The sequence below is a fragment of the Streptomyces sp. NPDC007863 genome (assembly GCF_040633895.1).
Lineage (GTDB): Bacteria > Actinomycetota > Actinomycetes > Streptomycetales > Streptomycetaceae > Streptomyces.
Genome location: NZ_JBEYEI010000012.1, coordinates 1 through 56418, shown reverse-complemented (window position 1 = coordinate 56418; position 56418 = coordinate 1). Strand labels below are relative to the sequence as shown.

Below are 56418 nucleotides of genomic sequence, written 5' to 3'. Positions count from 1 at the left end.
ACGCGGCCTCGGCGGCCGACACCACGGCCGCCGCCTCCAGCGACTGCGCCCCGCTCGCCACCGCCATCGCCACGGCGGTCCGCAGCGCGCTCAGCTTCAGCGACTCCAGCTCCACCGTGCCCGCCACGTACGTGCGGCCGGTCTCGTCCCGTACGGCCGCGCCCTCGGGCACACCGTTGCGGGCGCGGGCGCTGCGCGCCAGGGTGATGATCTTCTGGTCCTCGGGGCCGAGGTCGCCGTGCTCACTGCTGAGTGTCATGGACCGAGCATAGGTCGGGGCGCCGGCTCAGCCCGCCAGCGGGTACAGGGCCCCCCGCCGCCCCTCCGGCGACACCAGCCACTCCAGCTTCTCGGCGGTCCGCGCCTCCGGCAGCGGCGTGTGCAGCACGATCACCAGGTCAGGGCGGGCCGGCACCCGAAGCTGGGTGGCCTCCACCACGAGCAGCCCGGCCACCGGGTGGTCCATCTCCTTGCGGTTCTGGCCGCCGGGCAGGATGTCCCGCCGCTCCCACAGCTCCGCGAACTCGGGGCTCACCGCCTTCGCCTCGGCGACCACCGCCCGGAAGCCGTCGTCGTCCGGGCACTCCGAGCACGCCGACCGGAACTGCGCCACCACCTTCGGCGCCAGCTCCTCCCAGCCGCGCATCCGCGCCCGGTACATCTCGTCGGTGAAGAAGTCGATCAGGCAGTTGCGGTGCACGTCCGCCCGCAGCCCGAAGACGGCCGCCGCCGCCTCGTTGAACATCACCGTGTTCCAGTACGCGTCCATGATGTGCGCCGGGAACGGCATCCACGCCTCGATCAGCCGCCGCAGCCCGTCGCACATGTCCCGGTCCTCCGGGGCGGCTTCGAGGGCCGGCGGGTTCAGCGCCGCCAGGACGTACAGATGGCGGCGCTCGGCCGGGCTCAGCCGCAGCACCCGCGCCACCGCGTCGAGCACCTGGGGCGAGACGGTGATGTCGCGGCCCTGCTCCAGCCACTGGTACCAGCTGACGCCGACGCCCGCGAGGACGGCGACCTCCTCCCGGCGCAGCCCGGGCGTACGACGCCTGCCGCCGTCCGGAAGGCCCGCCTGGGCCGGGCTCACCCGGGCCCGACGGCTCATCAGGAACTCGCGCAGTTCGGCCAGTCGGTGCGCCTTGCCGTCGGTGCTCTCCACCGCTGTGACCACGTCTGCTTCCTCCCCCGGACGCCTGGTGGTGCGACCAACAGGATAAGTTCCCGCTACCCGGCGATGTTCCCCGGCCACGAGAGTCGTGGCCATGGCAACCGTGACCTCCGCCCCCGGAAAGACCCCCGTCCCCGCTCCGCCCGCGCCCCCGGCCCTCGCCGGCCGCTCCCGGCTCGTCCTCTTCGTGCTGTGCGCCGCCCAGTTCATCGTGGCGCTCGACTTCTCCGTCCTGAACGTCGCGCTGCCCGTCCTCGGCGCCGACCTCGGCCTCGACCGCTCCGCCCTCCAGTGGGCCGTCACCGCCTTCGCCCTCCCCTCCGGCGGCTTCCTGCTGCTCTTCGGGCGGATCGGCGACCTCTACGGCCGCAAGCGGCTCTTCCTCGGCGGCCTCGGCCTCTTCGCCGCCGCGTCCGTGCTCGCCACCGTCGCCTGGGACCCGGCGTCCTTCCTCGCCGGCCGCGCCCTCCAGGGCGTCGGCGCCGCCGCGATCGTGCCCACCGGCATGTCCCTGCTGACCACCTCCTTCCCGGAGGGTCCGCTGCGCGACCGGGCGCTCGGCATCTCCGGCACCCTGATGTCGCTGGGCTTCACCATCGGCATGGTCCTCGGCGGCGTCATGACCGACACCCTGGGCTGGCGCTCCACCATGGGCCTGCTCGCCGTCTTCGCCCTGATCGTGCTGCCGCTCGCCCCGGGCCTGCTCACCGAGTCCCGCACCCCGGACCGGCCCCGGCTCGACGTGCCCGGCGCGATCACCGTCACCGGCGGTCTGCTCGCCCTGATCTACGCCCTGACCACCGCCGCCGAGCGCGGCTTCGGCGGCACCGACGTGCTCGTCGCCCTGGTCGGCGGAGTGCTCCTGCTGACCGCCTTCGTGGTCGTCGAGTCCCGCCACCCGGCGCCGCTGGTCTCGCTGCCGATGCTCCGCCGGCGCACGGTCGCCTTCGGCAACCTCGGCGGGCTCGTCACCTTCTCGATGATGTCGACGATCGTCTTCGTCCTGACCCTCTACCTCCAGTCCACGCTCGGCCTCTCGGCCTTCGCCACCGGCGTCGTCTTCGGGATCCAGGGCATCTTCTCGGTCCTCGCGGGGACGCTCACGCCGAAGGTCATCGGGAAGCTCGGCGCCCGCCGCACCCTCGTCGTCTCGCTCGCCGGGCAGGCGGTCCTCACGGCGGCGCTGCTCGGGATCGGCGAGCGCTCCGGCGCGGTCGTGGCGACCGTCGCGGTCACCCTCGCCTCGATGTTCCACCTCGGCGCGATCATCTCGTACGGCCTGACGGTCACCTCGGGCGTCCGGGACGAGGAGCAGGGCCTGGCGACCGGCCTGGTCACCACGACCCAGCAGGTCGGCCTCACCGTCGGCATCCCGATGCTGGGGGTCCTCGCCACCACCGGCGGCGACCTGTACGAGGGGGTGCGCACCGTCGTCGCCGTGGACGCGGCGATCGTGCTCGGCGCGGCGGTGCTCGTCGCCCTGGGCCTGCGTCGCGCGCGGTGAGCTACGGCCGGTCGAGCCGGAGCCGTACCGCCTTGGGCAGGCCCGCGACGACCAGGTCGTACGAGTCCTCGATGAGCTCCCGGACCATCCGGTCCGGGAGCCCGGCCACCTCGACCGTGTTCCAGTGGCGCTTGTTCATGTGGTAGCCGGGAGTGATCGCCGGATACTCCTCGCGGAGCCGTACGGCGTCGTCCGGATCGCACTTCAGATTGACCCGCAGCGGCTCGCCGTCCAGCCAGGACAGCGCGAACAGCTTCCCGGCCACCTTGAACACCGAGGTGTCGGGGCCGAAGGGGAACTCCTCGCCGGCGTCGTTGAACTCCAGGCAGAAGGCGCGCAGCTGCTCGGGGGTCATGCCGGGTCCTCTCCCTCCGCGCCGGCCGGGGCGACCGGTTCGACGAGCACGGTGACGATCTTGTTCCGGCGGCCGGCCGGGGACTCGGCGGTGAGCCGCAGCTCCCGTCCGTCCGGCAGGGCGACGACGGCGGAGGCGCCGGCGATCGGGACGCGGCCGAGGGCCTTGGCGAGCAGGCCGCCCACCGTCTCCACGTCCTCGTCGTCGAACTCGTCCGGGCCGAAGCCGTACAGCTCGCCCAGGTCGCCGATGTCGAGGCGGGCGGTGACCCGGTGGCACTCGTCGCCGAGCTCCTGGACGGGCGGCAGCTCCCGGTCGTACTCGTCGGTGATCTCGCCGACGATCTCCTCCAGGATGTCCTCGATGGTGACGATGCCGGCGGTGCCGCCGTACTCGTCGATGACGACGGCGACGTGGTTGCGCTCCTGCTGCATCTCGCGCAGCAGGTCGCCGGCGTTCTTGGTGTCGGGGACGAAGGCCGCGGCGCGCATCGCGGTGGAGACCAGGTCGGCCTCGGCGTCGCGGTTGATGTGCGTCTTCCTGACCAGGTCCTTCAGGTACACGATGCCGACGATGTCGTCCTCGTTCTCCCCCGTCACCGGGATCCGGGAGAAGCCGGAGCGCAGCGCCAGGGTGAGGGCCTGCCGGACGGTCTTGTACCGCTCGATGCAGATGAGGTCGGTGCGGGGCACCATGACCTCCCGGACGAGGGTGTCGCCGAGCTCGAAGACCGAGTGCACCATCCGGCGCTCCTCGTCCTCGATCAGCGACTCCTGCTCGGCGAGGTCGACCATCGCCCGCAGCTCCGCCTCGGAGGCGAAGGGGCCCTTGCGGAAGCCCTTGCCCGGGGTGAGCGCGTTGCCGATGAGGATCAGCAGCTGCGGGATCGGGCCCATGATCCGGGCCAGCGGGACGAGGACGTACGCCGCGGCGGTCGCGGTGTTCAGCGGGTGCTGGCGGCCGATGGTGCGCGGCGAGACGCCGACCGCCACATAGCTGACCAGGACCATCACGGCGATGGCGACGAGGAGCGCCTCCCAGGTCTCCGGGAAGTACTCCAGGCAGGCGTAGGTGACGAGGACGCCGGCCGCCATCTCGCAGGCGACGCGGACGAGCAGCGCCACGTTGAGGTAGCGGGTGGGGTCGGAGGCGACCTGGGAGAGCTTCTCGGCGCCGCGCCGCCCGGAGCGGACGGCCTCGGCGGCACGGAAGCCGGAGACGCGGGCCAGCCCGGCCTCGGCGCAGGCGGCGAGCCAGGCGACGACGACCAGGGCGACCGCGCCGAGGATCAGCTGGATGCTCATCGGGCGCGCGGGGTCAGTTGACGGTGGGGGCCGGCGACGGGCCGGTGAGGCCCCGCTCGGCGCGCCAGCCGTCGACGATCGCCGCCTGGAGGCCGAACATCTCGGCCTTCTCCTCCGGCTCCTCGTGGTCGTAGCCGAGCAGGTGGAGGACGCCGTGGACGGTGAGGAGCTGGAGCTCCTCGTCCATGGAGTGGTTCGTCGGGGCGTCCTCGCCCTGCTTCTTGGCGACCTCGGGGCAGAGCACGATGTCGCCGAGGAGGCCCTGCGGGGGCTCCTCGTCGTCCTTGGCCGGCGGGCGCAGCTCGTCCATCGGGAAGGACATGACGTCCGTCGGTCCGGGGAGGTCCATCCACTGGATGTGGAGCTGCTCCATCGCCTCCGCGTCCACCACGATCACCGAGAGCTCGGAGAGCGGGTGGATGCGCATGCGCCCCAGGGCGTAGCGGGCGACGTCGAGGATCGCCTGCTCGTCGACCTCGGTGCCGGACTCGTTGTTGACGTCGATCGACATGTGCGGTGCTTCTACTTCCCGTTGCGGCCGGTGCGCTGCTCGTTGGCGCTGTCGTACTTCTCGTACGCGTCGACGATACGGCCGACGAGCTTGTGCCGGACGACATCGTGGGACGTGAGCCGCGAGAAGTGGACGTCGTCGACCCCGTCGAGGATGTCCTGGACCTGGCGCAGACCGCTCTTCGTGCCGTTCGGCAGGTCGATCTGGGTCACGTCACCGGTGATGACGATCTTCGAGTCGAAGCCGAGGCGGGTGAGGAACATCTTCATCTGCTCGGGGTTCGTGTTCTGCGCCTCGTCGAGGATGATGAACGCGTCGTTGAGCGTCCGTCCGCGCATGTACGCCAGCGGCGCGACCTCGATCGTCCCGCTCGCCATGAGCTTGGGGATGGAGTCGGGGTCGAGCATGTCGTGCAGGGCGTCGTAGAGCGGCCGCAGGTACGGGTCGATCTTCTCGTACAGGGTGCCGGGCAGGAAGCCGAGGCGCTCGCCGGCCTCGACCGCCGGGCGGGTCAGGATGATCCGGGTGACCTGCTTGGACTGGAGGGCCTGGACGGCCTTGGCCATGGCCAGGTAGGTCTTGCCGGTGCCCGCGGGGCCGATGCCGAAGACGATGGTGTGCTTGTCGATGGCGTCGACGTACCGCTTCTGGTTGAGCGTCTTGGGGCGGATCGTGCGGCCTCGGCTGGAGAGGATGTTCTGGGTGAGCACCTCGGCCGGGGTCTCGTCGGCGCCTTCGCCGTTCTCACTCGCCTTGAGCATGGCGATGGAGCGTTCCACTGCGTCCTCCGTCATCGGCTGTCCGGTGCGGAGCACCAGCATCATCTCGTCGAACAGGCGCTGGATCAGGGCGACTTCCACGGCGTCGCCGACCGCGCTGACCTGATTGCCCCGGACGTGGATGTCCGCCCGGGGGAACGCCTGCTCGATCACGCGGAGCAGGGAGTCTCCGGAGCCGAGGACGGTCACCATGGGGTGCTTGGCGGGCACCGCGAAGTGGGCCCGGGCCTCGCCCGGCGTTCCGTTGGGAGCTGTGGGTGTCTGCGTCATGGGCCGGCCCTCTGGCCTGCGCCTACCTCCTGCTGCGGGGTTCTCGCTGCTCGACAACCTCTCGCACCCCAGCCTACGACCTGGTACCGGTGTGCCCGAAGCGGTTTACGAGACAGGTGCCCGGAAGCCGATGGTGGGCACCGCGCGGCGGGTCGGCCAGGGGCGCGCGGGGACCGGCAGCAGGGCTTCGAGGAAGGCGTAGCGGGCCCGCAGGGCCTCCGGGTCCTGGCGGCCGTCGCGCTGGACGTGCTGCCACCAGGCGGCGATCTCGGGCCAGGTGGGGGCGGAGAGCGAGCCGCCGAACTCCTGGACGGAGAGGGCGGCGGTCAGGCCGGCGAAGGCGAGCCGGTCGGCGAGCGGCCAGTCGGCGAGGGTGCCGGTGACGAAGCCGGCGACGAAGACGTCGCCGGCGCCGGTGGGGTCGAGCGCCTCGACGCGGATGGCGGGGACCTCGGCGGTCTCCCCGGTGCCGCCGTCGACCGCGTAGGCGCCCTCGGCGCCGAGGGTGACCACGGCGTAGCGGACCTTGTCGGCGAGCGCGCGGGCGGCGGCCCGGGGGCAGTCGGTGCGGGTGTAGCGCATCGCCTCGGCCGCGTTGGGCAGGAAGGCCTCGCAGTGCTCCAGGTCGGTCAGGCCCGCCAGGTCCCAGCGGCCGGTCTCGTCCCAGCCGACGTCGGCGAAGACCCGGGCGCCGTCGCGGGCGGCGCGGGCCACCCACTCCTCGGCGCGGCCGGGCGCGAGGGAGGCTACGGCGGCGCGGGCGCGCGGCGGGCGGACCGGGGCGCCGTCGGGCCGGGGCGCCTCGTGGCCGTGCGAGACCATCGTCCGCTCGCCCTCGTAGGCCATGGAGACGGTGACCGGGGAGTGCCAGCCCTCGACGGTGCGGGAGAGGGTGAGGTCGATGCCCTCGCCCTGTTCGAGGGCGTCCCAGCAGTACTCGCCGTAGTGGTCGTCGCCGAAGGCGGCGGCGAGGGAGGTGCGCAGGCCGAGGCGGGCGAGGGCGGTGGCCATGTTGGCGACGCCGCCGGGGCTGGAGCCCATGCCGCGGGCCCAGGACTCGGTGCCGCGGACGGGGGCGCTGTCGAGGCCGGTGAAGATGATGTCGAGGAAGACGGTGCCGGTGAGGAAGACGTCGCAGGCCGGGTCGGCGGGCTCGCGGACCGTCTCCAGCGGGTCGACACCGGGGGCGCCGGGGACGCAGGGGACGTCGGCGGCCTGCTCGGGCCGGTCCTCGCGCTGGTCTCCGCCCGGTTCTCCGCTCTGTTCTCCGCTGGCTGTGCTCACGGACTACTCCCCGGTCGTGGTGCGGCGGGATCGGCACCGGGTGCCGATCCGGCCAGTGTGCCCGAAGGGGTGCGGGTCGAGGGGACCGACGCGAACAACGCGGACAACGCGACGGGCTGCGCCCTGATACCCGCTCGGACCGCCCCCCAAACTCATTGTGTTCCACATCACAGAACAAACCGGGGGAGAGCACCTTCTCCACGCATTCGGTTGCTTGATACACATGGTGCCGCGACCCCGTGGATCACCCGGGTGCCGTCTCACCCCCCTGTTCAGTTCCTGGAACGCCCATGCCGTCGCGCCCGCGCGCCCGTGGGGCGCTCGCCGCCCTCGTCGCCCTCTTCACGGCCGGATATCTCGCCCCGTACCTGCTCCCCACCGTCGTCGGCCGGCTCGCCGCGGGACTCGGCCTCGGCCCCTCCCAGGCCGGTCTGATCGGCTCGGTCCTGCTGCTCGCCTCCGCCTCCGCCGGCTTCACGCTGGCCACGCGCGTGCACCGGATCGGCCCGCGCCGGGCGGCCCGCCTCGGACTGCTCGCCATGACCCTCGGATACGGCTCCGCCGCCGCGACCGGCACCCTGCCGCCGGTGGTCGCCGGGGTCGTCCTCGGCGGCTTCGGCTCCGGTACGGCGACGGCGGTCGCGGCCTCCGGGATCGCCGGGCGGCCCGACCCGCAGCGGGCCTCCACGCTGGGCCTGCTGTCGGTCTCGGCGGTGGCCGGGGCGCTGTACCTGACGCTGCCGAGGCTCGGCGGCGGCCACGCCCCGCCGCTGGTCGCGCTCGCCTGCGCGGCGCTCCTGGTCTGGCCGGTCACGAGCCGGCTGCCCGGCGCCCCGCGCGCCCACCGGGACGTTCCGGCGGCGCGGGACGCCGGACCGCTGCCCCACCGCCGGGCGGGCGCGGTGCTCGCCGGCGGCCTCCTGTGCTGGTCCCTCGCCCAGAACGCCCTCTGGGGCGTCAGCGGCCGCATCGGCACGGTCCAGGCGGGCCTCTCGGAGGTCACGGTGGGCGCCGTCTTCGCCCTCGCGCTCGGCGCGGGCCTGGCGGGCGTCACCGCGGCGGGCGCGCTGGGCCCCCGGCTCGGCCGGGCGGTCCCGATCGGCGCGGGCACGGCCCTGATCGCGGCCTGCGTCCTGCTGAGCGCGACCGCCGAGGACCTCGCGTCGTTCGCGACCGGCGAGATCCTCTGGAACGTCCTCTACCCGGTCGTCCTCTCCTGCCTCCTGGGCCTCGCCGCCTCCCTGGACCCGCGGGGCCGCTGGGCCGTCCTGGTCGGCTCGGCCTCCTCCCTGGGCACCGCCTGCGGCCCGGTCACCGGCAGCGTCCTCTCGGAGACGGCGGGCTACCCGGGCATGGGCGCGACCCTGGCGGCCCTGCTCCTCCTGGTGGCGGCACCGCTGACGGCGGTCGCCCGCCGGCACTGTGGGCAGGCGTCCCGCAGGGCGGGACGGGTGGGCACAGGGACGGCGCCCTTTGCCGGGCCGAGGCTTTCCGGGCCTGAACCCTCACCCCGTGTGCGGCGCCGTACCAGTGCGGGTTCAGGCGCATGTGCGGAGGCACCCGCCCAAGGTGCCGTTCCGTTGTGCCCACCCGTTCCGCCCCTTGCGGAACGCCTGCCCCCAACGGAACGGCGGCCCCGTCAGAAGGTGTACGCCTCCACCTCGGCGAGGTAGCGCGCGCGACGCGGCTCGTCGTCGTCCAGGAAGGACGCTTCGAAGGAGTGCCGGGCCAGCACCCGCAACTGCTCCTGGCTCAGCGCCAGCGCCTCCCGCACCGCCGTGTAGTTGTCACCGACGTACCCCCCGAAGTACGCCGGATCGTCGGAGTTCACCGTCACGAGGAGCCCCGCGTCGAGCATCGCCCGCAGCGGATGCTCCCCCAGCTCGTCGATCACCCGCAGCCGCACGTTCGACAGCGGACAGAGCGTCAGCGGCACCCGCTCGCGGGCGAGCCGCTCGACCAGCTCGGGGTCCTCCATGCACCGCAGCCCGTGGTCGATCCGCTCGACGCCCAGGACGTCCAGCGCCTCGCGGACGTACGCCGCCGGCCCCTCCTCGCCCGCGTGGGCGACCCGCCGCAGCCCCAGCCGGGCGGCCTCCTCGTACACCTCGCGGAACTTCGCCGGCGGATGCCCGACCTCGGCCGAGTCGAGGCCGACGCCCGTGATCCGGTCGAGGTACGGCTTCGCGGCCTCCAGCGTCGCGAGCGCCGACTCGGCGGACTCGTCGCGCAGGAAGCACATGATGAGCCGGGTGGAGATCCCGTACCGCTCCCCGGCGCGGTCGAGCGCGGCGGACAGCCCCTCGACGACCGTGCCCATCGGCACGCCCCGCACCGCGTGCGCCTGCGGGTCGAAGAAGATCTCGGCGTGCCGGACCCCCTGCGCGGCGGCCCGCTCCAGATAGGCGTCGGCGAGCGCGGTGAAGTCCTCCGGGGTCTGCAGCACCGCCATCAGGGCGTAGTACAGGTCCAGGAAGGACTGGAGGTCGCTGAAGCGGTAGGCCTCGCGCAGTTCCTCGGTGGTCGCGTACGGCAGGGTGACGCCGTTCCGCTCGGCGAGGGCGAAGGCCAGTTCGGGTTCGAGGGTGCCCTCGATGTGGAGGTGCAGTTCGGCCTTGGGGAGGGGCATGGGTGGTGCTCTATCTCTTCGGTACGGGGACCCTCATGAGGTCCTGGGCAATGCTCAGCTCGCCCTCGAATCCGGCGGCCCTGGCCTGCCGTTCGAACTCCGACGGGTCGGAGTAGCGCTGCGAGAAGTGGGTGAGGACGAGGTGCCGGACGCCCGCGTCCCGTGCGACGGCGGCGGCCTGCCCGGCGGTGAGGTGGCCGTGGTCCCGGGCGAGCCGGACGTCCGCGTCGAGGAAGGTCGACTCGATGACGAGCATGTCGGCGCCCTCCGCGAGGGCGTGCACGCCGTCGCAGAGCCGGGTGTCCATGACGAAGGCGAAGCGCTGCCCGCGCCGGACCTCGCTCACCTCCTCCAGCGTGACGCCGTCGAGGACGCCCTCGCGCTGGATGCGCCCGACGTCCGGGCCCTTGATGCCGTGCGCGGCGAGCCGCTCCGGCAGCAGCCGGCGGCCGTCGGGCTCGACGAGCCGGTAGCCGAAGGACTCGACGGGATGCGAGAGCCGGCGGGCCTCCAGGGTGAAGGCCTCGGTGACGGCGACGCGGCCGTCCTCGGCGACCGGCGCCTCGGTCAGCTCGACGGACTCGCGGTAGGCGGTGGCGTACCGGAGCCGTTCGAAGAAGTGCTGCCCGCTCGCCGGGTAGTGGGCGGTGACCTGGTGCGGCACCTGGTCGAGGTTGATCCGCTGGATCACCCCGGCCAGGCCCAGCGAGTGGTCGCCGTGGAAGTGCGTGACGCAGATCCGGTTCAGGTCGTGCGCGGCGACCCCGGCCCGCAGCATCTGGCGCTGGGTGCCCTCGCCGGGGTCGAAGAGGAGGCCGTGGCCGTCCCAGCGCAGCAGGTAGCCGTTGTGGTTGCGGTGGCGGGTCGGGACCTGGCTGGCGGTGCCGAGGACGACGAGTTCGCGGACGGACACGGGCGCGGTCCTATCCGGGGGGCCAGTTGAGGCCGCGGCCGCCCAGCACGTGCGCGTGCGCGTGGAAGACGGTCTGGCCGGCGCCGGCACCGGTGTTGAGGACGATGCGGTAGCCGTGGCCGTCGACCTTCTCCTGCGCGGCGACCTCGCCCGCCTCGCGCAGCACGTCGGCGGCGACGCTCGGCGCGGCGGCGGCGAGCGAGGCGGCGTCCGGGTAGTGGAGGCGCGGGATGACGAGCACGTGGGTGGGCGCCTGCGGGTTGATGTCGCGGAAGGCCAGCGTGGTCTCGGTCTCGCGGACGAGCGTCGCCGGCACCTCCCCGGCCACGATCTTGCAGAACAGGCAGTCGCTCTGCGGCTCTCCGGCCATGCTCCGGGCCTCCTCGCCTTCGATGGTCACTGTCCTCGCATGCTATCCGGCGGCCGGGTCAGTCCTTGGGCATCCGCCGGTTGAGGGCCGAGCGGCTCACCCAGTACGTGATGATCACGGCCCAGAAGAGCGGGGTGCCGAGCCCCGCCACGACGCCGGAGTCGAAGCTCCACAGCGCCATCGTGACGACCGAGTACAGCCCGAGCAGCCCGACGGCGCCGGCCATCGCGAGGGCCGGCCGGCAGTTGCGGGCGACGAGCAGCATCGGGCGGCGCAGTCTCGGCGGCACCCGGCGGCCCATCCACACGGCCCAGCCGGCCCAGGCGCCGACGAGCACGGTCGCGCCGATGGCGAAGGGCACGACGGCGTCGGCGCCGGTCGCGCCGGTGCGGACCGGGGCGGAGCCGACGGCGGAGGCGATGAAGCCGAGCAGGGCGACCCAGCGGGCCCCGGCGGCCGTGCCCCAGGCCATCGCCTCCAGGTTGAAGCGGGCCTTGGTGTCGCCGAGGTCGAGGGCGGCGGAGGCGACGAAGCCCTCGGCGGCCTGGGTCCAGGCCCCGCGCCGCAGCCAGCGGCGGCGCAGCCGGAGGAGGGAGAGGTTGTTGTGGGCCTCGCTGCTCTGCGGGTTGAGCCGCAGGGTCGTCTCGTACGCCCGCCGGGCGGTGGCGTGGTCGCCGCGCCGCTGGGCGGTGAGGCCGACGAGGAAGTGGGCGGCGTCCTCCTCGGGGCCGAGGGCGACGGCGGTGCGCGCGGCCTCGTAGGCGGCGGCGGTCCTGGCCCGGTCGCGGACGCGGCCGGCCTCGGCGGTCTCGGCGAGCGCGGTGCCGAGCGCGTAGTGGCTGCCCCAGAACTGCGGGGCGAGCTCGACGGTGCGGTGGGCGGCGGCCTCGGCGTCCCCGTACCGCTTGAGGGCGAGGAGGATCTGGGTGCGCATCAGGTGGGCGCCGATCAGCTCGGGTTCGGCGCGCAGCGCCTGCTCGACGGCGGCGAGCGCGGCGGGGTGGTCCCCCGCCCGGTGCCGGCAGCGGGCGAGCAGGGTGAGCGCGTCGGCGTCCTCGGGGTCCTCGGCGAGGTGCCGGGCGGCGAACTCCCCGGCCTGCTGGTACCGGCCGGCCTCGTACAGCGCCTCGGCGCGGGCGAGCGCGGAGGGCGTGGCGGGGCCGGCGGGCGTGGCGGGGGTGGTCACAGCTTGCGCTTCCGCTTCAGGTAGGCGAGGAGGTCGTCGTAGAGACCGCCCTCGTTGGCGAACATGGCGACGTTCCGCGCGGCGGCGAACCAGGGCTCGGTGGAGGGCCGGATCTGCTTGGCGGCGCCGAGCAGGTCCTTGGTGGTGATGAGGCGGACGGAGCCGGTGCGGGCGGAGTCCAGGAGGGCGGTCTCGGCGGCCGTCTCGCACAGGTGGGCGAGGTCGGCGCCGGAGAAGTCCTCGGTGGCCTTGACGAGCTTGCCGAGGTCGACGGCCTCGATGGGCCGGTCGCGCAGGTGGTAGCGGAGGATCGCCTCGCGTGCGGGGGCGTCGGGCGGCAGCACGAGGAGGGTGCGGTCGAGGCGGCCGGGGCGGCGCAGGGCGATGTCGACGTCCCAGGGCACGTTGGTGGCGGCGAGGACGAAGACGCCCTCGTTGCCGGCGCCGGAGGCGATGCCGTCGAGCTCGGTGAGGAGCTGGTTGACGACGTTGCGCAGCCCGTTGTTGTGGGTGCGGGAGCGCTTGCCGCCGAGGGCGTCGAGCTCGTCGAGGAAGACGACGCAGGGGGCCTGGCGGCGGGCGGTCTCGAAGATGTCGTGGACGTTCTTCTCGGAGGCGCCGATCCACATGTCGAGGACGTCGGAGAGCGAGACCGTGAGGAAGTTGGCGCCGAGCTCTCCGGCGACGGCCCGGGCGATGAACGTCTTGCCGCAGCCGGGAGGGCCGTACAGGAGGAGTCCGCCGCGCAGCGACTTTCCGTAGAGGCGGCGGAGTTCGGGGTTGCGCATGGGTGCGAGGAAGGCGGCTTCGAGCCGCTCCTTGACGTCGGTCATGCCGCCGACGTCGGCGAGGCGTACGGCTCCGGGCGCGTCCACGTCCCAGGCGGCGGCGTCCCCGGCGAGCCCGTCCCCGCCCTCGGCCTGCGGCTCCTCCAGGAACCGCGGCCCGACGACGTCGGACACCTGCTCCTCGGCGGCGGCCCAGTCGAAGGAGGCCTTCGGCTCGGGCCGTACGGGAGCGGGCGGCACGGCGGGGGCCTGCGGCACGGCCGGGGTCTCCGCCACGGCGGGTGCCTCGGGCGCGGCCGGCGGCAGCCCCATCGCGCGGACCATCAGCGCGCGGGCGGCGGCGTCCCCCGGCGCGTGCTGGAGGGCGACGGCGGCCTCCGTGACGGCCTCGTCGCTCCGCCCCTCCGCGAGGAGGAGTTCGGCGAAGTGGAGGCGCAGGGGCACGTCGCCGGGCGCGGCGGCGACCGCGGCGCGCAGACTGCGGATCAGGGGGGACTCGTCGGCCATGCGGCTCAGCCTAGAAAAGACCCCGACCGCTTGGACAGCGGGTCCCCGATCTGTGGACAACCGCCCGCCGCCCGCGCCCCTGTGGACAACGCGGCCGCCAGGGCCCACCCGACCCTGATCCGCCGGACAGGCCCTAGCCCCAGCGGCCGGTGCGGCCGAGGACGAGGGCGGTGGCCGCCGTGCCCGCCGTGGAGGTCCGCAGGACGCTCCGGCCGAGCCGGTACGGCCGCGCTCCGGCCGCCTCGAAGGCGGCCAGCTCCTCCGGGGAGACCCCGCCCTCGGGGCCGACGACGAGCACGATCGAGCCCTTCGCGGGGAGCTCGGCGGTGGCGAGGGCGCCGCTGGGGTGGTCGCGGTCCTCGTGCAGCACGGCCGCGAAGTCGGCACCGGCGAGCAGCTGGGCGACCTGCTTGGTGGTCATGAGGTCGTCGACCTCGGGGAAGCGGGTGCGGCGGGACTGCTTGCCGGCCTCGCGGGCGGTGGCGCGCCACTTGCCGAGCGCCTTGAGGCCGCGGTCGCCGCGCCACTGGGTGATGCAGCGGGAGGCGGCCCACGGCACGATCGCGTCGACGCCGGTCTCGGTCATGGTCTCGACGGCGAGTTCGCCCCGGTCGCCCTTGGGGAGGGCCTGGACGACGGTGATCCGGGGCTCCTCGGCGGGCTCCTCGTGCGCGCCCGTCACCTCGACGGTCAGCCGGTCCTTGCCCTCGGTGTCCCGCACCACGCAGTCGGCCCAGCGGCCCCGGCCGTCGGTGAGGACGAGCGTCTCGCCGGCCTGGAGCCGCTTCACGGAGACGGCGTGCCGTCCCTCGGGGCCTTCCAGGACGAAGGTGCCGGCGCCGGGCACGGCGTCGACGACGAAGACGGGGGCGGTCATGAGGCACTCCTGAGGGCCGGGTCGGCGAGGTCGGTGAGGGCGGTGTCGAGTTCGGCGGCGAGCACCCGGACCAGTTCCGCGGCGGGCAGCTCGCGGGCGAGGCGGTGGCCCTGCCCGGCCCACAGGGCCATGCCCTGGGCGTCCCCGGCGGTGGCGGCGGCCTTCCGCAGCGGGGCGGTGAGGTGGTGGATCTCCGGGTAGGCGGCGGGCGCGTACGGCCCGTGCTCGCGCATGAAGCGGTTGACGAGCCCGCGGGCCGGCCGTCCGGAGAAGGCGCGGGTGAGGGCGGTGCGCTGGAAGAGCGGGTCGGTCAGGGCCCGCTTGTGCAGCGGGTGGGCGCCGGACTCGGGGCAGACGAGGAAGGCGGTGCCGAGCTGGGCGGCGCCCGCCCCGGCGGCGAGGACGGCGGCGATCTGCCCGCCGCGCATCAGCCCGCCGGCGGCGACGAGCGGCAGCTCGGTGGCCTCCCCGACCTGGGCGAGCAGGGCGAGGAGGCCGGTGCCGGGCTGTTCGTCGGCGGGGTCGTCGCGGTACGTGCCCTGGTGGCCGCCCGCCTCGACGCCCTGCACGCAGAGCGCGTCGGCCCCGGCCGCCTGGGCCGTCCGGGCCTCCTCCGCCGAGGTGACGGTGACGATCGTGTACGTGCCGGCGCGGGCGAAGGCCTCGAAGGTCTCGGGCTTCGGGCAGCCGAAGGTGAAGGAGACGACGGGGACCGGGTCCTCCAGGAGGATCGCCAGTTTGGACTCGTACCCGTCGTCGCGGCCGTCGTCGGTCTCGCCGAGCGCGGTGCGGTACCAGCCGGCCTCCCCGGCGAGCTGGTGGCGGTAGACCTCGATGGCCGCGGGATCGGCGCCGGGGTCGGTCTGGGGCATGAAGACGTTGACGCCGAAGGGCTGTCCGGTGAGCCCGCGGACCTGCTTGATCTCCTGGTAGAGGCTGCCGGCCGTCTTGTACCCGGCGGCGAGGAAGCCGAGAGCGCCGGCCTCGGCGACGGCGCCGACGAGCGCCGGACAGGAAGCGCCACCCGCCATGGGGGCCTGCACGATCGGGTACCGGAAGAGATCGTTCAGTGCGGTGGTGGACATATGGGCATCGTGTCATGCCCGTTCCGGCGCACGGGAAAGGGGCGGCACTCAGAGTGCCGCCCCTCTCACTCACCGATCATGCCGGCCGGGCCTCAGCGCCCGTTGAAGGCGTCCTTCAGCCGCGAGAACAGGCCCTGCTGACCGGGCTGGAACTGGCCCGTGGGCCGTTCCTCGCCGCGCAGCTTGGCGAGCTCGCGCAGGAGGCGCTCCTGCTCGGGGTCGAGCTTGGCCGGGGTCTGGACCTCGACGTGGACGATGAGGTCGCCGCGGCCGTTGCCCCGCAGGTGGGTGACGCCCCGGCCGTGCAGCGGGACCGACTGCCCGGACTGGGTGCCCGGGCGGATGTCGATCTCCTCCGGGCCGTCGAGCGTCTGCAGCTGCACCTTGGTGCCGAGCGCCGCCGCCGTCATCGGGAGGGTGACCGTGCAGTGCAGGTCGTCGCCGCGCCGCTGGAAGACCTCGTGCGGGGTCTCCTGGATCTCGACGTACAGGTCGCCGGCGGGGCCGCCGCCGGGGCCGACCTCGCCCTCGCCCGCGAGCTGGATCCGGGTGCCGTTGTCGACACCGGCCGGGATCTTCACGGTCAGGGTGCGGCGGGACCGCACCCGGCCGTCGCCCGCGCACTCGGGGCACGGGGTCGGGACGACGGTGCCGAAGCCCTGGCACTGGGGGCAGGGCCGGGAGGTCATGACCTGGCCGAGGAACGACCGGGTGACCTGGGAGACCTCGCCGCGGCCGTGACACATGTCGCAGGTCTGCGCGGCGGTGCCGGGGGCGGCGCCCTCACCCGAACAGGTGCCGCAGACGACGGCCGTGTCGACCTGGAGGTCCTTGGTCGTGCCGAAGGCCGCCTCGTTGAGGTCGATCTCCAGACGGATCATGGCGTCCTGGCCGCGACGGGTCCGCGAGCGCGGCCCGCGCTGCCCGGCCGTGCCGAAGAAGGCGTCCATGATGTCGGAGAAGTTGCCGAAGCCGCCCGCTCCGAAGCCGCCCCCGCCGCCCATGCCGCCGGAGGAGGAGAGCGGGTCGCCGCCGAGGTCGTAGACCTGCTTCTTCTGCGGGTCCGAGAGGACCTCGTAGGCGGCGTTGATCTCCTTGAACCGCTCCTGCGTCTTCGGGTCCGGGTTGACGTCCGGGTGAAGCTCGCGGGCGAGTCGGCGGAAGGCCTTCTTGATCTCGTCCTGGGAAGCGTCGCGGCGCACGCCGAGTGTGGCGTAGTAGTCCGTGGCCACTTACGACTCCGCCAGGATCTGTCCGACGTAACGTGCCACTGCGCGTACCGCTCCCATCGTTCCGGGGTAGTCCATGCGGGTCGGTCCGACCACGCCGAGTTTGGCGACTGCCTCGCCGCCCGAACCGTAGCCGACCGAGACGACCGACGTGGAGTTCAACCCCTCGTAGGCGTTCTCGTGCCCGATGCGTACGGTCATGCCCGATTCCTTGACCTCGCCGAGCAGCTTGAGGAGCACGACCTGCTCCTCAAGGGCCTCCAGGACGGGCCGGATCGTCAGCGGGAAGTCGTGTCCGAAGCGGGTGAGATTGGCGGTGCCGCCGATCATCAGCCGCTCCTCGTGCTCCTCCACGAGCGTCTCCAGGAGCGTCGCGAGCACGGTCGAGACCGTGGCGCGCTCCTCGGCCTCCTCGAAGGACTCGGGGAGGTCCTGCACCAGCTGCGGCACGTCGGCGAAGCGACGGCCGCCGACCCGGCTGTTGAGCCGGGCCCGCAGATCGGCGAGGGAGGTCTCGCCGAAGGGCGCGGGGCAGTCGATCACCCGCTGCTCGACCCGTCCGGTGTCCGTGATCAGGACGAGCATCAGCCGGGCCGGGGCCAGCGACAGCAGCTCGACGTGACGGATCGAGGAGCGGGTCAGCGACGGGTACTGCACGACGGCGACCTGCCGGGTCAGCTGCGCGAGCAGCCGCACCGTGCGGCCCACGACGTCGTCGAGGTCCACGGCGCCGTCGAGGAAGTTGTGGATGGCGCGCCGCTCGGGGGTCGACAGCGGCTTGACGCCCGCCAGCCGGTCCACGAAGAGGCGGTAGCCCCTGTCGGTGGGGATCCGTCCGGCGCTGGTGTGGGGCTGGGCGATGTACCCCTCCTCCTCCAGCACCGCCATGTCGTTGCGCACGGTGGCGGGCGACACGCCCAGCTTGTGACGCTCGGTGAGCGCCTTGGAGCCGACCGGCTCCTCCGTCCCGACGTAGTCCTGGACGATGGCGCGCAGTACCTCGAGTCTGCGTTCGCTGAGCACGCGCACACCTCCCGTTCGGCCGTTCCGGTTGCTCCGCTTTTGGCACTCGCCCTGCCCGAGTGCCAGGAATCCCCCGGCCAGTGTACGGCCGGGGCCGTCGCTCCTGGCAAGGAGGCGGACCCGCTAGCGTCGGAGCCATGGACATCGACGAAGCGGTCTGGGCGGCTCAGGGGTGGGAGAGGCTCGCGTCCGGAGTGGGCCGGCGGCGGCTCCCCGGCTGGGACGCGACCACCGGACTGGTGGTGGGGGACAAGGCCGTGCTGCTCTACGACACCGGCTCCACGCTCGCCGAGGGCGCCGCGATCCGGGCCCAGGCGGAGGCGATCACCGGCGGCCGGCGCGTGACGCACATCGCACTCGGCCACCCCCACTTCGACCACGTCCTCGGCACCGCCGCCTTCGCCGGCGCGGAGGTCTTCGGCGCGGTCGGCATGGACGAGCTCCTCGGCTCCGCGCGCACCCGCGAGGAGCTGTACGTGGACGCGGTGCGCCAGGGGGTCGACGAGCGGGCCGCGGCGGAGGCGGCGGAGGCCCTGGTGGCCCCGCGTCACACGGTCACCGGCGAGTGGACCCTCGACCTCGGCGGCCGCCAGGTCCTCCTGGCCAATCTGGGCCCGGCCCATTCCGGCCACGACCTCGCCGTCTTCGTCCCCGGCGAGCACGAGACCGTCTTCTGCGGCGACCTCGTCGAGGAGTCCGGCGAACCCCAGGCGGGCCCCGACGCCACCGGCGCCCGCTGGCCCGACGCCCTCGACCGTCTCCTCGCCCTCGGCGGCGAGGACGCCCGGTACGTCCCGGGCCACGGCGCCGTCGTGGACGCGGCCTTCGTCCGACGCCAGCGCGATGAACTGGCACGCCGCTTCGGGGTGTCGTAGCGTCACGGAGCGCGCGGCCACGGGCGGTACCCGACGCCTCCCCGGCCGCGCGGAGGACCCGTCCGCGCACCCGGAGGACCGAAACCCCTTGCGCAGCTACAACCCGGACCTGACGCCCCCGTGGAAGAAGCAGGCCCCCGCCCCCGAGGTCCCGGCCGACCCGGACCTGGTGGTCGAGGAGGTCTCCACGGGCTTCTGCGGGGCGGTGATCCGCTGCGAGGCGGGCACGGTGACGCTGGAGGACCGCTTCGGCAAGCACCGGGTCTTCCCGCTCGACCCGCGCGGCTTCCTCCTGGACGGCCGCGTGGTGACCCTGGTGCGCCCCGCCTCCCCCGGCCCGTCCCGCCCGGCCCGTACGGCCTCCGGCTCGATCGCCGTCCCCGGGGCACGCGCGCGCGTGGCGCGGGCGAGCCGCATCTACGTCGAGGGCCGCCACGACGCGGAGCTGGTGGAACGCGTCTGGGGCGACGACCTCCGCGTCGAGGGCGTGGTGGTGGAGTACCTGGAGGGCGTCGACCACCTCCCGGCCATCGTCGCCGACTTCGCCCCGGGCCCCGACGCCCGGCTCGGCGTCCTCGTCGACCACCTGGTCCCCGGCTCCAAGGAGTCCCGCATCGCCGCCGAGGTCGCCTCGGAGCACGTCCTGGTGGTCGGCCACCCCTACATCGACATCTGGCAGGCGGTGAAGCCCGCCACCCTGGGCATCCGGTCGTGGCCGGAAATCCCCCGTGGCCAGGACTGGAAGACGGGCACCTGCCAGGCCCTCGGCTGGCCGTCGGACAACACCGGCGCGGTCTGGCAGGCCATCCTGAAGCGCGTCACCTCCTACAAGGACCTGGAACCGGCCCTCCTGGGCAAGGTGGAGCACCTGATCGACTTCGTGACGGTGGGCTGAGCCCCCCGACCACGAGGACGGCGCCCTAGTCCACCAGGTCCCGCACGACCGCGTCCGCGAGCAGCCGGCCCCTCAGGGTCAGCACGGCCCGCCCGGCGGCGTACGGCTCCGGATCGAGCAACCCGTCCTCCAGCGCCCGCCCCGCGGCCGCAAGCCCCGCGGGCTTGAGCAACGACAGCTCGACCCCCTCCCGAAGCCGCAGCTCCAGCAGGATCCGCTCGACCCGTCGGTCCTCCTCCGCCAGCACCTCCCGCCCGGCACCGGGCGACTTCCCGGCGCCGAGCGCCGCCGCGTACGCGCCGGGATGCTTGACGTTCCACCACCGCACCCCGCCCACGTGCGAGTGGGCGCCGGGCCCGGCCCCCCACCAGTCCGCGCCGCGCCAGTACAGCTCGTTGTGCAGGCAGCGCCCGGCCTCGGAGGTCGCCCAGTTGGACACCTCGTACCAGGAGTACCCGGCCGCCTCGAAGGCCTCGTCGGCGATCAGGTAGCGGTCCGCGTGCACGTCGTCGTCGGTCATCGGCACCTCGCCGCGCCGGATCCGCCGCGCCAGCTGCGTACCCTCCTCGACGATCAGGGCGTACGCGCTGACGTGGTCGGGCCCCGCCCCGATGGCCGCGTCGAGCGAGGCCCGCCAGTCGTCGTCGGACTCGCCCGGCGTCCCGTAGATCAGGTCGAGGTTGACGTGCTCGAACCCGGCCGCCCGCGCCTCCGCGACGCACTCCTCGGGCCGCCCGGGCGTATGGGTCCGGTCGAGGATCCGCAGCACGTGCGGCCGCGCGCTCTGCATGCCGAAGGAGATCCGGTCGAACCCCCCGGCCCGCAGCTCGGCGAGGTACTCCGGGTTCACGGACTCCGGGTTCGCCTCGGTCGTCACCTCGGCGTCGTCCGCGAGCCCGAACTCGTCCCTGATCGCCCCCAGCATCCGTACGAGGTCCCCGGCGGCGAGCAGCGTGGGCGTACCGCCGCCGACGAAGACCGTCCGCACCGGCCGCGGGTCGTCCCCGAGCACCTTGCGCGCGAGCCGGATCTCCTCGACGACCTGACCCGCGTAGTTGTCCCGCGAGGCGAGCACCCCGCCGGCACCGCGCAGCTCGCTCGCGGTGTACGTGTTGAAGTCGCAGTAGCCGCACCGCGTGGCGCAGTACGGCACGTGCAGATAGAACCCGAGCGGCCGCTCCCCCGCCCTCTCCAGGGCGTGCGGGGGCAGCGCCCCGTCCTCGGGCATGGGCTCACCATCGGGCAGTACGGAAGGCATGGGACCCATTGTCCCGTACTGCCCGCCCGTACTGCCCGGATGGCGGCACGCGGCCGGTCAGGCCTCGCGCGAGCCCGTGTACATGTCGTCGATCAGGTCCTTGTACTCGCGCTCGACGACCGGGCGCTTGAGCTTCAGGGACGGGGTGAGTTCGCCGTGCTCGATGTCGAGGTCGCGGGGCAGGAGGCGGAACTTCTTGATCGTCTGCCAGCGCTGGAGGCCCTCGTTGAGGCGGTCGACGTAGCCCTGGATGAGCGTGACGGTCTCCGGGGCGGCGACGATCTCCGCGTACGACTTGCCGCCCAGGCCGTGCTCGCCGGCCCAGCCGAGGAGGGCGGGCTCGTCGAGGGCGATGAGGGCGGTGCAGTAGTTCCGGTCGGCGCCGTGGACGAGGATGTTGGAGACGAAGGGGCAGACGGCCTTGAAGTGGCCCTCGACCTCGGCCGGGGCGATGTACTTGCCGCCGGAGGTCTTGATGAGGTCCTTCTTGCGGTCGGTGATCCGCAGGTAGCCGTCGGCGGAGAGCTCGCCGATGTCGCCGGTGTGGAACCAGCCGTCGGCCTCCAGGACCTCGGCGGTCTTCTCGGGGAGGCCGTGGTAGCCCTCCATGATGCCGGGGCCGCGGAGCAGGATCTCGCCGTCGTCGGCGATGCGGACCTCGGTGCCGGGGAGCGGCTTGCCGACGGTGCCGGTGCGGTAGGCCTCGCCGGGGTTGACGAAGGAGGCGGCGGAGGACTCCGTCAGGCCGTATCCCTCCAGGATGTGGACGCCGGCGCCGGCGAAGAAGTAGCCGATCTCGGGGGCGAGCGCGGCGGAGCCGGAGATGCAGGCGCGCAGCCGGCCGCCGAAGGCCTCGCGGATCTTGGCGAAGACGAGGGCGTCGGCCACCTTGTGCTTGGCGGTGAGGCCGAAGGGCGCGGAGGCGGTGCCGGTGCGGCGGAAGTTGTCCTGGGTGACCTTGGCGTACTCGCGGCCGACGCCGGCGGCCCACTGGAAGATCTTGTACTTGGCTCCGCCGCCGGCCCGGGCCTTGGCGGCGACGCCGTTGTAGACCTTCTCGAAGATGCGGGGGACGGCCGCCATGTAGGTCGGCTGGACCACCGGCAGGTTCTCGATGATCTTGTCGACGCGGCCGTCGACGGCGGTGACGTGGCCGACCTCGATCTGGCCGGAGGTGAGGACCTTGCCGAAGACGTGGGCGAGCGGCAGCCACAGGTACTGGACGTCGGCCTGGGTGACGAGGCCGGTGGCGGCGATCGCCTTGGCCATGTACGACCAGTTGTCGTGCGGGAGGCGGACGCCCTTGGGGCGGCCGGTGGTGCCCGAGGTGTAGATGAGGGTGGCGAGCTGCTCGCGGGTGATCGCGCCGACCCGCTCCTTGACCGCCTCGGGGTGCTTCTCCAGGTACGCGGCTCCGCGCGCCTCCAGGTCGGCGAGGGTGAGGACCCACTCCTCGGAGGTGTCGGCGCCCTCGGGGTCGATGACCACCACGTGGTGGAGGCCGGGCAGCTCGGCGCGGCGCTCCACGGCCTTGGCGAGCTGGGCGGCGTTCTCGGCGATGAGCACCTTCGACTCGGAGTCCGAGAGGATGAAGGCGGACTCCTCGGCGTTGGTCTGCGGGTAGACCGTGGTGGTGGCCGCGCCGGCGCACATCACGCCGAGGTCGGCGAGGATCCACTCGACGCGGGTGGAGGAGGCGAGGGCGACGCGCTCCTCGGGCTGGACCCCGAGGTCGATCAGACCGGCGGCGACGGCGTGGACGCGCTCGGCGGCCTGGCCCCAGCTGAGCGACTTCCAGTCGTCCGGTCCGGTGCCCGAGGCGGCGGGCACCGGGTAGCGGTAGGCCTCCGCGTCGGGTGTGCGCTCGACCCGTTCGAGGAAGAGAGCCGCGACGGAGGGCAGCCGGTCGTCGATCTGGATCTGGTTGTCGCTCACGTCGTCCTCCGGGCGGCGGCGATGCCTGTTGGCGGTGCGGTGGTCATACAACTACGGATGTGCGGCTACGGACGCGTAACTAACTCGCGAGTAACCTGCGGGGGGCTTCAGATTAGAGCGCCGACGTCCGGTACGTAAGGGCCTGTGGATAACGGTGGATAACGAACGGGCCCGCGCGCCGGAGGCACGCGGACCCGTTCCGTCCACGACGGGGTGGCCGAATCCTGCTACTTCTTCGACTTACCGCCGGATTCGTCGCTCGACAGGACGGCGATGAAGGCCTCCTGGGGCACCTCCACCGAGCCGACCATCTTCATGCGCTTCTTGCCTTCCTTCTGCTTCTCCAGCAGCTTCCGCTTACGGGAGATGTCACCGCCGTAGCACTTGGCGAGGACGTCCTTGCGGATGGCGCGGATGGTCTCGCGGGCGATGACCCGGGAGCCGATGGCCGCCTGGATCGGCACCTCGAAGGCCTGCCGGGGGATGAGCTCGCGCAGCTTGGCGACGAGCCGCACGCCGTACGCGTACGCGGCGTCCTTGTGGGTGACGGCGGAGAAGGCGTCGACCTTGTCGCCGTGCAGCAGGATGTCGACCTTGACCAGGCTGGAGGCCTGCTCGCCGGTGGGCTCGTAGTCGAGGGAGGCGTAGCCGCGGGTCTTGGACTTCAGCTGGTCGAAGAAGTCGAAGACGATCTCGGCGAGGGGCAGGGTGTAGCGGATCTCCACCCGGTCCTCGGAGAGGTAGTCCATGCCGATCAGCGTGCCGCGACGGGTCTGGCAGAGCTCCATGATCGCGCCGATGAACTCGCTGGGCGCGAGGATCGTGGCGCGCACGACGGGCTCGTACACGTCGTCGATCTTGCCCTCGGGGAACTCGCTCGGGTTGGTGACCGTGTGCTCGCTGCCGTCCTCCATGACCACGCGGTAGACCACGTTGGGCGCGGTGGCGATGAGGTCGAGCCCGAACTCGCGCTCCAGCCGCTCACGGATCACGTCGAGGTGCAGGAGGCCGAGGAAGCCGACGCGGAAGCCGAAGCCGAGCGCGGCGGAGGTCTCCGGCTCGTAGACCAGCGCGGCGTCGTTGAGCTGCAGCTTGTCGAGGGCCTCGCGGAGGTCCGGGTACTCGGAGCCGTCCAGCGGGTAGAGACCCGAGAAGACCATCGGCTTCGGGTCCTTGTAGCCGCCGAGGGCCTCGGTGGCGCCGTTGTGCAGGGAGGTGATCGTGTCACCGACCTTGGACTGGCGGACGTCCTTCACACCGGTGATGAGGTAGCCCACCTCGCCGACGCCGAGACCGTCGGACGGCGTCATCTCCGGGGAGGAGACGCCGATCTCCAGGAGCTCGTGGGTGGCGCCGGTCGACATCATCCTGATGCGCTCGCGCTTGTTGAGCTGCCCGTCGATGACACGGACGTACGTGACGACGCCCCGGTACGAGTCGTACACCGAGTCGAAGATCATCGCGCGGGCGGGCGCGTCGGCGACGCCGACCGGCGCCGGGATGTCCTGGACGACCCGGTCGAGCAGCGCCTCGACGCCCATGCCGGTCTTCGCGGAGACCTTCAGGACGTCCTCCGGCTGGCAGCCGATGAGGTTGGCCAGCTCGTCGGCGAACTTCTCCGGCTGGGCGGCCGGCAGGTCGATCTTGTTGAGCACGGGAACGATGGTGAGGTCGTTCTCCATCGCGAGGTAGAGGTTCGCGAGGGTCTGCGCCTCGATGCCCTGGGCCGCGTCGACCAGCAGGATCGTGCCCTCACAGGCGGCCAGCGATCGCGACACCTCGTAGGTGAAGTCGACGTGCCCGGGGGTGTCGATCATGTTGAGGATGTGCGTACGCCCCTGCTCCGGCCCCTCGGTCGGAGCCCAGGGCAGCCGGACCGCCTGGGACTTGATCGTGATGCCGCGCTCACGCTCGATGTCCATCCGGTCGAGGTACTGGGCGCGCATCTGCCGCTGGTCGACCACACCGGTCAGCTGGAGCATCCGGTCGGCGAGCGTGGACTTGCCGTGGTCGATGTGCGCGATGATGCAGAAGTTGCGGATCAGAGCCGGGTCGGTACGGCTCGGCTCGGGCACGTTGGTAGGAGTCGCGGGCACGCAGGGTTCTCGTCTCGGGGCGGTGTTCGGAACGGATACGTAGCCCCCATCGTCCCATGCCCCACGGCCGGCCGTCCGGTTCGGGCGTTCCACACCCGCTCCCGGCCCTCGTTTGGGCGGCCGGGAGGGCGCCTGATACCGTGGACAGCTGTGTCTCGTGTGCCCTCTCAGCTGCGCGGCACATCCTGAAGAAACATCGAACCTGTAAAGGCTCTTTCAGTGGCGAACATCAAGTCCCAGATCAAGCGGAACAAGACCAACGAGAAGGCGCGCCTGCGCAACAAGGCCGTCAAGTCGTCGCTCAAGACCGCGATCCGCAAGGCCCGTGAGGCTGTCGCCGCCGGCGACCTCGAGAAGGCCACCGTGGCCGCCCGTGCCGCCTCGCGTCAGCTCGACAAGGCTGTCTCGAAGGGTGTCATCCACAAGAACGCCGCCGCCAACAAGAAGTCGGCGCTGGCTGTCAAGGTCGCCTCCCTCCAGGGCTGAGAACGGATCTCCTGATCCAGGCTCCACCGGCCGCCGGGACCCAGCGGACCCTCTCTACCGCTCCCGCCCGGCCACCCGCCCCGTACGCGAGACGCGTTCGCCACGCGTGTACGGGACACCCCAGCACCACCCAAAAGGCCCCGCACCCTCCTTCCCCAGGAGGGTGGGGGGCCTTTTGGCGTGGTGGGGGCAGGGGTGGGGGTGGGGGCGGCTGGGGTGAGGTGTCCCTTCCGGGGGGCGAGCGGGCCCGGGACAGGCCACGGCCAAGGCGAGCGGGAGCGCGTCCCCTCCGGGGGAGACGTCCGCCCGACGGACAGGCGGACAGGCGGACAGGCGGACAGGCGGACAGGCGGACAGGCGGACAGGCGGACAGGCGGAGCCTAGAGCGCAGCGCTGGAGATACGAGGCGCAGCCAGGCGTGGGCCGGGGCGTGGCCCCGGGGTTGCCGGTTCTGCCCCCGGCGGGGTTTCGGGAAGGGGTGGGGTGGGGGGCTTCAAGGCGTCACGCCACGACCACGGCGCCGAAACCCGGCGGGTCCAGCCCCCGGCCCGCGCAGCAGGCCCCGCACCGCAGCGCGTGTCAGGCGCCGCGTGCCGAGGTCCGCACCGCGTGGGCCGGCCGGTCAGGGCGCCACCAGGCAGGCCCCACGTCGCCGCGCGCGCGTCAGGCGCCGCCGCGGGCCCTCGCGGCCCGGGCCACTGCGACGACCGCCTTCTCCAGGGCGTACTCGGGGTCGTCGCCGCCGCCCTTCACCCCCGCGTCCGCCTCCGCCACGGCCCGCAGGGCCATCGCGACGCCGTTCGGGGTCCAGCCCCGCATCTGCTGCCGCACCCGGTCGATCTTCCACGGCGGCATGCCCAGCTCGCGCGCGAGATCGGCGGGCCGCCCGCCCCGCGCCGAGGAGAGCTTGCCGATGGCCCGCACCCCCTGCGCGAGCGCGCTCGTGATGAGCACGGGCGCGACCCCGGTCGACAGCGACCAGCGCAACGCCTCCAGCGCCTCCGCCGCCCTCCCCTCCACCGCCCGGTCGGCGACGTTGAAGGACGAGGCCTCGGCCCGCCCGGTGTAGTACCGCCCGACGACCGCCTCGTCGATCGTCCCGTCGACGTCCGCCGTCAGCTGCGCGACCGCGGAGGCCAGCTCCCGCAGGTCGCTGCCGATGGAGTCGACGAGCGCCTGGCACGCCTCGGGCGTGGCGGACCGCCCGAGCGCCCGGAACTCCTGCCGCACGAAGGTCAGCCGCTCCGCGGGCTTCGTGGTCTTGGGACAGGCCACCTCCCGCGCCCCCGCCTTGCGCGCCGCGTCGAGGAGCCCCTTGCCCTTGGCTCCGCCCGCATGCAGCAGGACGAGCGTGATGTCCTCGACGGGCGCGTCGAGGTACCCCTTCACGTCCTTGACGCTCTCCGCCGAGAGGTCCTGCGCGTTCCGCACGACCAGCACCTTCCGCTCGGCGAAGAGCGAGGGGCTGGTGAGCTCGGCGAGGGCACCCGGCTGGAGCTGGTCGGGGGTGAGGTCCCGTACGTCCGTGTCGGCGTCGGCGGCCCGCGCGGCCGCCACCACCTCCCGGACGGCACGGTCGAGGAGCAGGTCCTCCTGGCCCACGGCGAGCGTGACGGGGCCGAGGAGGTCGTCGCTGGAAGTCTTTCTGGTGGCCATCGCGTTCCAGCATCCCACGCCCCACCGACAGCGAACCCCGCCACGGCTCCGGCGGCGCCCCACGCGAGAATGACCGGGTGAGTGAACGACACGTACTGGTGCTCCCCGACCGCGACGCCGCCGAGGAGCTCACCGAGGAGCTGTCCGCCCGCTTCGGGGTGGCCGAGGAACCGCAGCTGGTCCGCGACGCGCTGGCCGGCGAGGACGACGCCGAGGACGCGCAGTGGCTGGTGGTCGTCGAGGACCCGGACGGCCGCCTCGACCCGACGGCCCTGGACGACCTCGCCGCCGAGTACGAGGGCTGGCTGGAGGCCCCGTGACCGGTCCTGGACCGGCCCGCCCGGCGTACGCGCCCGACCTGGCCGGCCGGGCCTAACCCGCCGGGCCTAGCGCGCCGGGCCCGCCGCCTTCGGCACGATCTGCACGTCCAGGTCGATCGCGATGCTGGAGCCGACCGCCGCGATCCCGCGCGCGAGCAGCGTCTGCCAGGTGAGGGTGAAGTCCTCGCGGTGGAGTTCGGTGGTGGCCCGGCAGGCGCCCCGGGTCTCCCCCTCCAGGCCGCTGCCGAGCCCGAGGTACTGGGTGTCCAGCGTGACGGTGCGGCTCACGCCGTGGAGGCTGAGCGCGCCCGTGACGCTCCAGCGGGAGCCGCCGCGGTGGGTGAAGCGTTCGCTGAAGAACTCGATGGTCGGGTGGACGCCGACGTCCAGGAAGTCCCCGGAGCGCAGGTGGTCGTCGCGCATCTGCACGCCGGTGTCGATCGAGGCCGCGTCGATGACGACGTGCATCGCCGACTGCTCCATGCGCTCGGCGATCCGTATCGCGCCGGCGAAGCTGTTGAACCGCCCATGGATCCGCGCAAGGCCGATGTGCCGGGCGGTGAACCCGATCTGGGAGTGCGCGGGGTCGATCTCCCAGTCGCCGGGCTCGGGCAGCGGCGGCTGCGGGGCGACCTGGAGCAGGACGTCCCCGAGGTCCGCGTGGACGCCCTGGTCGATCACGGCGGTGGCGTGGTGCGGCGTGTACCCGTCGGAGGTGACGGCGAGCCGGTACTCCCCGGCCGGCACGGTGGCGAGGAGGGTGCCGTACGGGTCGGTCTCGCCGCCCAGCACCTTGCGGCCGGCCGCGTCCGTGAGCGCGAACTCGGCCTGCCGCAGCGGCTCGTGCACGGGGTCGAGGACCCGGCAGCTCAGCACTCCCGCCGAGGCCGGTACGGCGTACCCGGCGAGCGCGCCGCTCCGGCCGCCGCCACCGCTCCCCCGCTTGCCGAAGAGGCCACCGAACATTCTTCACGCACCCCCGTGCGACTCGTTCACTATGCAACGAGTTCGCATTCGATCACCGATGAGGCGTTCGAGGCAAACGCGACCTTGTTACCGACGAGTCCGAATTATGGATTCCACTCCCCCTCCCCCCTCTTCGCGGGCGCGGCCGGCAGCTTGTCGAGCACGATCCCGAACAGCTCCCGGTACGCCTCCAGCAGCTCCTCGTCCGTCCCGACCTCCCGCTCCGTACGCTCCCCCGCCACGGTCCGGTACAGCGTCCGGCCGCCGATGCTGACCCGGCCGTCCTCAGTGAGCAGCGAGCAGATCACCCCGCGGGTGAAGTGCGACGCGGGCGAGGTCCGGTGGTACCAGGCGCCGGCCTCGAAGTCCGCGAGCACCCGTGGCCGCGGCTCCAGCCGGTACCGCGGCGTCCCGTCCCGCACCACGTCGAGGTCCCCGTCCGTCCCGGGGACGTCCCGGATCACGAAGACCCCGGAGGCGTCGGCCTGCTCCCCGCGCTCGTCGAAGGCGAGCGGCAGATGGCTGTGGTCCCCGAAGCCCACGTCGGCCAGCCAGCGCCGCCCGTCCACGTCCTCCACGAGCAGCGCCATGTGGTCGTACGGGATCCCCACCCGCCCGTCCGGCCCGAGGACCCGCGCCTGGAGCAGCTCGGCCCGGTAGCCGAGCGCCCGGAGCAGCGCGGCGAACGCGGTGTTCAGCTCGTAACAGAACCCGCCCCGCCGGGCCACGGCCACCTTGTCGACGAGCGCCTTCTCGTCGAGGACGATCTCCTCCCCGAGGTGGATCGAGAGGTTCTCGAAGGGCACCGCCAGCAGATGCCTCAGGTGCAGCTCCCGCAGCGCCCCGGCGTCCGCCCGCTCCGGCCGTGCGGCTCCGATGCGCTCCAGGTAGCGCCCCACGGCCGCGTCCGGCAGCCCCCCGGACTTTTCATGATCAGTCATGGGGGCAGTCTGCCGGTTCACCGCCGTCACGGGGTGGCGGCGGCCGATTCCCGCTCCTGGGTCGGCAGTTCGCGCATGCGCGCCAGGGGCGAGGGCAGCAGCCACAGGACGGCGAAGACGCCGCCCACCGTGGCGATCCAGAGGGTGGGCCGGAGGCCGAGCGCGGTGCCCAGCACGCCTCCGGCGAGCGCCCCGAGGGGACGGAAGCCGTGGTTGAGGGTGCGGAAGGCCCCCATGACCCTGGCGCGCATGGTCTCCGGGATGAGCGCCATCTGGAAGGAGCCCGCGGCCACGTCGACGATCATCACGCCGACGCAGGACAGGAACTCGGCGGCGAACAGCACGCCCACGACGAGCGGCAGCGGTCCGTCCGCCGCGGGTATGAGGACCAGCGGCAGGGTGAAGCCGATGAAGCCGATGACGAGGGAGCCGCCGATGCCGAGGCGACGGACGACCGCCCCGCTCCACATCGCCCCGAGCAGACCGCCGACCGCTCCGGTGCCGAGGATCAGGCCGAGCAGGCCCGCGCCGAGTCCGAGGTCCTGGGTCACGTAGAGCACGAAGAGGGTGTGGAACATGTAGTTGAAGAACTGGACGGTGCCGGAGGCGGCGAAGAGCGCCCGCATCGACGACTCCCGCAGCACCCACCGCATCCCCTCCGTGAAGTGCCCCTTGGCCACGGGCGCGGGGGCGGGCTCGGTCGGCCGTATCTTCGCGAGGTATCCCGCCGACACCAGATAGGTGAGGGCGTCCGCGAGCAGCGCCACGGGAGCGGTCAGCACCTGGACGAGGACGCCGCCGATGCTGGGCCCGGCCAGCCATGCCATCGAACGGCTGCCGTTCACCAGCGAGTTGGCCTGCACATAGCGATCGGTCGGGACGAGGGACGCGAACAGCGTGGAGTTGCAGACCTCGAAGAGCACCGACAGCGCGCCCACCCCGAAGGCGACGAGGTAGAGCTGGCCGAGCGTCAGCAGGTCGAGGGCGTAGGCGACGGGCAGGGTGAGCAGCAGCGCGGCCCGCCCCAGGTCCGTGGCGATCATGATCCGGCGGCGGTTGGCCCGCCGGTCGGCCCAGGCCCCGAAGGGGAGGTTGAGCAGCAGGGCCGGGAGGAGTTCGAGGGTCTTGAGCCAGCCCATCTGGGCGGCGTCGGCCCCGAGCACGAGCACGGCGGCGAGCGGCAGCGCCATCAGGGAGATCTGGTCCCCGACGAGCGAGACGGTCTGCCCCGTCCAGTAGAGCCGGAAGGTCCGCTCGCGCAGCAGCGCCGGAACCCGTGCGGTGAGGCCCATCCTCGTCACTCCTTGTCGTCGTCGATGTCGGGATCCAGATAGGCGATCTTCAGGAAGCTGACGGCCCGCGCGCCCTCGGGCCGCACGGCCGGGTCGTCCTCGCGGTCGAGGTAGGCGCGGAGCATCTCGTCGATCCGCTCGCCGAGGCCTCGGAGCTCGTCGGGGGTGAGGTACACCAGGGCGTCCCCGAACAGCTCGGCCTCCCGCCACTCCTTCGTGACGTCCGTCCGGTTCTCCAGGACCTGGGCGAACCGTCCGAAGTAGCGCTCGGCGACGGCCACGTTGAGCTCGTCGGTCGCCTGCGCGACCGAGGGGTCCTCGCTGTAGCCGGGCCACTCGGTGTACCGGGCGGTGGCCCGCCAGGGCTTCTCCCTGCCGCGCCCGCCCGGCGCCTCCTCCACGAGCCCGTACTTGGCGAGTATCCGCAGGTGGTACGAGCAGCTGGCCACCGATTCGCCGGTCAGCTCGGCGGCCCGGGTGGCCGTGAACGGCCCGTGCCGGCGCAGCTGCCCGACCAGGGTCATCCGCAGGGGGTGGGCGTAGGCCCGCAGCGCCCGCGGGTCGGTCAGCTCGATGCTGTGCCGCTTCTCGCCCTCGGGGTGCGACGCGCTGTTCTCCGTCATGATGTAAAGCTATCTATAGAAAGACTTCTTTACAAGTATGTCTTTACAAGGATGTCTTTACAAGCAGGTCTTTACAAGCAGGTCTTTCCTCGCGGGTCACCAGCCGCGCGCCACCGCCACCAGCCCCCTCCCCGCACCCGCCACCGCGATCGCCCCGTCCCGGTCCGTCCGCAGCACCCGCGCCCCGCCCGCCCGCAACGCCGCCAGTGTCCGGGGCGACGGATGCCCGTACGGGTTGTCCCTGCCGGCGGACACCAGCGCGAGGCGCGGCCGCACCACACCGGTCAGCCCCGGGTCCTGGTGCGCCGACCCGTGGTGGGCGACCTTCAGCACGTCCACCGCCCCCAGCTCCGGATGCGCCCGCCACAGGGCCCGCTGCGCCGGCGGCTCCAGATCGCCGAGCAGCAGCACGCTCACCCCGCCCGGCCCCCGGACCAGCAGCGTGACACTGGCGTCGTTCGGCCCGCCGTCCGGCGGCGCCGGCCCGGCCGGCGGCCACAGCACCCGCCATTCCAGCGCCCCGACCCGCCGCCGCTCCCCCGGCTCCGCCCGCACCACCGGCACCCCGGCGGCACGCGCCTCCCTCCGTACGAACTCCGCCTGCCCCCGCGGCTCTTCGAGCCCCGTGGTCTGGATCGCCCCGACCCTCCGCCCCTTCAACACCCCCGGAAGCCCGGCCACATGGTCGGCGTGGAAGTGCGTCAGCACCAGCAACGGCACCTGTCTCACCTCCAGCTCGCGCAGACAGCGGTCCACCGCCACCGGATCCGGCCCCGCGTCCACCACCACCCCCGCGCCCCCGCCGGCCGCGAGCACCGTGGCGTCCCCCTGTCCGACCTGGCACATCGCGTACAGCCAGCCCGGCGGCGGCCAGCCGCTGACCCAGCGCACCAGCGGCACCGGCCGCGCCACCACGAGCATCAGCAGCACGACCACAGCGACCACCGGCCACGTCCGGTGCCGCAACCGCCGCACCCCGGCCACCACCGCGACCGTCACGAGCGCGAGCGCCGCCCCTCCCCACCAGCCACCGGGCCACGCCAGCTCCGCGCCCGGCAGCGCCGCGCCCGTCCTCGCCACCCGGGCGATCCACCCGGCCGGCCACCCCGCCACCCACGCCAGGACCTCCGCCCCCATCGCCCACACCGGCGCCACCGCGAGCGCCCCGAAGCCGAACACCGTCGCGAGCGCCACCGCCGGCTCCGCGAGGAGGTTCGCCGGAATCGCCACCAGGCTCGTCCGGCCCGCGAAGACCACCACGACCGGCGCGCTCACCGCCTGCGCCGCCAGCGCGGCGGCCAGCGCCTCCGCGAGCCGCCCCGGCACCCCGCGCCGCCGCAGCGCCTCGCTCCACCCCGGCGCCACCACCAGCAGCGCCCCGGTCGCGAGCACCGACAGCAGGAACCCGTAACTCCGCGCCAGCCAGGGGTCGTACAGCACCAGGACCAGCACCACCGCGGCCAGCGCCGGGATCAGCGACCTCCTGCGCCCGGTGGCGATCGCGAGCAGCGCGACCAGCCCGCAGGCCGCCGCACGCAGCACGCTCGGATCAGGCCGGCACACGACCACGAACGCCACCGTCAGCCCCGCCCCCGCCAGCGCGGTGCCGCGCAGCGAGAGCCCGATCCGGGGAGCCAGCCCGCCCCGCTCCACCCGCCGCGCCCGCCCCGGACGCCCGACGAGCAGGAGCAGCACGATCGAGAGATTGCTCCCCGAGACCGCCAGCAAATGCGTGAGGTCCGTGGCTTCGAAGGCGTCCCGCACATCGGAGCCGATCCGCGAGGTGTCCCCGACGACCAGGCCCGGGAGCAGCGCCCGCGCGTCCGGCGCCAGCCCGTCGGTCGCCGTGCGCAGCCCGGCCCGCAGCTCGCCGGCCGTCCGCTGGACCGCGCTCGGCGGCCCCACGACCCACGGCGGCCCGGCCCTGGACTTCAGCACCGCCGCGTACGGGTCCCCGGGTTCCCTGGGCGGCGTGAAGCCGGCGCCGACCCGCAGCCGCGTGGACGGCAGCAGCCGCAGCCAGGCGTCCCGTCCCTCCCCCGGGGGCACGATCAGCAGCACCGGCGCACGGGTCCGCACGACCGTCCCGTCCGTCCGCTCCACCCGGACCACCTCGGCGTCCATCACCACCGACACCGGCACCATCGCCCGCCCGCTCACCCGGGGCCGGGTGAGCCGGGGATCCGAGGTGACCGTCACCTCCGCCCAGGCCCGCCCGTACTCCCCCGCCAGGACCGGAACCGGCCCCCGCCTCAGGTCCGCCGCGTGCAGCCCCGCCGAAGCGGCCCCCGCCGCGGCGCACAGCAACACCCCCGCCCACGCCGTCGCCCGCAGCCGCCACCCCGGCGACGCACCCCTCCCACCCCCTTCTTCCCGACCGACCCCCACGGCGGGATCCCGCCCCTTGGTCAGCCACCGCGCCACCGCCGGGATCAGCGACGCCGCCGCTCCGGCCAGGCACAGCCCCACACCTGCCACCGCCCACCAGCCCGCCACGCCCAACGCGACCGCGGCCGCCGCCCACGCGGCCGACGCCGGCGGGACGAGCCGCAGATCGACCGGCTCCTCCTTCCACCCGTCCCCATCCCGCGTCATGGCCGCACCAGGGGCTGAAGGTCCGCGAAGCGCCGCTCGCCGATCCCGTCGACCTCGCGCAACTCCTCGACCGAGCGGAAACCGCCGCGCTCCGTCCGGTGGTCGACGATCCGCCGCGCGAGCACGGGCCCCACGCCCGGCAGCCCGTCGAACTGCTCGGCCGTCGCCGTGTTGAGGCTCAACGGCGCCCCGCTCCCGCCCGCCCCCGCACCCGGCCCCACACCCGGTGCCGCACTCCCACCGGCCGGCGCCCCCGGCACCCCGACGAGCACCTGCTCACCGTCGAAGAGGACCCTGGCCCGATTCAGCCCCGTCAGATCCGCCCCCGCCCGCACACCCCCCGCGGCGCGCAGCGCGTCCGCGACCCGCGACCCGGCCGGCAGCGTCAGCACCCCCGGCCTGCGCACCTTCCCTCCCACGTCGACGACGACCTCCGCCGCGGCCGTACCCCCACCGGAACCCGCACCGCCACCAGACACGGCCGGCGCCGACCCCGACGCGGTCGCCGACGCGGGCGCGGCCGCCACCGGCGCGACCCTCACGAGCTCCGGCGCCCGCACCTGCTCCGGCCGCCCCGCCCAGAAGAATCCGCCCGCCGCGCAGGCCGCCACCACGAGGACCACGGCGAGCGCCGCCAGCGACCTCGGCTCCAGCCCGCACCGCGTCTGCACCCACAGCGGCAGCCGCTCCCGCACCGCCGCCCGCCACCGCCGCTCCCCCACGGCGTCGCCCACGGGCTCCTCGACCACCACCGGCTCCACGACCGTCTCCACGACCGACGACGGAGGCGGCGACGGCAGGGGTGGTGCCGGCAGGGGTGGAAACAGCGCGTCACCCCGCTCCCGTGCGGCGCCCACCGCACCCCCGGCCGGGCCTGGCGGTGCCAGTACCCGGCGCACCCGGGCCCGCCGCCGCGCCCTCCCGGGCGGCGCACCCCGCCGAGGCCCCAGAGGCCCGGGCCCGCCCCTGCCGGCACGGGACGAGGTCGAAGAAGAGACGGAGACCGAAGAAGCCGTACGAAGATCCATGCCTGCGACGGTAGGGTCCGCCGCCGCCCCGTGCCGTCGCCCTCCGACTTCCGTGGACAGTGACGACCCTGTGGACAACTCCCTCACCCACAAGGGTGAAAGAGGCCGCCTCAGCGCGGGGAGACGACCACCGCGAGCAGCCCCGGTCCGGTGTGCGCGCCGATCACCGCGCCGACCTCGCTGACGTGCAGCTCCCCGATCCTGGGAACGCGGGCCCGCAGGCGTTCGGCCAGCGCGTCGGCCCGTTCCGGCGCGGAGAGGTGGTGGACGGCGATGTCGACCGGCCCGGAGCCGGCCTGCTCGACGGCCAGCTCCTCCAGCCGCGCGATCGCCTTGGACGCGGTCCGCACCTTCTCCCGCAGCTCGATGCGGCCGCCGTCGAGTTCGAGGAGCGGCTTCACCGCGAGGGCGGAGCCGAGCAGCGCCTGCGCCGTCCCGATCCGTCCGCCCCGGCGCAGGTAGTCCAGGGTGTCGACGTAGAAGTAGGCGGAGGTGTCCCCGGCACGCTTCTCGGCCGCCGCGACCGCCTCCTCCAGCGAGCCCCCGCCCTCCACGACCTCCGCCGCCGCGAGCGCGCAGAAGCCGAGGGCCATGCCGATCATGCGGGTGTCGACGACCCGTACGGGGACGGGCGCGTCCTTCGCCGCGAGCACGGCGGCGTCGTAGGTGCCGGAGACCTCGGCGGAGAGGTGGAGCGAGACGATCCCGCGAGCGCCCGCCTCCGCGGCCTCGCGGTAGGTGGCGGCGAAGACCTCGGGGCTGGGCCGGGAGGTCGTGACGGGCCGCCGTTTCTGCAGCGCCTCGGCGAGCGATCTGGCCGAGATCTCGGTGCCCTCCAGGAGGGCGCGGTCGCCGATGACGACGGTCAGCGGGACCGCGGTGATGGCGTGCCGCTCCATCGTCTGGGGTGGCAGGTAGGCCGTTGAATCGGTGACGATCGCGACATGCCGGGACATGAGCGGGAGGTTACCCGCCGCGACCGCCGCTCGGCAGCCCGGCCCCGGTCGCGGCCGCTCCCGCAGTACCGCGGACCGCCTGTCCCGCGTCCGCCGCGGGTCAGCCCGCGGACTCCGGCCGGGCCGTCTTCTCCCACGGGTACGTGGTCGTCCGGGGGTCGGGCGCCGTGATCGCCTGCGGCGTCTCCCCGGCCTGCGGCTGGGGCTGCGCAGGCGCCTGCCCCGGCGTCCCGGGGGCCGACTCGTACCAGGCCGCCTGCGACGCCTCCGTCCCGTTCGGCTCCCGGTCGACGGTGGTCCAGTGGCGCAGCGCGCCCGTCTCCACGTCGATCTGGGCGCTCAGCGTCTCCAGGTCGTCCTCGGCGAACCGGCGGGCCCGGTCGTGGGCGGCCTGCCGCAGCGCGTCGGCCGAGCCGGTGATCCGCTCGGTCCGCTCGGTGAGGGCGGACAGCTGCCCGGCCACGTACGCCTTGTCGGGCTCCCGCTCCAGCCGCTTGAGGTCCTCGTCCAGCTCGCGCCCGTGCGCGCTGAGCCGGGCGAAGAGGTCGAGCGACTCCCGCAGCGAGGCGTCCTCGACGGCCCCCGCCTGGAGCGCGTCCTGGGTGGCGCGCATCGAGGAGCGCAGCGCGAGCCGCAGCTTCGCCAGCTCGGCGGCGACGCCGACCTGTCCGAAGCTCTTGGCCCGCAGCGTGGTGTCCTCGACGGTGCGCCTGGCCTGGTCGAGGGTCCGGTCGACGCCCCGCTTGGCCGCCTTGGCCACCTTCACCGTGGCGTAGACCCCGAGCGCCACGAAGGAGAGGAAGAGCAGCGCCAGGATCGTGACAATCGTGGCTTCCATGGTGTGTCGCTCCTCGGCTCCGTCGGCGTCCCACGGCTGTGGTTCTTCCACGGTAAACGGAACGGGCAGGCGGAGGGTTCCATCGGAACCCCCAACCTGCCCGTAGGGGAAACCCCTAGCCCCGTCGGACGACTCGGATCACTCGGTCCGCACCGGACGTCCGGAGCACCACGGCCGCTCAGGCCACGATGTTCACCAGCTTCGGCGCGCGCACGATCACCTTGCGGATCTCGGCGCCGCCGAGGGCCGCGACGACGTGCGCGTCGGCCAGCGCCAGCGCCTCCAGCTCGGCGTCGGTGATGGACGGCGAGACCTCCAGGCGGGCCTTGACCTTGCCCTTGATCTGCACGACGCAGGTCACGGTCTCGTCGACCACGTAGGCCGGGTCGGCGACCGGGAAGTCCTGGTGGACGACCGAGTCCGTGTGACCGAGGCGGCGCCACAGCTCCTCCGCGATGTGCGGGGCGAGCGGGGCGACCAGCAGCACCAGCTGCTCGGCGACCGGGCGGGAGACCGCGCCGCCGACCTTGGTCAGGTGGTTGTTCAGCTCGGTGATCTTGGCGATCGCCGTGTTGAAGCGCATCGCGGCCATGTCCTGCGCGACGCCGTCGATGGCCTTGTGCAGGGCGCGCAGCGTGTCCTCGTCGGGCGCGGTGTCGACGACGGTGGCCTCGCCGGTCGCCTCGTCGACGATGTTGCGCCACAGTCGCTGCAGCAGCCGGTACTGGCCGACCACGGCGCGGGTGTCCCACGGGCGGGAGACGTCCAGCGGGCCCATCGCCATCTCGTACAGGCGCAGGGTGTCGGCGCCGTACTCGACGCAGATCTCGTCCGGCGTGACGGCGTTCTTCAGGGACTTGCCCATCTTGCCGAGGACGCGGCTGACCTTCTCGCCCTCGTACCAGTAGGCGCCGTCGCGCTCCTCGACCTCGGCGGCCGGCACGGCGATGCCGCGGGCGTCACGGTAGACGAAGGCCTGGATCATGCCCTGGTTGTAGAGCTTGTGGAAGGGCTCGGCCGAGGAGATGTGACCCAGGTCGAAGAGGATCTTGGACCAGAAGCGGGCGTACAGCAGGTGGAGCACGGCGTGCTCGGCGCCGCCGACGTACAGGTCGACGCCGCCGGTGGGCATGCCCTCGCGCGGGCCCATCCAGTACTGCTCGATGGCCGGGTCGACCAGCTTCTGGTCGTTGTGCGGGTCGAGGTAACGCAGCTCGTACCAGCAGGAACCCGCCCAGTTGGGCATGGTGTTGGTCTCGCGGCGGTACTTCTTCGGCCCGTCGCCCAGGTCGAGGGTGACGTTGACCCACTCCTCGTTGCGGGAGAGCGGGGTCTCGGGCCGGGTGTCGGCGTCGTCCGGGTCGAAGGTCCGCGGCGAGTAGTCCTCGACCTCGGGCAGCTCCAGCGGCAGCATCGACTCGGGCAGCGCGTGGGCGACGCCGTCCTCGTCGTAGACGATCGGGAAGGGCTCGCCCCAGTACCGCTGGCGGCTGAACAGCCAGTCGCGGAGGCGGAAGTTGACGGTGCCCTCGCCGATGCCGCGGTCGGCCAGCCAGGCGGTGATCCTCGCCTTGGCGTCGACGACGCCCAGGCCGTCCAGGGAGATCTCGCCGTTGGCGGAGTTGACCAGCTTCGCCTCGTACGAGCCGAAGGCGTCGTCCCAGGTGGACGGGTCGGTGCCACGGTTGTCGCTCGGCTCGACGACGCAGCGCATCGGCAGCTCGAAGGCGCGCGCGAAGGCGAAGTCGCGGGAGTCGTGGGCGGGGACGGCCATGATGGCGCCGGTGCCGTAGCCCATGAGGACGTAGTCGGCGATGAAGACGGGGACCCGCTCGCCGCTGACCGGGTTGGTCGCGTACGCGCCGGTGAAGACGCCGGTCTTCTCCTTGGCGTCGGCCTGGCGCTCGACGTCGGACTTGGACGCGGCCTGCTTGCGGTAGGCGTCGACGGCCTCGGCGGGGGTGGCGTGACCGCCGGTCCACACGTCGTGGGTGCCCTCGGGCCAGGCGGCCGGGACGATCTTCTCGACCAGGTCGTGCTCGGGGGCGAGGACCATGTAGGTGGCGCCGAAGAGGGTGTCCTGGCGGGTGGTGAAGACGGTGATGGCACCGGTGTCGCCGACCCGGAAGTCGACGCGGGCGCCCTCGGAGCGGCCGATCCAGTTGCGCTGCTGCAGCTTGATGGCCTCGGGCCAGTCCAGGCCGTCGAGGTCGTCCAGCAGACGGTCCGCGTAGGCGGTGATGCGCATGTTCCACTGGCGCAGCTTGGACTTGAAGACGGGGAAGTTGCCGCGCTCGGAGCGTCCGTCGGCGGTGACCTCCTCGTTGGCGAGGACGGTGCCCAGGCCGGGGCACCAGTTGACCGGCGCCTCGGAGGCGTACGCCAGGCGGTACTCGCCCAGGACCTCGGAGCGCTCGGCGGCGGACAGCTCGGCCCACGCGCGCGTGGAGCCGGGGACCTCACGGGTGCCGTGCTCGAACTGCTCGATCAGCTCGGCGATCGGGCGGGCCTTGGCGGCCTCGGTGTCGTACCAGGAGTTGTAGATCTGCAGGAAGATCCACTGGGTCCACTTGTAGTACTCCGGGTCGATCGTGGCGAACGACCGGCGCTTGTCGTGGCCCAGGCCGAGTCGGCGCAGCTGGACCTTCATGTTCTCCATGTTGGCCTCGGTGGACACGCGCGGGTGCGTGCCGGTCTGCACGGCGTACTGCTCGGCGGGCAGGCCGAAGGCGTCGAAGCCGAGGGTGTGGAGCACGTTGTGGCCGGTCATACGCGCGTGGCGGGCGAAGACGTCCGTGGCGATGTAGCCGAGCGGGTGGCCGACGTGGAGGCCCGCACCGGAGGGGTACGGGAACATGTCCATGATGAACTTCTTGGGGCGGGCGGCGACCTCGGGGTCGCCCGCCAGGTCGCCGGAGGGGTTCGGCGCCTCGTAGGTGCCCTCGGCGTCCCAGACGTCCTGCCAGCGTGCCTCGATGTCGGCGGCCATGGCCGCCGTGTAGCGATGCGGGGCCGCCGTCTCGGCGGCCGTGTTGATCTCGGTCATGGTCCTAGAAGCTCCATCGATCGTCTCTGCCCACTGCCACGAACTGCCACGAAATGAAAAATCCCCTCGCACAGGAGGGGACGCCGCGCCGACTCCGACGGGGTCTCTTCCGCCCGTCGGGACTGGTCAGCGCGGCTCGATAAGCAGGAGGCGTACGGCACGCATGGCGCCAGGGTACCGCAGCGTTCACACGGGCCGCATCGATGTCCACAGGCCGCATCGGTGCCCACGGGCCGGGCGGGAACGACGAAGCGGGCCATCCGATCCGGATGACCCGCTTCATTTCTGTGGAGCTAAGGAGAATTGAACTCCTGACCTCCTGCATGCCATGCAGGCGCTCTACCAACTGAGCTATAGCCCCTCATATGCGGCGTTCAGCTTACCGCAGAAGTGCGGAGAGCCATCCGGTATGGATGGCCCGTCTGCCTTCTGTGGAGCTAAGGAGAATTGAACTCCTGACCTCCTGCATGCCATGCAGGCGCTCTACCAACTGAGCTATAGCCCCTCGTGATCGTCCGCCCGGCTCCCTCTCGGGTCTTCCTCGCGGCGACGGACAGAACATTAACCGGCCGCCGGGCAGAACTCCAAATCCGTTTCTCCGGGACTGTCGGAGGCTCCGGGTAGGGTCGCCCCCTGTGTCCCCCTCCACCCCTTCCCCGTCCCGCGCCCGGCCGTGGCCCCTGGTCGCCGCCGCGGCGGCCTGCCTGATCTCGTTCGCGGCCTTCTGGGTGGCCCAGCGCGTCGCCCACGTGAACATGCTCGACGTCATGGTCTACCGGGCCGAGGCCGAGACCCTGCGGGCCGGCGGCGACCTGTACGCGATGCGCGCCACCTCGGCGAACCTGGCGATGACCTATCCGCCGTTCGCCGCCGTGCTGTTCCTGCCGCTGACCCTGGTGGGCGTCCCGCTGATGCGGACGCTCTCCACGGCGGGGAACCTGCTGCTGGTGGTGGCCCTGGTGCGGCTCTCGCTCCAGCTGGTCCGCCCGGCGCTCGCCTCGCCCGCGCGACGGGCCGATCTGTGGCGTACGACCCTGTGGGTCGCGGCGGTCGTGGTCTGGTGCGAGCCGGTGTGGACGACCCTCCGGTACGGACAGATCAACCTGCTGGTCGCGGTGGCCGTGCTGTGGGACTTCACTCGCCGCGAGGGCAGCCGCTGGGCCGGCCTGGGCATCGGCCTGGCGACCGCGGTGAAACTCACACCGGGTCTCTTCGTGGTGCTGCTCCTCGCCGCGGGGCTGCTGCTGTGGCGGCGGGACCGGGGGATGAACCAGTGGCTGCGCACCGCGCTGACCGCGACCGGGACCTTCCTGGTCACGACGCTGGCCATGGCGGTGGCGCTGCCGGCGGACTCGAAGACCTTCTGGACGCGGACGCTGTTCGAGACGGGCCGGGTCGGGCACGCCGAGGAGACCGCGAACCAGTCCCTCAGCGGGGTCCTCGCCCGGCTGATGCACACGGACGCGCCCGGGCTGTGGTGGCTGGCGGCCGCGGTCCTGCTGGGCGGCGCGGCGATGGCGCTCGCGGTGCGGGCGGCGGTGCTCGGCGACAAGGCCGCGGCCGTGGTCGTCACCGCCTTCGCGGCGCTGATGGTCTCGCCGATCTCCTGGTCCCACCACTGGGTCTGGTGCGTGCCGCTGCTGATCCTGCTGTACGACCGCACGCGCGCGTGGCGGGTGACGGGCCCGGTGGCGCTGGCCTTCGCCTCGTTCGCCCTGTGGTGGGTGCCGCACGACCCGGGCCGTCCCGAACTGGACCAGAACGCGGGTCAGATGCTGCTGTCGGCGGTCTACCCGCTGACGGCCCTGGCGGTCTTCGCCGGGTACGCGCTGGCGCTGCGGAGGTCCCGGCGGACGGCGACCCCGGAGGTTCCCCGGCAGCGGGTGGCTGTCCGGGAGCGTCAGGCCGTGGCGAAGGAGTAGAAGCGCTTGAGGGTGCAGTGCTCGTCGAGGAGCCGGCCGTAGATCGGCTCCCCTTCGAGCTCGCGGTAGGTCTCGATGGGGTCGCCCTTTATGATCAGCGCCCGCGCGCACTCCTCGCACCAGTACTGGTACTCGGGGTTGACGGGGTCCATGTCCCGCACGATGGGCGTGCCGCTGCCGCACCAGTCGCACTTCCGCCTGTGCGCACCCAAAGGCCACCCTCCCGTCCGGACCTGATCCCCCTCCGGCCGTCCGATTCTGCCATGGCCGGGCGGCCCTCAGAAGTGACAAAACGACAGATCCCGCCCCCCTACTGGGGAACGGGATCCGGTGACTGTGGAGCTAAGGAGAATTGAACTCCTGACCTCCTGCATGCCATGCAGGCGCTCTACCAACTGAGCTATAGCCCCTCGCGTTCTCAGCGCTCAGCGCTGCGAACAAGAAGAACTTTAGCCTGTGACCTGCCGGAAAGTGAAATCCGGGCTGCGCGGGGGCCTGGGGACCGGCCCGGGACGTCAGGTGTCGTCGCCGAGGACCGGCTCGGGCAGCGAGCCCGCGTTGTGCTCCAGGAGGCGCCAGCCGCGCGCGCCCTCGCCGAGGACGGACCAGGAGCAGTTCGAGAGGCCGCCCAGGCCCTCCCAGTGGTGCGGCTCCAGGCCGAGGAGCCGGCCGATGGCGGTACGGATGGTGCCGCCGTGGCTGACCACGACCAGCGTGCCGTCCGCCGGGAGCTTGTCGGCGTGCTCCAGGATCACCGGGGCGGCCCGCTCGGCCACCTCGGTCTCCAGCTCGCCGCCGCCCCGGCGCACCGGCTCGCCGCGCTTCCACGCGGCGTACTGCTCGCCGAACCTCGCGACGATCTCCTCGTGCGTGAGGCCCTGCCACTCCCCCGCGTACGTCTCGCGCAGCGCGGCGTCGTGGGCGACCGGGAGTCCGGTGAGCGCGGCCAGCTCGGCGGCGGTGGCCGCCGTCCGCTTCAGGTCGGAGGCGACGATCGCGTCGGGGCGGAGGGCGGCGAGCAGCCGGGCGGCGCGGCGCGCCTGGTGGACGCCGGCCTCGGTGAGCTCGATGTCGGTCGAGCCCTGGAAGCGACGCTCCAGGTTCCAGGAGGTCTGGCCGTGGCGCCACAGGACGATGCGGCGGCCGGTGCCGCCCTTGGCGGTGCTCAGCTCAGCTCACCGTCCGCCCTGTCGAGGTCGGCGCCGGTGAGGGCGGCGTGCTCGGCCGCCTTGCCGCGGGTCTTGACGGCGTCCTCGGGCAGGGGCAGCTCGGGGCAGTCCTTCCACAGCCGCTCGAGGGCGTAGAAGACACGCTCCTCGCTGTGCTGCACGTGGACGACGATGTCGACGTAGTCGAGGAGGATCCAGCGGGCGTCGCGGTCGCCCTCGCGGCGGACCGGCTTGGCGCCGAGTTCCTTCTGGAGCCGCTCTTCGATCTCCTCGGCGATCGACTTGACCTGGCGGTCGTTGGGCGCGGAGGCGAGCAGGAAGGCGTCGGTGATCGACAGCACGTCGCTGACGTCGTACGCGATGATGTCGTGAGCGAGCCGGTCGGCCGCCGCCTGGGCGGCGGCGTTGACGAGCTCGATGGAGCGATCCGTGGCGGTCACAAGCAGGCTTTCGTCGGCGGTCCAGTACCCCTCCAGGGTCTCACGGACCGCCGACGACCCCGCAAACGATTACGAGGCGCCCGGAATCTCGTAGTCCCGGCCGAGGACGACGGTGACGGCGGCGTTGCCCGCGGGCTTGCCCTTGACGACGGATCCGGCCGGCAGTCCGAGGGTCTTGGCGACCTCGGCCGCGGTGGCCTTCTGGGCGTCGTCACCGTAGACGACCTGGGACTTCGCCTGGCCGTCGGTCTTGCTGCCGCCGACGAACGCGTACCCGCCGTTGATCAGCGCGACCTTGGCCGCCTCGACGGCGTCCTCGCCGGTGGCGTCCTTGACGGAGACCCGCGGCACTCCGCCGGCTTCGACGGCGGTGACCTTGCCGCCGAGGATGTCCTTGACGACGCTGTCGCCGGTGCCCTCGGCGAGCGTCCCGTCCTCGCCCACGGGGAGCAGCGCGGTCTTGTAGGCGCCGGTCTTGGCGTGGTCGGCGAGCTTGGCGAGGGAGGCGCCGAGGTCCTTCTCGGGGAGGGAGGGGTCGGCGATCTGCTGGAGGAACTCGATGGCCGTGGTGGCGTTGGCGGCGTCGCTGGGCAGCTTGCGCAGCATGCCGTTCACCACCTGGCCGAAGCGCTGGAGCTGCTTGGCCTCGGCCTCGCCGGCGGCGCGGTAGGTGGCGTAGGCGACGGCGCCGCGGCCGGTCAGGGTCTGCTTCTCGCCCTGGGCGACGAGCGGGGCCGCGCCCTTCTTGCCCTTGGGGTCCGGGACGGCGGTGTCGGTGTCGACCTCGATGCCGCCGAGGTACTCGACGAGGTTCTCCAGGTACGGGCTGTCGAGGCGCCAGGTTCCGGCGATCTTGGCGCCGAGGAGGGTGTCGAGGGCCTCGCGGGTGCCGCTGGAGCCGTCCTCCTCGACGGACTTGCCGAGGGTGGTGGCGGAGCCTTCGGAGTCGGCGACGGCGAGGGCGTTGGGCAGCAGGACGGTGGTGCCCTGCTTGGTGGTGGAGTTGTCCACGAGGAGGGCCGTGGAGGTGCCGCCGCCCTGGATGTCGTGGAGGTGGAGGACGATCGTGTCGCGCCGCTGCGGGCCCGTGGCGGCCGCCTGGTCCTTCTGCGCGGAGTCCCCGGTGCCGGGGAGCAGGCCGGCGGACCAGAGGTAGCCGACGCCGCCGATGACGGCGAGGGCCAGGACGACGACGAGGGCGATCACGCGGTTGCGGCCGCGGCGGCGGGCCTCCTCGCGGCGCTCCGACCGGCTCTCGGTGAACTTGAGCCAGTCGATGACGTCCTCGGAGTCCTCGTCGGGCTCCTCGATGAAGGAGAACTGCTCGGTGCGGTAGTCCCGGTCGTCGCCGGCCTCCGCCCGCCGGAAGGCCGCGGGCGCGGCGGGGACGACGGGCGGGGCGGGCGGTTCGGGGGCGGGCCGCTGGCCGGGGACGCCGGCCGGGGCTGCGGCGACGGGCGCCGGGGGCTCGGCGGCCTGCCACTGCTGCCCGGTGTGCTGCCCGCCGTACTGCCCGCCGCCTCCGTAGGTCTCGTACGGGTCGTAGGCGGGCTGCTGGGGGGCGTAGCCGGTGTGGGCGTCGTACGAGGACGGCTGGGGTCCCTGGGGCTGCTGGGGCGCCTGGGGCTGGGCGTAGGGGTCGTAGCCGTACGACTGCTGCTGCCCGGCGTACGGGTCGTACGCGGGCTGCTGGGGGGCCTGGGCCGGCTGCTGGTACACCGGCTGCCCGTACGCGTCGTAGCCGATGATCTGCGGCTGCGGGTAGTACGGGTCGTACGGGTTCTGCTGGTCGTTCACCGGTGCCCCTTCCCGGGACTCACTCGCCGCGGTACAGCTGGCGCTTGTCGATGTAGCGCACCACGCCGTCCGGGACGAGATACCAGACGGGGTCGCCCGAGGCCACCCGTTCGCGGCAGTCGGTGGACGAGATGGCGAGGGCGGGGATCTCGACGAGGGAGACTCCGCCCTTGGGCAGCCCGTCGTCGGTGAGGTCGTGGCCGGGCCGGGTCACGCCGATGAAGTGGGCGAGGGAGAAGAACTCGTCCGCGTCGCGCCAGGTGAGGATCTGCGAGAGCGCGTCGGCGCCGGTGATGAAGAAGAGGTCGGCGTCGGCGTTGAGCGAGTGGAGCTCGCGCAGGGTGTCGATGGTGTAGGTGGCGCCGCCGCGGTCGATGTCGATGCGGCTGACCGAGAACTGCGGGTTGGACGCGGTGGCGATGACCGTCATGAGGTACCGGTCCTCGGCGGGCGACACGGCCTTGTGGCTCTTCTGCCACGGTTCACCGGTCGGTACGAACACCACCTCGTCCAGGTGGAACAGGGCGGCGACCTCGCTGGCCGCCACCAGGTGTCCGTGGTGGATCGGGTCGAACGTCCCGCCCATCACGCCGAGGCGGCGCTTGCCGCTGCCGCCAGTAGGCACTTCCTGCTCTCCCATGCGTGCAGAGCCTACTGGCACGGCGGTGGGCGCCGGCTCAGCGGCCTCCCGGTCGGCGTCCGGTCAGCGGTCGCGGTTGAAGCGGGTGGTGATCCAGAGAAGCAGCATCAGCGCGAGGAAGGCGCCACCGCCCGTGACGTACGGGTTGAGGCTGTCGTGGTTGCCACCGTGCTCGGCGCCCTCGGAGGCAAGCGTGACGAGGTTGGCGGCGGTGCTGTGGAGGCTCATCTTCGGCGGGACCTATCCGATCGGGGGTGGGAGCGGAGACTTCGCGCACATCGTATGCGGGCGGTCGCGGCCCGCTCACGCCGACTCAGGCGTTGGCGTCCTCGGCGTCCCCGGACGCCCCTCGGGCGGAGGTGTCTCCCGGCTGCTCGGCGGGGCGCTCCCCGGGCTGCCCGGCGGTGTCGTCGCGACCGTATCCACGCAGCAGGAACCAGGCGAGGAGGGCGCCACCGACCATGGAGACCAGCAGGACGATGCGGAGCGTGTCGCCCGGGCCCTGCTGCGCTGCGGCGATCCCGGTGAGGGCGGCGGTGGCCTCGGCGATGTCGGGCATGCGGGTCGTGCTCCCTCGTTGTCCACAGGGCCCGAGTTGTCCACAGGCCCTCCGCTCACGGTAGCGCCCTCGCCTAGGGTGGGTCGTGTCAGGGGGACGAGCACCGACTCGTACGGATGGACAGGGGGCGTTCATGACCGAGAACCACGACAGGAACCACGACGGGAAGCCGCTCGGCGGCGTGCCGAGCAGGCAGCGCAGGCGGTTCCCCGGCATCTCCTCGCGGGCCTACGAGCATCCGGCGGACCGTTCGGCGCTGGTGGCGCTGAGGAAGCTGAGCGGTTTCGACACGGTGTTCAAGGCGCTGAGCGGGCTGCTGCCCGAGCGCAGCCTCAGACTGCTCTACCTCTCGGACTCCGTCCGGGTGAGCGACGCGCAGTTCTCACACCTCAACGACATGCTGCGGGACGCCTGTTACGTCCTGGACCTGGACAAGGTCCCGCCGATGTACGTGACGCAGGACCCGGTGCCGAACGCGATGTGCGTGGGCCTGGACGAGCCGGTGATCGTGCTGACGACGGGGCTCGTCGAGCTGCTCGACGAGGAGGAGATGCGGGCGGTGATCGGCCACGAGGTCGGTCACGCCCTGTCCGGCCACGCGGTGTACCGGACGGTGCTGCTCTTCCTGACGAACGTGGCGCTGAAGGTCGCCTGGATCCCGCTGGGGAACGTCGCGGTGATGGCGATCGTGGCCGCGCTGCGCGAGTGGTTCCGCAAGTCGGAGCTGTCGGCCGACCGGGCGGGGCTCCTCGTGGGGCAGGACCTGCGGGCCTCGATGCGCGGCCTGATGAAGATCGCCGGCGGCAACCACCTGCACGAGATGAACGTGGATGCCTTCCTCGCCCAGGCGGACGAGTACGAGAAGGCCGGTGACCTGCGGGATTCGGTTCTGAAGATCCTCAATGTGCTGCCGCGCTCGCACCCCTTCACCACGGTGCGGGCGGCGGAGCTGAAGAAGTGGTCGGAGAGCCGGGACTACCAGCGGTTGATGGACGGCCACTACCCGAAGCGCTCGGAGGACAAGGACACCTCGGTCACGGACTCCTTCCGCGAGTCGGCGGGGCACTACGCGCAGACGGTCAAGGACAGCAAGGATCCGCTGATCAAGCTCGTCGGCGACATAGCCGGCGGGGCCGGCGACCTCGCGGGCGATCTGGGCGGACGGCTGCGGACCGTGTTCGGTGGCGGCGCCCCGAAGGAGACCGGCAAGGAGACCGGCGGGGACTCGTCCAAGGAATCGGACAAGGAAGGGGACAAGGAGACCGGCGGGGAGCCGGGCGAGGGGGCCGGGAGGTAGACGGCACCCTGGGCGTCAGGGCCCGGGGGCGTCAGGGCCGGGGCTGGGCGGCCGGGGCGAGGGCTCCGCAGAGGGCCGGCACGGCCGGCCGGTCGGGGGCGTAGGGGTCGGTCAGGGCCGGGCCGGACGACGCCGGGGCCTCGGCTCCGGCCAGGAGCGGCCTCAGGCCGCCGCCGGTGTCCTCCCCGCAGGCCTGCGGTCCGGCCTCGACGGTACTGGTCAGCAGCTCGGCCCGGTGCATGCGCAGGTCCTCGCGGTCGAAGCGGAGGTGCAGGGTGCGGTGGACCGTGAAGAGGGAGGCCGCGGCGGGCTCGCCCGGACCCTGGACGGCGGGGCGCAGCGCGTAGGTGAAGGTGTGGTCGGCGGTGACGTCCAGGGTGTCCGTGGTGCTCTCGGCGAAGCGGAGGGTGCCCTGGACGCGGGGCGCGGGCTCGACGACGGAGACCTGACGGGGGTCGAAGCGGACCACCCAGGCGGCGAGGGCGTGCCGGCCGTCGTCGGCGGGTGATTCGACGCTGCGGTCGAACTGGGCGAGCTGGTCGGGGTCGAGCAGCAGGCGGGCGGGGCGCACGGTCTGGCCCGCGAGGACGTCGGGTTCCAGGGAGGAGGCGACGAGGTAGTCCTTGGCGATGCTGAGGGCGGTGACGACCTGGCCCTCGGAGAAGTGGGTGGTGCGGGCGGCGACGGGGAGGTTGATGCCGGCGGCGCCGGTGCGGTACTCGGCGGCGGGGCTGCGGGCGAGGAGCCGGGCCGGGTCGCCGCCGGGGACGGGGCCCTGGGGAGCGAGGGGGACGACGGTGGTGCGCAGGGGCTCGGCGCGCTGGTCGAGCGGTGGCTGGTAGGGGTTGCGCAGGCCGAGATAGATGGCCGTGCCGAAGGCGAGGAGGACCAGCAGGACCAGCAGGAGGGCCTGGCCGGAGCCGGAGCGGCGGCCGGTGGGGCCGGGGCGGCTGCGGACGGCCAGCGCGTGCTCGCCCATCCGTTCCTGGGCGGAGTACTCCTGGAGGTGGGCAGCGCGGACGAACGCCTCGTCGAAGACGACGGCTCGGTACTCGTCGTCACCGCCGGGGAGCCCCTCGGGAGTCCCCTCAGGCGGGTCGCCACGCCCTGCCATACCTTCAGGGTAGGTCGGCGGGGGCTTCGGTAAACGCCCAGGTACACGACAAGTTCGGAAGTTTTCCGCCGTCGGAGTGACCGCCCCGGCGGGCGGGGCGGCCGTCCGGGTGGTGTCAGGGTGTGCCGGGCGCGACGGAGGCCCGCGGGGGCGTCCGCTCGGCGGTCGCCCGGCTGCCGGCGGCCGGTGCGGCGGCGGCCGTGGCCGGGGCGCCGGTGAGGACGGGGACCGGGGGCGCGGCGGCCGGTGAGGCGGCGGGCGGGGCCGGGTTGGGCGCGTCGACGCCGGTGGAGGCCGGGGGGACCTGGTCCTGCCGGTTGGCGGCGGCACCGCGGTAGACGGCGGTGAACGCGAGGGCCACCATGCCGATGCCCATGAGGAGGGCGAGGAGCCAGGCGACGGGCCGGTGCCAGCGGGCGCTGCCCCGGTAGGGGCGCAGGGCGCCGCCGTGGCGGCCGTAGGGGCTGGCGTCGTCGCCGATGTCGTCGGGCTCGTAGGTGGGGCCGACGGGGTCGCAGGCCTCGTCGTAGAGGTCGTCGTCGCCGGCGGCCCGGAGGGCGCGGGCACGGGCGGATTCGGCCTCGGCACGGGCCTGGGCGGCGGCGAGGAGGCGTTCGACGGCCGTCGGCTCGTGAAGGGTGGCCGCCCGGATGAACTCCTCGTCCAGAACCACGTCCCAGCGGCCCTCGGCGGCGCCTCCGCGCTCGTCGTCGGGCTCCCAGCCGTTCGGGGACGGCCTGCCCCCCACGTCGTCCGGCACGGATTCAGAGTAGACCGGGGATGTGGTTTTGGGCAGGGAGAGTGCGAAGTCTCCCCGCCCGTACCGAAAGGCCGAAAGGAGGGGTGCGGGGTGGTGTTACCGGATGTGACCGTCGCCGGTCACGATGTACTTGGTGGAGGTGAGCTCCGGGAGGCCCATGGGGCCGCGGGCGTGGAGCTTCTGGGTGGAGATGCCGATCTCCGCGCCGAAGCCGAACTGTCCGCCGTCCGTGAAGCGGGTGGAGGCGTTCACGGCGACCGTGGTGGAGTCGACCAGCTGGGTGAAGCGGCGGGCGGCGGCCTGCGAGGTGGTGACGATGGCCTCGGTGTGGCCGGAGGTCCACATGCGGATGTGTTCGACGGCCTTGTCGAGGGAGTCGACGACGGCGGCGGCGATGTCGTAGGAGAGGTACTCGGTCTCCCAGTCCTCGGTGGTGGCCGGGACGACGGTGGCCTTGGTGCCCTCGGCGTGGGCGAGGACCCGCTCGTCGGCGTGGACGGTGACGCCGGCCTCGGCCAGCGCGTCGAGGGCGCGGGGCAGGAAGGCGGCGGCGATGTCCTGGTGGACGAGGAGCGTCTCGGCGGCGTTGCAGACGCTGACCCGCTGGGCCTTGGAGTTGACCAGGATGTCGACGGCCATGTCCAGGTCGGCCTCGGCGTCGACGTAGACGTGGCAGTTGCCGGTGCCGGTCTCGATGACCGGGACGGTGGACTCCTCGACGACGGTCTTGATCAGGGAGGCCCCGCCGCGCGGGATGAGGACGTCGACGAGGCCGCGGGCGCGCATCAGCTCGCGGACGGAGTCGCGGGACTCGCCGGGGACGAGCTGGACGGCGTCGGCGGGCAGCCCGGCGCCGCCGACGGCGTCGCGGAGGACGGTGACGAGGGCGGTGTTGGAGGCGTACGCGGAGGAGGAGCCGCGGAGCAGGACCGCGTTGCCGGCCTTGAGGCAGAGGGCGGCGGCGTCGACCGTGACGTTGGGGCGGGCCTCGTAGATGATGCCGACGACGCCGAGCGGGACGCGGACCTGGCGGAGGTCGAGGCCGTTGGGGAGGGTGGAGCCGCGGACGACCTCGCCGACCGGGTCGGGCAGGGCGGCGACGTGGCGGACGTCGGCGGCGATGGCGCGGATGCGCTCGGGGGTGAGGGTGAGCCGGTCGACGATCGACTCGCTGGTGCCGGCCTCGCGGGCCTTGGCGATGTCCTCGGCGTTCGCCTCGACGATCTCCGCGGTGCGGACTTCGAGGGCGTCCGCGATGGCGAGGAGGGCTTCGTCCTTGGCCGAGCGCGGCAGTGGCGCGATCTGTGCGGCGGCGCCACGGGCCCGGTAGGCGGCCCGGGTGACCGGGGTCAGGTTGTCGAGGGGCGTGAGCGAGGTCATGCCCGCAGGGTACTGGTACGGGCGGTCCGACCCCGTACGTACGACGGGCGCATCCCGCAGTGCGAGACGCGCCCGTGCCACCGTACGGACCTCGGGGGCCCGGCCCGTCAGGACCCGGGCCCCGGCGGGTCAGTAGGGGTGGACTCCGACCGGGGCGGCGGGCGGCGGGCCGTAGCCCTCCGCGATCCGCTGGTGGTAGGTCTCCCGGTCGATGACCTCCAGGCCGACGATCTCCCACGGCGGGAGCTTCGCCGTCTGCCGGTGCTCGCCCCAGAGCCGGAGGGCGACGGCGGCCGCGTCGTGCAGGTCGCGGGCCTCCTCCCAGTACCGGATCTCGGCGTGGTCGTTGGCGTACCGGCTGGTCAGCAGGAAGGGGTGGTCGTGGGCGAGCTGTTCGAGCCCGCGCCGTACCTCCTTCAGCGGTGACTCGACGCCGGACACGCTGAGCGTGACGTGCCACAGCTTGGACAGCGGGCGCTCCCCCGCGCCGCCGTCGCCTGTGTCCGTCCCGGCTGCTGTGCTCCTGCCCTCCGTGGCCCTGTCCCGTGCCGCGTCGAAGTCGGCTCCGGCCTCGACACTCGTCAGGGCGCGTTCGGCCGTCCCGCGGGGCATGGCCCCTGGGCGCGCTCGTCTCACCGGCGGCCTCCTGTGTGATGCGTGTGGTGCTGTACCCCGCGTTGTTCGTTGCCCCCGAGACAAAGTTGACCAGCCCGAGCCGCCGCATGGGGCGGTTTTGGTAAAGGTCCCTTCCGGATGGCAGGAGTTTCAGCCGTTTCGGCGGCGCTTTCGCAAGGGCTTCCGGGCCCGTTTCCGGCCGGGGCGACCGCCTGGTCTCAGCCCAGGACGACGAGGTCGTCGCGGTGGACGACCTCGCGCTCGTACTCGGGGCCGAGTTCCCTGGCGAGTTCGTGCGTCGAACGGCCCAGCATCCGGGGGAGCTCCTTGGCGTCGAAGTTGACGAGGCCGCGGGCGACGGGGTGGCCGGTGGCGTCGCGGAGCTCGACCGGGTCCCCGGCGACGAAGTCGCCCTCGACGGTGGCGATGCCGGCGGCGAGCAGCGACTTCTTGCCCTCGACGACGGCCCGGACGGCTCCGTCGTCGAGCCCGAGGGAGCCCTGCGGGGTGGAGGCGTGGGCGAGCCAGAGGAGGCGGTCGGCGGAGCGGCGGCCGGTCCGCCGGAAGCAGGTGCCGGTGTCGCGGCCGGCGAGGGCGTCGGCGGCGCGGCTGGCGGAGGTGAGGACGACGGGGATGCCGGCGGCGGCGGCGATCCGGGCGGCCTCCACCTTGGTGACCATGCCGCCGGTGCCGACGCCCGCCTTGCCCGCGGAGCCGATCTCGACGTGGGCGATGTCCTGCGGGCCTGCCACCTCGGCGATCCGGGTGGTGCCGGGCTTGGCGGGGTCTCCGTCGTAGAGGCCGTCGACGTCGGAGAGGAGGACGAGGAGGTCGGCGCGGACGAGGTGGGCGACGAGGGCGGCGAGCCGGTCGTTGTCGCCGAAGCGGATCTCGTCGGTGGCGACGGTGTCGTTCTCGTTGACGACCGGCAGCGCACCCATGGCGAGGAGCTGGTCGAGGGTGCGGTAGGCGTTGCGGTAGTGGGCGCGGCGGCTGGTGTCGTCGGTGGTGAGCAGCACCTGGCCGACGCGGACGCCGTAGCGGGCGAAGGAGGCGGTGTACCGGGCGACGAGGAGGCCCTGCCCGACGCTGGCGGCGGCCTGCTGGCGCGCCAGGTCCTTGGGCCGGCGGGTGAGGCCCAGCGGGGCCAGACCTGCGGCGATGGCACCGGAGGAGACCAGGACGATCTCCTTCTCGCCGCCGCTGCGGACCTTGGCGAGGACGTCGACGAGGGCGTCGACCCGGTCGGCGTCGAGGCCGCCCGCGGCGGTGGTGAGGGAGGAGGAGCCGACCTTGACGACGATCCGGCGCGCCTCTGTGACGAAGGGACGGACCACGGACACCGCGGCCTGCGGGTTCGGGGAGTGCGAGGGGGCCTGCGGGTTCGGGCTCTGCGGGGTCACGTCCTGTCGGTTCATGTCCTGCTGCACCGCCGCCATATCCGTCGCCACCTGCGCCGTCCTCACTCGCTGTTCTGGCGCCGTGCGCTCCCGGCACGGTCGCGAGGGGCAATCTACGCGAGCCGGGACGGCTGCCGCTCCTCCGTTTCGCCCTCCGGACCGGAGCCGTCCGGACCGGAGCCGTCCGAGCCGGAGCCGTCCGCACCGGAGCCGTCCGCACCTGAGCCGTCCGGACCGGGGGCGCGGCTGACGAGGATCCGGCGGGAGATCACGTACGTGAAGGGGATGGCGACGACGGCGGCCACGAGTGGCGCGATCCTGTCGTCCATTCCTCCCCACGTGACGAGCGCGTACAGGCCGGCGCTCTGCACCACGTAGTTGGTGACGTTGGTGAGCGGGAAGAGGGCGAACTTCTTCCAGGTGGGGCGGGTGCGGTAGGTGAAGTACGTGTTGAGGAAGAAGGAGCCCACCATGCTGAGCAGGAAGGCGAGGGTGTACGCGGCGAAGTACGGCATCCAGGGGTGGAGCAGCAGGTAGCAGCCGAAGAAGGTGCCGGTGTTGATCCCGCCCACCACGCCGAAGCGGATGATCTGGCCGAGCTGGTCTCGCATGGGCCCATCAGATCGCCGTGAGATGAACGGAGCATGCCCGGGGGGCGACGCCCGCACGACGAACGGCCCCCGCGTACGAGGGGGCCGTGTCGTGCGGCGACGGCGGTCCTAGACGGCGGCGCCGCGGCGGGCGGTCCAGCCGGCCCAGGCGGAACCGATCATGTCGCGGACGTCGTGCCGCGCCTTCCAGCCCAGCTCCGTGGCGATGCGGTCGGCGGAGGCGACGACGCGGGCCGGGTCGCCGGGGCGGCGCGGGGTGACGACGGGTTCGGTGGCGTGCCCGGTGATCTCGTTGATCAGCCCGACCATCTCGGTGACGGAGACGCCCTCGCCGCGGCCGATGTTGACCGTGAGGTCGCGCGGCTCGCCGGCCCCGGCCCACTCGGCGAGCTTGCGGGCGACCACGAGGTGGGCGTCCGCGACGTCCTCGACGTGGATGTAGTCGCGGACGCAGGTGCCGTCCGGGGTGGCGTAGTCGTCGCCGAAGATCCGGGGGGCCTCGCCGGCGTCGAGCCGCTCGAAGACCATCGGCACCAGGTTGAAGACCCCGGTGTCGGCGAGCTCCGGGCCGGCCGCGCCGGCCACGTTGAAGTACCGCAGGCAGGCGGTGGCGATGCCGTGCGCCCTGCCGGTCGCGCGGACCAGCCACTCGCCGGCGAGCTTGGTCTCGCCGTACGGGCTCAGCGGGAGGCAGGGGGTCTCCTCGGTGACGAGGTCGACGTCCGGCATGCCGTACACGGAGGCGGAGGAGGAGAAGAGGAAGCTGCGCACGCCCGCGGCGGCGACCGCCTCCAGGAGGACGGTGAGCCCGCCGACGTTCTCGCGGTAGTAGTGCAGCGGCAGCTCGACCGACTCGCCGACCTGCTTCTTCCCGGCGAGGTGGACGACCCCGGTGACGCCGTGCTCGGCGAGCGTCCGGTCGAGCAGCTCACGGTCGAGGACGGAACCGACCACCAGCGGCACGCCGTCGGGAAGCCGGTGGGCGTGCCCCGTCGAGAGGTCGTCGAGGACGACGACCCGCTCGCCCGCCGCCGTCAGCGCCCGGACCACGTGCGCGCCGATGTACCCGGCCCCGCCGGTGATCAGAAAGGTCATGCTCCACCACACCCCTCGTCCGCCACTGTCCGTCACTCTCCGCCGCGTTCCGCCGCTGTACGCCGCGTCCGGCCGCCGACCGCCGCGTGGTGCCCACGCACCGGCACCCCACCGTACCGACTGAGCCGGGCGACCGGGTCCCACCGCTCCGGAAGGGCGTCCGGCCAGGCGTCATACTGGATGAGTTCATCCTTCCGTCCGGTCCCGTTCAAGGAGTCGACCGCAGTGCGAAATCCCGAGGCACCCAGGCTGCTTGGGGTCTACCGCCGAGCCGTACCGGAACGCGTGAGGCGGGCCATCGTTTCGCAGGTCGACGCCGACATGCGCCGCCGGGTGAAGATGCGCATCGCCAGCGGCACCGCGGCCGCCGAGCGGCGTCGCGGCGGCCGTCTCGCCAAGCGTTACGGGGCGTACACGGCCGGCGCCGACCGTGCCGTGATCACGGTGGGCAAGGAGCCGAAGGTGGCGCTCGTCACCGAGGGCGTCACCCCGCTCCAGGCCCGCCGGGCGAATCTGGAGACCGTCCTCGCGGCGCTCGCCGGCGCCGGCGTCGAGCACTTCGCCGTCCGCGGCCAGTCGGAGACGGCCGCCGCCGTGGCCGTCCGCGCGGAGGACCGCGCCACCGTCCTCGCCGCCCTGGCGGAGGCCTGCAGGACCCTGCCCGGCTATGTGACCCCGCTCAGCGCCAACGGCCCCGTCACCCGCGGGTCCGAACCCGGCTTCGAGCCGGCGACCTGGCAGCGGCTGGGCGGCTCCCCCGTCCTGCGCCTCACCTGGTACCGCACGGACCCGACCCACCAGCTGACGCTCGGCGACACCTACGGCTGCGACGTCGAGTTCTGGACGCTGGAGGAGGGCGAGCTGACCGCGCCCCGCGCCGGCCGGATCGCCTCGGCGCTGCCGCCGGCCGGGGAGATCGTCCCGGTCCCGGAGCCGTACTTCACCAGCCTCGCGCCCCGACGGACCGAGGGCGCCCCGCTCGTCCCCGCCCGCGCGGAGACGGCCGTCGTCCCGACCGACGAGGTCACCTTCCCGATCGACGTCGTCTACACCTGGGTGGACGGGTCGGACCCGGCCTGGCTGCGGCAGCGCGCCGAGTTCTCCGGCGAGGGCTACCACGCGGAGGCGGCGAACGCCGCCCGCTACCTGAGCCGCGACGAACTCCGCTACTCGCTGCGCTCGCTCCACATGTACGCCCCCTGGGTGCGGAACATCTACCTGGTGACCGCCGACCAGGTGCCGGAGTGGCTGGACACCGACCGGCCGGGCATCGAGGTCGTGTCCCACAAGGACGTCTTCCGCTCCCCCGACCTGCTGCCGACGTTCAACTCGCACGCGATCGAGTCGCAGCTGCACCACATCGAGGGGCTCTCGGAGCACTTCCTCTACTTCAACGACGACGTGATGCTCGGGAACGAGGTGACGCCGGGCGACTTCTTCCACGCCAACGGCATCACCAAGTTCTTCCCGTCGCCCGCGCTGGTGCCGCTCGGCGAGCGGACCGCCGACGACCCGCCGGTGGCCGCCGCCGGCAAGAACAACCGCCGCCTGATCGAGGAGCGGTACGGCGCGGTGCTCGTCCAGAAGATGAAGCACATGCCGCATCCGCTGAGCCGGACCGTGCTGACCGAGATCGAGACGGAGTTCGCCGCCGAGTACCGCCACACGGAGGCGAGCAGGTTCCGCAGCATCGACGACATCTCCATCTCGTCCTCGCTGCACCACTACTACGCGTTCCACACGGGCCGCGCGGTCCCCTCCCAGCTGCCGTACTCCTACCTGGACCTGACCCACCCGTGGACGGAGACCCGGCTCGGCCGGCTCCTCGCCGCCCGGGACAAGACGGTCTTCTGCGTCAACGACACGGTGTCCACGGAGCAGGAGGTGGGCGAGCAGAAGGACCTGATCACCCCCTTCCTGGAGGCGTACTTCCCGGTCCCGAGCCCGTACGAGAAGTAGCCCGGCGAACACGAGAGAGGGGGGGGGGGCGGGAGGCGGCGAGCCGGCGCGCGGGACGCGGGGGGTGGGGTT

52 protein-coding genes and 3 tRNA genes (1 of these 55 only partly in view) are annotated in these 56418 nt (G+C 73.0%); 9 read left to right on the top strand and 46 right to left on the bottom strand.

Annotation, left to right across the window (positions count from 1 at the left end; genetic code table 11):
* Nucleotides 1-259, bottom strand: the 5' portion of a protein-coding gene (locus ABZ621_RS19915; protein WP_360606212.1) for a cytidine deaminase. 104 nt of this gene lie to the left of the window's left edge; 259 of the gene's 363 nt are visible here — the first part of the coding sequence; its start codon is at nucleotides 257-259; the stop codon falls past the left edge of the window.
* 27 nt (nucleotides 260-286) lie between these two features.
* The gene (locus ABZ621_RS19910) at nucleotides 287-1171 is read right to left on the bottom strand and encodes a helix-turn-helix transcriptional regulator (protein ID WP_360606210.1); all 885 of its coding nucleotides are present in this window, start codon (nucleotides 1169-1171) and stop codon (nucleotides 287-289) included.
* A 91-nt stretch (nucleotides 1172-1262) separates the two neighbouring features.
* Between ABZ621_RS19910 and ABZ621_RS19905 the strand changes: the two genes are divergently transcribed.
* Complete coding sequence (locus tag ABZ621_RS19905) at nucleotides 1263-2672, top strand: MFS transporter (protein ID WP_360606208.1); 1410 nt, start codon at nucleotides 1263-1265, stop codon at nucleotides 2670-2672.
* 1 nt (nucleotide 2673) lies between these two features.
* On the opposite strand, the gene ABZ621_RS19900 is transcribed toward ABZ621_RS19905, so the two are convergent.
* The 5 genes from ABZ621_RS19900 to ABZ621_RS19880 all read right to left on the bottom strand — a co-directional run bounded on the left by ABZ621_RS19900 (nucleotide 2674) and on the right by ABZ621_RS19880 (nucleotide 7061).
* Nucleotides 2674-3027 carry an MmcQ/YjbR family DNA-binding protein gene (locus ABZ621_RS19900; protein ID WP_360606206.1) on the bottom strand — a complete coding sequence of 118 codons (354 nt, stop codon included), beginning with the start codon at nucleotides 3025-3027 and terminating at the stop codon, nucleotides 2674-2676.
* A complete protein-coding gene (locus ABZ621_RS19895) occupies nucleotides 3024-4331 on the bottom strand; it encodes a hemolysin family protein (protein ID WP_360606204.1) in 1308 nt (435 codons plus the stop codon). The genes ABZ621_RS19900 and ABZ621_RS19895 overlap by 4 nt, the downstream gene beginning before the upstream one ends.
* A gap of 13 nt (nucleotides 4332-4344) precedes the next feature.
* Nucleotides 4345-4842, bottom strand: a complete 498-nt coding sequence (gene ybeY, locus ABZ621_RS19890; RefSeq protein ID WP_189946760.1) for an rRNA maturation RNase YbeY — start codon at nucleotides 4840-4842, stop codon at nucleotides 4345-4347.
* 11 nt (nucleotides 4843-4853) lie between these two features.
* On the bottom strand, nucleotides 4854-5891 hold the full coding sequence (locus ABZ621_RS19885; RefSeq protein WP_169084939.1) for a PhoH family protein: 1038 nt from the start codon (nucleotides 5889-5891) through the stop codon (nucleotides 4854-4856).
* A 105-nt stretch (nucleotides 5892-5996) separates the two neighbouring features.
* Nucleotides 5997-7061, bottom strand: coding sequence for a PfkB family carbohydrate kinase (locus tag ABZ621_RS19880; protein ID WP_360606552.1), 1065 nt, complete (start codon nucleotides 7059-7061; stop codon nucleotides 5997-5999).
* A 404-nt stretch (nucleotides 7062-7465) separates the two neighbouring features.
* On the opposite strand from ABZ621_RS19880, the gene ABZ621_RS19875 reads away from it, so the two are divergent.
* Complete coding sequence (locus ABZ621_RS19875; protein WP_360606201.1) at nucleotides 7466-8848, top strand: MFS transporter; 1383 nt, start codon at nucleotides 7466-7468, stop codon at nucleotides 8846-8848.
* Here ABZ621_RS19875 and ABZ621_RS19870 read toward each other — a convergent pair.
* The 9 genes from ABZ621_RS19870 to hrcA form a co-directional block, all read right to left on the bottom strand.
* A complete protein-coding gene (locus ABZ621_RS19870) occupies nucleotides 8815-9804 on the bottom strand; it encodes an adenosine deaminase (protein ID WP_360606199.1) in 990 nt (329 codons plus the stop codon). The genes ABZ621_RS19875 and ABZ621_RS19870 overlap by 34 nt on opposite strands.
* 10 nt (nucleotides 9805-9814) lie before the next feature.
* Nucleotides 9815-10717 (bottom strand): ribonuclease Z, encoded by a 903-nt coding sequence (locus ABZ621_RS19865; RefSeq protein ID WP_360606197.1) that lies wholly within the window; start codon nucleotides 10715-10717, stop codon nucleotides 9815-9817.
* A 10-nt stretch (nucleotides 10718-10727) separates the two neighbouring features.
* On the bottom strand, nucleotides 10728-11087 hold the full coding sequence (locus ABZ621_RS19860; protein ID WP_360606550.1) for a histidine triad nucleotide-binding protein: 360 nt from the start codon (nucleotides 11085-11087) through the stop codon (nucleotides 10728-10730).
* A gap of 58 nt (nucleotides 11088-11145) precedes the next feature.
* Nucleotides 11146-12273: a tetratricopeptide repeat protein gene (locus tag ABZ621_RS19855; protein WP_360606195.1), complete on the bottom strand. Its 1128-nt coding sequence runs from the start codon at nucleotides 12271-12273 to the stop codon at nucleotides 11146-11148.
* Nucleotides 12270-13568, bottom strand: a complete 1299-nt coding sequence (locus ABZ621_RS19850) for an AAA family ATPase (RefSeq protein WP_360606193.1) — start codon at nucleotides 13566-13568, stop codon at nucleotides 12270-12272. Before ABZ621_RS19850 ends, ABZ621_RS19855 begins: the two co-directional genes overlap by 4 nt.
* 133 nt (nucleotides 13569-13701) lie before the next feature.
* A complete protein-coding gene (locus ABZ621_RS19845; RefSeq protein WP_360606191.1) occupies nucleotides 13702-14445 on the bottom strand; it encodes a 16S rRNA (uracil(1498)-N(3))-methyltransferase in 744 nt (247 codons plus the stop codon).
* Complete coding sequence (locus ABZ621_RS19840) at nucleotides 14442-15530, bottom strand: nitronate monooxygenase (RefSeq protein WP_360606189.1); 1089 nt, start codon at nucleotides 15528-15530, stop codon at nucleotides 14442-14444. Before ABZ621_RS19840 ends, ABZ621_RS19845 begins: the two co-directional genes overlap by 4 nt.
* 92 nt (nucleotides 15531-15622) lie before the next feature.
* Entirely contained in the window at nucleotides 15623-16762 is a 1140-nt protein-coding gene (gene dnaJ / locus ABZ621_RS19835; RefSeq protein ID WP_360606188.1) for a molecular chaperone DnaJ, read from the bottom strand.
* A complete protein-coding gene (gene hrcA / locus ABZ621_RS19830) occupies nucleotides 16763-17782 on the bottom strand; it encodes a heat-inducible transcriptional repressor HrcA (RefSeq protein ID WP_360606186.1) in 1020 nt (339 codons plus the stop codon).
* 137 nt (nucleotides 17783-17919) lie between these two features.
* On the opposite strand from hrcA, the gene ABZ621_RS19825 reads away from it, so the two are divergent.
* Both ABZ621_RS19825 and ABZ621_RS19820 read left to right on the top strand, forming a co-directional pair.
* Nucleotides 17920-18657, top strand: a complete 738-nt coding sequence (locus ABZ621_RS19825) for an MBL fold metallo-hydrolase (RefSeq protein WP_360606184.1) — start codon at nucleotides 17920-17922, stop codon at nucleotides 18655-18657.
* 88 nt (nucleotides 18658-18745) lie between these two features.
* Entirely contained in the window at nucleotides 18746-19552 is an 807-nt protein-coding gene (locus tag ABZ621_RS19820) for a DUF3097 domain-containing protein (RefSeq protein WP_360606182.1), read from the top strand.
* A gap of 25 nt (nucleotides 19553-19577) precedes the next feature.
* Here the strand turns inward: ABZ621_RS19820 and hemW are convergent, their stop codons facing one another.
* The 3 genes from hemW to lepA form a co-directional block, all read right to left on the bottom strand.
* The gene (gene hemW, locus ABZ621_RS19815; RefSeq protein ID WP_360606180.1) at nucleotides 19578-20819 is read right to left on the bottom strand and encodes a radical SAM family heme chaperone HemW; all 1242 of its coding nucleotides are present in this window, start codon (nucleotides 20817-20819) and stop codon (nucleotides 19578-19580) included.
* A gap of 48 nt (nucleotides 20820-20867) precedes the next feature.
* Nucleotides 20868-22745: an AMP-dependent synthetase/ligase gene (locus ABZ621_RS19810; protein ID WP_360606178.1), complete on the bottom strand. Its 1878-nt coding sequence runs from the start codon at nucleotides 22743-22745 to the stop codon at nucleotides 20868-20870.
* Between the two features lie 227 nt (nucleotides 22746-22972).
* Entirely contained in the window at nucleotides 22973-24841 is a 1869-nt protein-coding gene (gene lepA / locus ABZ621_RS19805; RefSeq protein ID WP_360606176.1) for a translation elongation factor 4, read from the bottom strand.
* 219 nt (nucleotides 24842-25060) lie between these two features.
* Between lepA and rpsT the strand changes: the two genes are divergently transcribed.
* Nucleotides 25061-25327, top strand: coding sequence for a 30S ribosomal protein S20 (gene rpsT / locus ABZ621_RS19800; protein ID WP_043221497.1), 267 nt, complete (start codon nucleotides 25061-25063; stop codon nucleotides 25325-25327).
* Between the two features lie 663 nt (nucleotides 25328-25990).
* On the opposite strand, the gene holA is transcribed toward rpsT, so the two are convergent.
* Complete coding sequence (gene holA, locus ABZ621_RS19795; RefSeq protein WP_360606174.1) at nucleotides 25991-26983, bottom strand: DNA polymerase III subunit delta; 993 nt, start codon at nucleotides 26981-26983, stop codon at nucleotides 25991-25993.
* 77 nt (nucleotides 26984-27060) lie between these two features.
* On the opposite strand from holA, the gene ABZ621_RS19790 reads away from it, so the two are divergent.
* Nucleotides 27061-27303: a hypothetical protein gene (locus ABZ621_RS19790; RefSeq protein WP_360606172.1), complete on the top strand. Its 243-nt coding sequence runs from the start codon at nucleotides 27061-27063 to the stop codon at nucleotides 27301-27303.
* A 66-nt stretch (nucleotides 27304-27369) separates the two neighbouring features.
* Here the strand turns inward: ABZ621_RS19790 and ABZ621_RS19785 are convergent, their stop codons facing one another.
* From ABZ621_RS19785 to ABZ621_RS19735, 11 genes are all read right to left on the bottom strand, one after another.
* Complete coding sequence (locus ABZ621_RS19785; RefSeq protein ID WP_360606170.1) at nucleotides 27370-28269, bottom strand: YceI family protein; 900 nt, start codon at nucleotides 28267-28269, stop codon at nucleotides 27370-27372.
* Nucleotides 28270-28373: 104 nt separating this feature from the next.
* Complete coding sequence (locus tag ABZ621_RS19780; protein ID WP_360606168.1) at nucleotides 28374-29210, bottom strand: arylamine N-acetyltransferase; 837 nt, start codon at nucleotides 29208-29210, stop codon at nucleotides 28374-28376.
* A 26-nt stretch (nucleotides 29211-29236) separates the two neighbouring features.
* Entirely contained in the window at nucleotides 29237-30502 is a 1266-nt protein-coding gene (locus tag ABZ621_RS19775; RefSeq protein WP_360606166.1) for an MFS transporter, read from the bottom strand.
* 5 nt (nucleotides 30503-30507) lie between these two features.
* The gene (locus tag ABZ621_RS19770; RefSeq protein ID WP_360606164.1) at nucleotides 30508-31125 is read right to left on the bottom strand and encodes a helix-turn-helix domain-containing protein; all 618 of its coding nucleotides are present in this window, start codon (nucleotides 31123-31125) and stop codon (nucleotides 30508-30510) included.
* A 96-nt stretch (nucleotides 31126-31221) separates the two neighbouring features.
* Nucleotides 31222-33720: a ComEC/Rec2 family competence protein gene (locus ABZ621_RS19765; protein ID WP_360606162.1), complete on the bottom strand. Its 2499-nt coding sequence runs from the start codon at nucleotides 33718-33720 to the stop codon at nucleotides 31222-31224.
* Entirely contained in the window at nucleotides 33717-34748 is a 1032-nt protein-coding gene (locus ABZ621_RS19760) for a ComEA family DNA-binding protein (protein WP_360606160.1), read from the bottom strand. Before ABZ621_RS19760 ends, ABZ621_RS19765 begins: the two co-directional genes overlap by 4 nt.
* A 110-nt stretch (nucleotides 34749-34858) precedes the next feature.
* Nucleotides 34859-35704, bottom strand: a complete 846-nt coding sequence (locus ABZ621_RS19755) for a DegV family protein (protein ID WP_360606158.1) — start codon at nucleotides 35702-35704, stop codon at nucleotides 34859-34861.
* Nucleotides 35705-35804: 100 nt separating this feature from the next.
* Complete coding sequence (locus tag ABZ621_RS19750; protein ID WP_360606156.1) at nucleotides 35805-36542, bottom strand: hypothetical protein; 738 nt, start codon at nucleotides 36540-36542, stop codon at nucleotides 35805-35807.
* A gap of 178 nt (nucleotides 36543-36720) precedes the next feature.
* Nucleotides 36721-39588, bottom strand: a complete 2868-nt coding sequence (leuS, locus tag ABZ621_RS19745) for a leucine--tRNA ligase (RefSeq protein ID WP_360606154.1) — start codon at nucleotides 39586-39588, stop codon at nucleotides 36721-36723.
* 288 nt (nucleotides 39589-39876) lie between these two features.
* Nucleotides 39877-39949, bottom strand: a tRNA-Ala gene (locus ABZ621_RS19740).
* A 71-nt stretch (nucleotides 39950-40020) separates the two neighbouring features.
* Nucleotides 40021-40093: transfer RNA gene (locus tag ABZ621_RS19735), tRNA-Ala, on the bottom strand.
* A gap of 130 nt (nucleotides 40094-40223) precedes the next feature.
* Here ABZ621_RS19735 and ABZ621_RS19730 point away from each other — a divergent pair.
* Nucleotides 40224-41510 (top strand): glycosyltransferase 87 family protein, encoded by a 1287-nt coding sequence (locus ABZ621_RS19730; protein ID WP_360606152.1) that lies wholly within the window; start codon nucleotides 40224-40226, stop codon nucleotides 41508-41510.
* On the opposite strand, the gene ABZ621_RS19725 is transcribed toward ABZ621_RS19730, so the two are convergent.
* From ABZ621_RS19725 to ABZ621_RS19690, 8 genes are all read right to left on the bottom strand, one after another.
* A complete protein-coding gene (locus tag ABZ621_RS19725) occupies nucleotides 41489-41722 on the bottom strand; it encodes a hypothetical protein (protein WP_026277450.1) in 234 nt (77 codons plus the stop codon). The two genes, ABZ621_RS19730 and ABZ621_RS19725, sit on opposite strands and share 22 nt — an antisense overlap.
* Nucleotides 41723-41847: 125 nt before the next feature.
* A tRNA-Ala gene (locus ABZ621_RS19720) sits at nucleotides 41848-41920 on the bottom strand.
* Nucleotides 41921-42025: 105 nt separating this feature from the next.
* Entirely contained in the window at nucleotides 42026-42679 is a 654-nt protein-coding gene (locus ABZ621_RS19715) for a histidine phosphatase family protein (protein ID WP_360606548.1), read from the bottom strand.
* Entirely contained in the window at nucleotides 42676-43119 is a 444-nt protein-coding gene (gene rsfS, locus ABZ621_RS19710) for a ribosome silencing factor (RefSeq protein ID WP_169084890.1), read from the bottom strand. The genes ABZ621_RS19715 and rsfS overlap by 4 nt, the downstream gene beginning before the upstream one ends.
* A 69-nt stretch (nucleotides 43120-43188) precedes the next feature.
* Complete coding sequence (locus ABZ621_RS19705) at nucleotides 43189-44916, bottom strand: LCP family protein (RefSeq protein ID WP_360606150.1); 1728 nt, start codon at nucleotides 44914-44916, stop codon at nucleotides 43189-43191.
* A gap of 19 nt (nucleotides 44917-44935) precedes the next feature.
* Nucleotides 44936-45556: a nicotinate-nucleotide adenylyltransferase gene (gene nadD / locus ABZ621_RS19700; RefSeq protein ID WP_360606148.1), complete on the bottom strand. Its 621-nt coding sequence runs from the start codon at nucleotides 45554-45556 to the stop codon at nucleotides 44936-44938.
* Nucleotides 45557-45619: 63 nt separating this feature from the next.
* Nucleotides 45620-45784, bottom strand: a complete 165-nt coding sequence (locus ABZ621_RS19695) for a hypothetical protein (protein WP_030494103.1) — start codon at nucleotides 45782-45784, stop codon at nucleotides 45620-45622.
* A gap of 85 nt (nucleotides 45785-45869) precedes the next feature.
* Nucleotides 45870-46115 carry a hypothetical protein gene (locus ABZ621_RS19690; RefSeq protein WP_360606576.1) on the bottom strand — a complete coding sequence of 82 codons (246 nt, stop codon included), beginning with the start codon at nucleotides 46113-46115 and terminating at the stop codon, nucleotides 45870-45872.
* 133 nt (nucleotides 46116-46248) lie between these two features.
* Here ABZ621_RS19690 and ABZ621_RS19685 point away from each other — a divergent pair, with 133 nt between their 5' ends.
* Nucleotides 46249-47412, top strand: a complete 1164-nt coding sequence (locus tag ABZ621_RS19685) for a M48 family metallopeptidase (RefSeq protein ID WP_360606146.1) — start codon at nucleotides 46249-46251, stop codon at nucleotides 47410-47412.
* A gap of 31 nt (nucleotides 47413-47443) precedes the next feature.
* Here ABZ621_RS19685 and ABZ621_RS19680 read toward each other — a convergent pair whose 3' ends face one another.
* From ABZ621_RS19680 to galE, 7 genes are all read right to left on the bottom strand, one after another.
* Nucleotides 47444-48526 (bottom strand): hypothetical protein, encoded by a 1083-nt coding sequence (locus ABZ621_RS19680; RefSeq protein ID WP_360606144.1) that lies wholly within the window; start codon nucleotides 48524-48526, stop codon nucleotides 47444-47446.
* A 115-nt stretch (nucleotides 48527-48641) separates the two neighbouring features.
* Entirely contained in the window at nucleotides 48642-49286 is a 645-nt protein-coding gene (locus ABZ621_RS19675) for a hypothetical protein (RefSeq protein ID WP_360606142.1), read from the bottom strand.
* Nucleotides 49287-49382: 96 nt separating this feature from the next.
* Entirely contained in the window at nucleotides 49383-50666 is a 1284-nt protein-coding gene (locus ABZ621_RS19670) for a glutamate-5-semialdehyde dehydrogenase (protein WP_360606140.1), read from the bottom strand.
* 129 nt (nucleotides 50667-50795) lie between these two features.
* A complete protein-coding gene (locus ABZ621_RS19665) occupies nucleotides 50796-51302 on the bottom strand; it encodes a hypothetical protein (RefSeq protein WP_189946725.1) in 507 nt (168 codons plus the stop codon).
* A 197-nt stretch (nucleotides 51303-51499) separates the two neighbouring features.
* Nucleotides 51500-52699, bottom strand: coding sequence for a glutamate 5-kinase (proB, locus tag ABZ621_RS19660; protein ID WP_360606138.1), 1200 nt, complete (start codon nucleotides 52697-52699; stop codon nucleotides 51500-51502).
* A 95-nt stretch (nucleotides 52700-52794) separates the two neighbouring features.
* Nucleotides 52795-53292, bottom strand: a complete 498-nt coding sequence (locus ABZ621_RS19655) for a GtrA family protein (protein WP_360606136.1) — start codon at nucleotides 53290-53292, stop codon at nucleotides 52795-52797.
* A 108-nt stretch (nucleotides 53293-53400) separates the two neighbouring features.
* On the bottom strand, nucleotides 53401-54387 hold the full coding sequence (galE, locus tag ABZ621_RS19650; RefSeq protein ID WP_360606134.1) for a UDP-glucose 4-epimerase GalE: 987 nt from the start codon (nucleotides 54385-54387) through the stop codon (nucleotides 53401-53403).
* 225 nt (nucleotides 54388-54612) lie between these two features.
* On the opposite strand from galE, the gene ABZ621_RS19645 reads away from it, so the two are divergent.
* Nucleotides 54613-56346, top strand: a complete 1734-nt coding sequence (locus ABZ621_RS19645) for a stealth family protein (protein WP_360606132.1) — start codon at nucleotides 54613-54615, stop codon at nucleotides 56344-56346.
* Nucleotides 56347-56418 lie beyond the last annotated feature (72 nt).

Excerpts from the sequence above, each read along its gene's own strand:
- ABZ621_RS19870 (WP_360606199.1), bottom strand. The coding sequence starts at position 9,804 with ATGCCCCTCCCCAAGGCCGAACTGCACCTCCACATCGAGGGCACCCTC.
- ABZ621_RS19765 (WP_360606162.1), bottom strand. The coding sequence starts at position 33,720 with ATGACGCGGGATGGGGACGGGTGGAAGGAGGAGCCGGTCGATCTGCGG.
- ABZ621_RS19655 (WP_360606136.1), bottom strand. The coding sequence starts at position 53,292 with ATGCGAGACCAGCTCGGCCAGATCATCCGCTTCGGCGTGGTGGGCGGG.
- ABZ621_RS19785 (WP_360606170.1), bottom strand. The coding sequence starts at position 28,269 with ATGTTCGGTGGCCTCTTCGGCAAGCGGGGGAGCGGTGGCGGCGGCCGG.
- nadD (WP_360606148.1), bottom strand. The coding sequence starts at position 45,556 with ATGGGAGAGCAGGAAGTGCCTACTGGCGGCAGCGGCAAGCGCCGCCTC.
- ABZ621_RS19905 (WP_360606208.1), top strand. The coding sequence starts at position 1,263 with ATGGCAACCGTGACCTCCGCCCCCGGAAAGACCCCCGTCCCCGCTCCG.
- ABZ621_RS19770 (WP_360606164.1), bottom strand. The coding sequence starts at position 31,125 with ATGACGGAGAACAGCGCGTCGCACCCCGAGGGCGAGAAGCGGCACAGC.
- leuS (WP_360606154.1), bottom strand. The coding sequence starts at position 39,588 with ATGACCGAGATCAACACGGCCGCCGAGACGGCGGCCCCGCATCGCTAC.
- ABZ621_RS19695 (WP_030494103.1), bottom strand. The coding sequence starts at position 45,784 with ATGAGCCTCCACAGCACCGCCGCCAACCTCGTCACGCTTGCCTCCGAG.
- ybeY (WP_189946760.1), bottom strand. The coding sequence starts at position 4,842 with ATGTCGATCGACGTCAACAACGAGTCCGGCACCGAGGTCGACGAGCAG.
- ABZ621_RS19825 (WP_360606184.1), top strand. The coding sequence starts at position 17,920 with ATGGACATCGACGAAGCGGTCTGGGCGGCTCAGGGGTGGGAGAGGCTC.
- ABZ621_RS19680 (WP_360606144.1), bottom strand. The coding sequence starts at position 48,526 with ATGGCAGGGCGTGGCGACCCGCCTGAGGGGACTCCCGAGGGGCTCCCC.
- ABZ621_RS19690 (WP_360606576.1), bottom strand. The coding sequence starts at position 46,115 with ATGCCCGACATCGCCGAGGCCACCGCCGCCCTCACCGGGATCGCCGCA.
- ABZ621_RS19885 (WP_169084939.1), bottom strand. The coding sequence starts at position 5,891 with ATGACGCAGACACCCACAGCTCCCAACGGAACGCCGGGCGAGGCCCGG.
- ABZ621_RS19780 (WP_360606168.1), bottom strand. The coding sequence starts at position 29,210 with ATGACTGATCATGAAAAGTCCGGGGGGCTGCCGGACGCGGCCGTGGGG.
- ABZ621_RS19750 (WP_360606156.1), bottom strand. The coding sequence starts at position 36,542 with ATGGAAGCCACGATTGTCACGATCCTGGCGCTGCTCTTCCTCTCCTTC.
- holA (WP_360606174.1), bottom strand. The coding sequence starts at position 26,983 with ATGGCCACCAGAAAGACTTCCAGCGACGACCTCCTCGGCCCCGTCACG.
- ABZ621_RS19895 (WP_360606204.1), bottom strand. The coding sequence starts at position 4,331 with ATGAGCATCCAGCTGATCCTCGGCGCGGTCGCCCTGGTCGTCGTCGCC.
- galE (WP_360606134.1), bottom strand. The coding sequence starts at position 54,387 with ATGACCTTTCTGATCACCGGCGGGGCCGGGTACATCGGCGCGCACGTG.
- ABZ621_RS19860 (WP_360606550.1), bottom strand. The coding sequence starts at position 11,087 with ATGGCCGGAGAGCCGCAGAGCGACTGCCTGTTCTGCAAGATCGTGGCC.
- ABZ621_RS19760 (WP_360606160.1), bottom strand. The coding sequence starts at position 34,748 with ATGGATCTTCGTACGGCTTCTTCGGTCTCCGTCTCTTCTTCGACCTCG.
- ABZ621_RS19775 (WP_360606166.1), bottom strand. The coding sequence starts at position 30,502 with ATGGGCCTCACCGCACGGGTTCCGGCGCTGCTGCGCGAGCGGACCTTC.
- ABZ621_RS19900 (WP_360606206.1), bottom strand. The coding sequence starts at position 3,027 with ATGACCCCCGAGCAGCTGCGCGCCTTCTGCCTGGAGTTCAACGACGCC.
- proB (WP_360606138.1), bottom strand. The coding sequence starts at position 52,699 with ATGAACCGACAGGACGTGACCCCGCAGAGCCCGAACCCGCAGGCCCCC.
- ABZ621_RS19685 (WP_360606146.1), top strand. The coding sequence starts at position 46,249 with ATGACCGAGAACCACGACAGGAACCACGACGGGAAGCCGCTCGGCGGC.
- ABZ621_RS19850 (WP_360606193.1), bottom strand. The coding sequence starts at position 13,568 with ATGGCCGACGAGTCCCCCCTGATCCGCAGTCTGCGCGCCGCGGTCGCC.
- hemW (WP_360606180.1), bottom strand. The coding sequence starts at position 20,819 with ATGGGTCCCATGCCTTCCGTACTGCCCGATGGTGAGCCCATGCCCGAG.
- ABZ621_RS19755 (WP_360606158.1), bottom strand. The coding sequence starts at position 35,704 with ATGTCCCGGCATGTCGCGATCGTCACCGATTCAACGGCCTACCTGCCA.
- ABZ621_RS19845 (WP_360606191.1), bottom strand. The coding sequence starts at position 14,445 with ATGACCGCCCCCGTCTTCGTCGTCGACGCCGTGCCCGGCGCCGGCACC.
- ABZ621_RS19875 (WP_360606201.1), top strand. The coding sequence starts at position 7,466 with ATGCCGTCGCGCCCGCGCGCCCGTGGGGCGCTCGCCGCCCTCGTCGCC.
- ABZ621_RS19840 (WP_360606189.1), bottom strand. The coding sequence starts at position 15,530 with ATGTCCACCACCGCACTGAACGATCTCTTCCGGTACCCGATCGTGCAG.
- ABZ621_RS19670 (WP_360606140.1), bottom strand. The coding sequence starts at position 50,666 with ATGACCTCGCTCACGCCCCTCGACAACCTGACCCCGGTCACCCGGGCC.